Genomic DNA, 52,028 nt, shown 5'->3' with positions numbered 1-52,028 from the left:
GCCTGCGCTATGCATAAGCGGCGAATCTATCCCGTGCGGTCGCCGTCGACGTCCTGTACAACTCTTTGCACGAGGTCATAGGTACATCGTAGGTACAGGGAGTGGAAACTGATGGAGAACGACAACTGGATCGCCGACCTAACCGCGCACAGCGACGATGCCCTGCCGGCCGAGGTCGACGTCATCGTCGTCGGTGCTGGGTCAGGTGGCTGCACGACTGCGGGAAGGCTCGCCGCCGACACTGATCTGCAGGTGCTGCTGCTGGAGGCCGGCACCGCCCTGCCCTCTGAAGGAACGCAGACCCCGGGCTCCGCGTTCTTCTCGCTCACCCCTGATGTGCTCGATCCCAATCCAACCGTCCCGCAGCCCCACGTGGGCAGCCGGGTGATGACCGTGCCGACCGGACGCGGGTTGGGTGGCGGCAGCACGGTCAACCTGTTCGCCTGGTTCCGGGGTCACCCGCACGACTACGAGACCTGGGGCCGCGCCGGGGCCACCGGCTGGGGATGGGAGGACGTTGAACCGTTTTTCCGGCGGATCGAATCCCACGCCGGAAGCACTGCCGGGGACAACCCCGAGAAGCGCGGGGTCACCGGGCCGATGAAGGTGCGGACCGCACCTGACCTGGAACTGGGGCAGGCCGCGTTTATTGCCGCCGCGCAGCAGGCAGGCATCCCGGTGACCAATGACCTCAACGGGCGGCAGCCGCTGGGTGCCGGCCTGATTGACGCGACCATCAGTGACGGCGTCCGGCACAGCGTCCTGGACGGGTACCTCAGGCCCGCGAGTGCCGCCGACAATCTGCAGATCAGGCTCAATGCCGAGGTGGCCACGGTCGATCTCACGGACGGTCGCGCCACCGGGGTTGTGCTGGCGGACGGCCGACACGTTCGTGCCCGTACGTCCGTCGTCCTCAGCGCGGGCGCGGTCCGCACGCCGGGCATCCTGATGCGGTCAGGCATCGGACCGGCACCGCAGCTGCGCACTGCAGGAATCGACACCGCCGTCGACCTTCCCGGCGTCGGCCAGAATCTCCATGACCACCCGATGGTTATCCCGGTCTGGCCGATCACGTCGGGCCGCACCCTGCTGGACATGAACGACGGCCCCGCCACCAACGCTTACCGTGCGCTGCGCCGCGGTCCGTTGGGCAATCTCCCGACCACGGGCGCCGTCCTCCCGGGAGCCAGCGGATCGAACCTGCCGGAAATTCAGGCCCTGGTGTACCTTCTCGGGATCGGCGGGGACATGACTCCGTTGGAGGATCCCGCTATCAGTGTCACCGTGGCACTTCTGTCCCCACAGAGCCGAGGTTCGGTCCGCCTCGACCCGGACGATCCTCTCGGCGAGCTGGTCGTCGATCCCGGGTACCTGTCTGATCCGGACGACCTCCCGCGGTTGCGCGCGGGTCTGCGCCGGATCCGGGAGATCATGGAGGAACCGCGATGCGTGAGATCAGCGGTACACCACTCCTCCCGGACCCCGACCTGGATGACGAGGGCCTGGACAAGTGGATCGTCGACAATCTGCAGACGCAGTGGCACCCCGTCGGAACCTGCCGCATGGGCACGGACAGCGATGCCGTCGTTGATCCACGGCTCGGGGTGCGCGGAGTCTCCGGTCTGTTGATTGCCGATGCCAGCGTCATCCCGCAGATCACGTCCGGGAACACGCAGGCCCCGACCATCATGATCGCGGAACGCGCGGCGGATTTCCTGGAGGACGCGTTGCGCTGAGGATTGGCGTGGATCTGGCGCTGATGTTGCCTCGCCAGTCAGTGCGACCCCCTAGGCTGACGCCCATGAGCGGAGTTCGAGTTCTCGAGATCACCCCTGATAGCGACGAAGCCACTCTTGCTGCAGCAACCGACTTATTTGTCGCCTACCGCCACTTTTATGAGCGGCAAGGGGATGACGAGGCATCTCGCCGGTTCTTTCGGCGCCGTGTTGAGGATCCCGCTGCACGGCAGTGGGTTGCGACCATCGACGACATATCTGGTGCGGAGGATTCTCGGGTGGTGGGAATGGTGCAGATCTACCCGGTGTACTCCTCGTTGGATCTGCATTATGACTGGGATCTCAATGACCTGTACGTGGACCCGGACGCCCGTGGAACCGGCGCGGGACGGGCGTTAACCGAAGCGGTGCTTGAGAGCGCTGAGGCCAGTGGTGCCAGTGCTGTTCACCTCGAAACCCACGAAGACAACGCCGGGGCACGACGTCTCTACGAGACCACCGGATTCACCTTGTCCGGGCAGGGCGATGAGTTTCTCGAGTACACCCGCACGCTTGGCTGACGTCGTTGCTGGCGGCGGTGCCCTGACCATCGAGGCGGTCGCCCACGAGGAGTGACGACCCGCATCCTTGTACCCGAAATCTTCATGCCCTTGGGCCCGTTCTCCTGCCGGAAGCGTGCCCCAGGGCATGAAGATTCTGCGCTCGGAGCGGGACCAGTCATTTCCATTCCTGGTGGATTTATTTTGCGGGGGCGTAACAGTTAGCGTCCTTATGGGGTTCGGACGGGGTAGAACGTCTGAAGCAAACTCCAAGGAAGTGAGAATGTTGCCGCGTACGAATGCACCCGGTACGAAGACCAGAAAAACGTTCGCCAAGACCGCCAGTGCGGTGGCCGCTGTTGCCCTCGGGGTGGGTACGGCCGGAACAGCGGGGGCACAGGAGCCGCCGGCGCCGGGCACCTCGCTACCTGTCTTCCAGATACCGGCGAGTGTGCCGGTGGTCGGACCGGACGGTGAAATTGAATCGCATCATCAAGGGGTGTGGCTGTCCCCGACCGGTACGCCCGGTGAGGTGACCTTCGGGGCCGGAGTGGATCCGAACTCCACAGTCTGCGAGGACGCCGAATTGTCCAATGTGCTAATTGACTACCGCAACCTCGAGACTGGCGACGGCGGCAGGTTCAACCAGATTGACCCGTGTGCAGACCCCGCTGAAACGGAGATCGTCAACACCGGTCCAGGAAAGTTGGCACTGGAGATCTCTCTGTTCAACGAGGATTTCGGTCCAGACGTGGGACGGTCAGGCCACGGTCTCGTCACCGTCCCGTGATGCTGAGAGGAAAGACCATGAGTAACCGTTCGACACCCGCAACCCTCACGCGGAGACTGACCCGTGGTTTCGCCGCCGCAGCGTTCGCTGTGGTGGTCGGGGCGACTGGCACTGCTGCGGCCCAGGACGCCCCGGATACTCCGGATACCCCTGAACTCCCCGACCCTCAGCCGATTACCAGTAACCCGGTGTTGTCCACCGGGGATGCTGGACCAGGACCATTCACCTACCAGACCTTCAGCGCGCAGACAGTCAGTCCCGGCGTGACCCGGGTGACCCTCGACGAGTTCTGCAATCTGCTCAATCCCGATCTCTGTGAGGAGGACTACGCGCAGGGAGGGAAGATCTCCTGGATAAACACGTCCACCGGAAAGTCCGGTGAAGGCGAGATCCTCGCCGGTGACTCCAAGCCTGGTAGTTCCATCGACCTTGAGACCGGTTCCGGTCCGGTGGTACTGACCATCTCTTCTCCGAGCGACTCGGAGGATGCAGGTCCACCTATCATGGTCAAAAGCGGCGGCCTGATCCACGTCGGATAGGCGCCCCGGGGGTCGCGGTCACAACTTGCAGCGTTTTCCCTCCTCGGGCAGCTCCAAATCCACCAGGTAGTTGGCCGTGACGTCATTGACGCATGGACTGATTCCGGCCTGGAAGACAGTGTGGCGTTCACCCTCGACCTCCAGCAATGAACCGCCGACGGAGTCGGCGAGACTCTCTCCGGCCTCGAACGGTGTGGCGGGGTCCCCGGTGACGGAAATGACCAGGGATTCGGTGGGTGTCTCCACGTCCTGGGAATGCGGGTACTCCAGCGACGGCTCGCTGGGCCATGCTTCGCAGGCGTCGCGGGTCACTCCCTCGACAGGACGGCCCGGATCCATGTAGGGGCTCGCTTCGAAGGTGTCCCGCCTCAGCTGCTCTTCCTCCTCAGGGGTGCGCCGGTTCTCATCGTTGCAGTTGGTGGCGAGGTTCGCCTCGGTCTGGTTGTTCCAGTCTCCGGACGGTGCGCGGGTCCCGAAGGCGTCACCCAGGGCAATCAATTGGTCGCCGCGACGGTCGTCCTTCAGTTGCTTGATCCCCTCGATCACGGCGGGCCACTGCTCGGAGTAGTAGAGCGCTGCAGTCACGGCTCCGGTCGCCTGGTTGAACCCCAGTTCACGCCCGTCCCCGGCGGGCACCGGTTCGTCGATGAGCGGACGGACCAGATCCTGGAACTCCTCCGTCGCCCGGCCGGGGTCGTCGCCCAGCGGGCAGTCCCCTCCGTCCGCACACGACTCAGCCATCAGGTCGAAGGAACGCTGGAAGCCGGCGTGGAGCTCGCGACGCCGCTCGGCAGTGTCGAGGCGGGGGTCGAGGGCGCCATCCAGGACCATCGCCCGGACATTGTTGCCGAACATTTCGGCGTAGACCGCACCGAGCCGGGTGCCGTAGCTCTGGCCGGCGAAGGTCAGCTTGTCGTCACCGAGGACGTCGCGGAGGATATCCAGGTCACGCGCGACATTTCGGGTCCCGACGGCGCCGAGGACGTCCTCGCCGCCGGAGTGCTCCGCGCAGCGGTCCTTGAGCCGTTCGGTGTCCCGGGCGCCCCACTCCCCGGTGGATCCGATCAGGGTGGTCTGGTTGTCATTGGCGTCCTGCTCCTCGTTGGTGAAGCACTTGATTGCCGGTTCGGACGTCCCGACCCCGCGCGGGTCGAAGCCGACGACGTCGAACCGCTCAAGCACTTCGGAGTCCTTCAGGCCTGCCGCGGCGATCGCCGTCTGCACCGTGCCGGGGCCACCGGGGCCGCCAGGGTTGAGCACCAGAGACCCGATCCGGTCCTCCGGGGCACCCTTGGCGGGTAGCCGCATGACGCCGATCTGCATGGATTTTCCGCCGGGATCGTCGTAATCGAGCGGGACCTCGAACGAACCGCATTCGAAGGGGTCGACGAAGTAGTCCTCCTCGACATCCGAGGGAGCCTGACCCTCGCAGGACCCGAAGTTGATCTCCTGACTGTGGAACTGGTCGATAGCGTCGTCGGGCGAACTGGTCCCGCTGGTTCCGCCGGTTTCACCGGAGCCGGACCCGGAGCACGCGGTCAGGGCGACGAGGGCCACGGCAGTTACCGCGGCTGCGACGTGGTGTCGTGTGGTGGTGGGCATGTCTCTCCTCAAGTGTGATTTCCGCTGGATCCGCGGCGAACAAACCCATCCCACGCTATGCCGCTGCGTCACAGTCAAGGGCAGAATGAAAAGTGCTACGGTCGGCGACGTGACCGCCATGTCGTGGAGTACCCGTGAGCTGGCTGAAATGGCCGGCACCACCTTGCGCGCCGTCCGCCACTACCACAGCATCGGGCTCCTGCCGGATCCGCCGCGCTCCCCGAACGGGTACAAGGCGTACGGCGTTCAGCACCTGCTCCGGGTGCTTCGGATCCGACGGCTCGTTGACGTGGGCTTCAGCCTCGCCGAGATCGCGAGTTTTCCCGACGACGGCATCGACCTCGCCGACGAGCTCCGTCGGCTGGACACGGAGGTGGCCGAGAAGATCGAGGAGCTGCGGAGCACCCGTGCGAACATTGCGGCGTTGCTCTCCGACACCTCGGACCCACTTCGGGTCGCCGACGTTGAGGCGAGGGTACTTGGCCCGTCGGCGGACCATCTGACGGAAGCGGACCGGTCGTACCTTCTGGCCATGAGCCGGGTGGTGTCACCGGAGATCATGGAACAGTGGACGGCGATGGTCGAGTCCACGGCCGGTGACGAGACCCTCGCTGATTTCGACCGCCTGCCGGAAGACGCCGATGAGTCCGCCAGGGAGGACATGGCCCGCCGGTTGGCCGCGCACCTGAAGAAGATCCAGGATGAGCACCCCGGGCTACGGGACGTCACGGCAGGCGCTCCCCTGGGTGCCGACTCGACCTTGCGTACCGTCGCGCTGGCCAAAGGGCAGCTCTACAACGAAGCGCAGGCGGACGTCCTGGAACGCGTAGGGAAGGCAGTCACCGGCTACTGAGAACCGTCGTCTACTCCACTGGCCGCGACGGGGCGGACGATACATCGGTGCGTCCTTCCCGCAGGTACTCGACCACCGCGTCATCGACGGCGGCGTTCCCTACACCGACCTGGGCGTGGCCGGGGCCGTCAACAGTGATCACGTGACTTCCCATCGCCTCGGCCAATGGCTGGTGGGTGTCGTACACGGTGGATGGGTCCCCGGTGCCCTGGATCTGCAGCGGCTGGACGTCCAGTTCGTCGCCGTTGAACTCAGTCCTGGGTGCATCCGGCTCCATCCCCGAGCACAGCAGCCCGGACATCGCCATGTCGCCCGGAGCCGCCCACGTGTCGCCGACCGCGGAGTTCCAGATCGCCCCGGGGATGCGGGTCGGGTCGGCGGGAACCTGGTTCTCGTTGCAGACGAGCATGGCCTGCATGTCGCTGCGGATCTGGTCATCCGGGTTCTCCTGTACTGCCTCCTGCAGTTCGTCCCCGGAGGGCATCTCCGCCGTTCCATTGAGTAGCTCAGCGAGGTCGCCCCAGAGGTGGGGCTGGGTCAGCATCACCTGGGTCAGGTGCAGCGTCGGTGACGCCGCCTGGTTCGACCCGGGGTGCTCGACCATGCGGAAGAGGTTCTCGATCCGCGCCCGCGGCTCGCCGGTCGCCGTCAGGACGTCCGCCGCGGGCTGGCCGGCCCACTGCAGTCCGGGCGGAAGGTCGCCGACCTGGGCTGGCGGCGGAACCATGGTCGGGTTGGTGCCGGACTCGGCGACGATCCTTCGTGACCATGCCTGGTAGACCTCGAGCGGCGTGTCCCCCAAACCGTAGGTGTCATTGTTGTCCGCCGCCCAGGAGGTGAAGTCGTGGAGGGCGCCCATGTTGCCCCCGACCTGGTCATCCATGATTCCCGCCCACCTCCGGTCACTGTCGAAGCCGGAGTCGAGGACGAGTCGGTCGGTGCGTCCGGGGTGGTTGGTCGCGTAGGTGGAGCTGATCTGTGTGCCGTAACTGAGCCCGAGGATCGATATCCGCTCCTCGCCGAGAGCGGCGCGGACCGACTCCCAGTCCTCCGCGGTCTCCCAGGTGTTCACCGAGTCGGTGTACCCGGGCGTCCCCATCTCGCAGGCTTCTTTGAGGTAGCCGGCGGGCTCGAGCTGCTGGCGGACGGGGTCCCATCCCTCCGGTTCGTGGTCGCAGTCCACGGGCGTGGAGCCTGTGAGCCCGCGGGGTTGGACGGCGACCATGTCCCACTCTTCGCGCAGTTCGTCCGGCCATTGCAGGCCGTCCTCACCGTCGTAGCCGAAGAACCCGTAGCCGTCACCGCCCGGGCCACCGGGGTTGCCGAACAGGGTGCCGCGTCTGGCATCGGGGTTGGACGCGGGCACCCGCACGAAGCCGATGGAGATTGTGTCCCCGTCGGGGTCGCCGTGGTGCTCGGGGACATCGATGCGCCCGCATTCGGCGTTGTTCGCGGTCACCTGTTCCGGGCAGTCCTCCCAGGTGATGTCGCGGGACGGTTCGTCGGCGGCAGCCACCGGAGGGCTGACCAGGGTGGCGGTGACAACGGTGGCGGCGAGGAGGGAAGTTCTGTTGGTGCGTAGCCGGTGGATCATGGGAGTCCTGTCTTCGGGCTGGTCTGCACGTTAACCGCACCAGCGGGCGTGGCCGTCACCGTGTGGTACGACGACGGGCTGGTTATGGACATCCGGCCACTTCTGTACATATCCTTGGTTACCGAATGCTCGGTCGAAGGCGAACCAGATGTATCCGCGGTCGTTTCGCGTTGCGCATTTGACTTCAATGAGATCGCCCGGGGGTATCTCCCCCGTAGTGGGATACTCGGTTCCGGGGGCGGCACGCATGTTCATCGGCGCTGTCACCCGGTAGGTGTAGGTGTCCTGCATCCGCTCTGCGGTAGGCGAATCGGATGCGGCTTTCGCCTCGGACTCGGCAGGATCGGCGCCGGCGGTTTCTCCGACGCCGAGGGTAAGCGCAGTTACCGCGGCGAGTCCGGTGGTGGTGACGGACAATCGGCGTAGTAGTTGGTGGTCATGGAGACGTGGCACTGTTCTCTCCTTGTCCAGTGGTGAGTCCGGATGGTGGTGATTGGTGGTGGTTCGCGTCCCGTGCGACGCGCCGGTGGTCCGACGCGCCGCCGGGGGCCGGGTCGACCTGTTGGTTAGGTAAACAGGTTGACGAGGATCTCGACGGACCCGGTGACGGTCTCACTGGCGAGTCCAACGAAGTCACGGAGGGCCGTGGCGATCGAGTCGATCATGGGGATCATCCTTTCGGGATAGGCGGCGTCACGGATTTCGGTACGCCCACCTAGTGCGACCGAGTGGCCGCCGACACCTGTTAACGTTCGTTGGCCAATCCGTTCTGGTTACGGCGACTCGGGCGTGCATCATTCCAGCGCAGGAAACTCCCGACTTATCTATTCAACGTGAAATAAATACAGGCATTGGAACTGGTTGACAAATCAATCTTACGGAGAATGCCCCCCGGGGATTAAGGAAAAATTCACCGACTGTAACGCAGTCGGAATTTCAGTGGTTCTACTGTGTACGACTATGTGAATCTACGACGACGGAAGTGAGAATGTTGAACAATACGCAACACCCCCACGTGAGGCGTCCACGGAAAATTGTTTGTCGCGCCATGGTGGCAATTGCCACGGTAACGATCAGTACGGGTGCGGTGGCAACCGCAGGTGCCGATGAGGCGCCGCCGGTTCACGAGCCGATCCCTGTCTACCAGATCCCGGCCTCAACCATCGGTTTCTCGAGCTTCTTCCCGGGACCAGTGTTATCGACGGTGACAGCAACCCCCACAGGAGCGCCCGGGGAAGTGACCTTTGCTGCTCCGGCGGATGAAGGCGCCTGCGCCACCACGTTCCATGCCGCCGATGTGGTCATCGATTACCACAATGCGGAGACGAAGGAGACTGGGACTGTCGCGGTCAACCCATGCGCCAACAGCGACGTCGTCAGTGGAGATTCGCCGGCGTCTCAGACGGTCAGAACCGACCCCGGATTGGTGACCCTGAAGGTGTCGATCGCCAATGCACACTCCGAACTCGATGCGGTGTGGCCTCGCCTGCCGGGCAGTGGATTCGTCACAGTCGACGGTTAATCTCTCTCAGAATCCCCGAAATCCAGCAGCACCTTCATTTCCCTACCGCCAGATTCCAGAAAGGAACCATCATGGATCTCCCCATTGACGAAATCGCGGACGATATCGGCCGCTACCAGATCGTCCTGGCGATCGCGAGCGCAACCGTGGCCACCCCATTCGTCCTGATCGGAGACCTCATCGGTAATCTGGTCGACCAGATCCCGTTCGTCCAGCGGTAGTTCGTCCCGCCGTAGCACCGGCACGACCCAATAGGTTCACCCCGATCACGGGCCGCCCGGGACGCGTTGTCCGGTGACTACTCTCGGCGGGCATGAGTCCACGTCCTGACAAGAAGAACCCGCAGTCGCTGTCCTTCGGGACGCAGTCCGTCCACGCCGGCAATGCCGTTGACCAGGGGACCGGAGCCATCCGCATCCCCATCGTCACCGCGAACTCCTATGCGTTGCCTGACGACCCGTCCTCGTTGGACTGGTCGGGGACGGAGGTGCCGCTGTACACGCGCAATTCCGGTGTGAACCAGTTGGCACTGCAGCGCAAGCTGGCGGCACTGGAGCGCGGAGAGGACGCCGCCGTGCTGGGCAGTGGCGTTGCCGCGCTGCACAGCGTGTTCTTCACGTTCCTGCGAGCTGGCGACCATGTTGTGGTCGCCGATGTCACCTACGAGGCCACCTGGCGTTTGTTCACCGAACTGCTGCCGGACAAGTACGACATCCGGGCCACCTTCGTCGACGCGTCCGACCTGGACGCCGTGCGGGAAGCGGTGCAGGACGACACCCGCCTGATCCACGTCGAGACCATCGGGAACCCCACCACGAAGGTCACCGACATCGCCGCCGTCGCGGACATCGCGCACCAGGGTGGCGCACTGTTGACCGTGGATTCGACGTTCACCCCTCCGCCGCTGTACCGGCCGCTCGAGGACGGGGCGGATCTGGTGGTCCACTCCCTGTCGAAGTTCATCAACGGCCACGGCGACGCGATCGGTGGTGCGGTGGTCGGCAGCGCGGAACTGGTCGGGCGCATCAAGTCCGAGGCTGTCGTGGACGTCGGGGGTGTCCTCTCGCCGTTCAACGCCTGGCTGATCCAGCGCGGTTCGGTGACCCTGCCGCTGCGGTTGCGCCAGCACCTGGAGTCGGCGCAGCAGGTGGCGAAAGCCCTCGACGCTGATCCGCGGATCGCCTACGTGGCGTACCCGGGCCTGGAGTCGCACCCCCAGCACGGGCTCGCCCGCCGTCAGTTCGGCGGTCGGGGCTTCGGCGCGGTGCTGGCCTTCGCCGTCAACGGCGACCGGGACGCGCAGAACAGGTTCGTCGCCGCGCTGAAGGTGATCACCTCGGCAGTGTCGGTGGGCCACGATGAGTCGCTGATCGTGCACGTCGGGACGGAGGGTCCCCGGGTGGCGGCCTATCCGGAGCCGTTCAGGACCTACGGCCATCTCCGCCTGTCCGTCGGGCTCGAGGATGCCGGTGATCTGGTGGACGACCTGCTGGCCGCGCTCGACGAGACCGTGCCATCGCAGTCGTAGCGGCCGTAGCGGCGGGCTAGCGTCACGGATCCAGCCGATCCTTGGCACGGAATCCGCGGATCGGAGATGACTTCCGCCCGACTACCTCAGGAACTTCGCGAGCTGGAGCTCGTTGCCGTTGAAGGTGTTCATGTCCACCGGCCCATTGATCCCCGGCACTGATCCGCTGCTGCTGTACTGGTGGATCGTGGCGTTGGACCACCCTCCGGGGATCTGGGGGGTGTCGGTGTCGTAGTGCGCGATCCACAGCGGATGGTTGGCGAACTCGTGCGTGTCCGCCATCGCTGACTGCCAGAAGCTCGGCGAGGTGTAGATCATCGCGTCCCGCCCGGTGCGCAGCTTCACCACGTTGAGGTATTCGCGGACCCAGTCCTGCAGTTGCTCGGGCCCCAGGCCGCCCGTCTCCTCGATGTCGAGGACCGGCGGGAGGGTGGGGAAGTGGCTGGCGATCGAGACATTCGCGAAGAAGTTGGCCTGTGCAGCGGCGGAACCGGGGGCGGTGCTGGGCTGGGCGTAGTGGTAGGAGCCGACGGACATGCCCATGTACTTCGGGACGTTCGCGTCCGCGATGTAGGTCGGGTTGACGTAGTCGGTGCCTTCGGTGGCCTTGACGTAGGCGAACTGCTGGCCGGACACGGAGGTCTCGATCCAGCTGATCGGCCCGGTCTTGTTCTGGTGGCTGGAGACGTCGACCCCTGGGACGCCGTTGGCGGCGGGGGAGACGAAGGTGGTGATCGTGGCGGTGGCGAGCAGGGTGGCGAGTACTTTTCTGGAGCGCATGGTCCCTCTTGTGTATCAGTGGCTGTGTAACTGTGGCTGCGATGGGTGCGTCAGCTTCGTGATCGCGTACAGGCTACAACACAAGGGACGGTCGCATGGCCGGTCCTCTGAAAAACCCGGGGAGTACCGTGTTCCCTCAGTTCGTCGTGGTCGACCCACGCTCAGCGAGGAGCCCCGTCAGGCACAGCGTCAGGGTGCGGGTGATGATGACGGTGAACCTCTTCGCCGCGGTACTGCTGTCTCTGCTGCTGACCGACAGTCTCGCCAGGAATGAGCACGGTCGCATTGTCACGGTGTCCTCCGCATCCCACGCCCAGGGCGGGAGACCGTTCCTCGACGACATTGAGCTGAAGGACCACCCGTACCTTCCCTGATGGCGGGGACCCGGCGCTGACGCCGCCGGACGCTACGCTGCGGAATCCTGCGTTGCGTAGCGCGGATGGTCCAGCTTCCACGTGACCACGGAGGCGATCGTCGACATCAGGGCGATCGCGGCCAGCGAGTTGTGGGTCCCGATGGTGTGGAACACGGCGCCGCCACTGATGATGCCGCCCAGGAAGCCGGCGTAGGTGACGAACTGCGACACCCAGACCCACTTACGGTCCCCGAAGAGGTGCAGGGCGAAACCCTGCCCCATCTTCACCAGCGTCCCGGTGACGTAGGACAGTGGCATCTGCACCTGGTTGCGGTGGCTGACGGCCGTGTTGAGCGCTCCCAGGCCGAAGGCGAGGGAGAGGATCGGGATCACGCCGAGCGACTCGTTCGACCGGTTGGCGATCAGGTCGATGATGAAGGCCACGTAGGTTGCGCCCACAGTCACCAGGGTGGCGCCGTGGCGGGACTTGCTCCACAGGCGCAGGCGGGCGAAGGTGCCGGCCATCACGCCGAGGATGAAGGCCGCGATGGTGGCCAGGGCGCTGAACGCCAGGATATGTTCTCCCTGGTAGTGCTCCAGGACCATCAGCTCGGTGTTGCCGGTCATGAAGGTGACGTACCAGCCGGAGGAGTGTGACCAGGCGGCGGCGCCGACTGCTCCGGCGAGGGCGGCGAGCAGGATGCCGAGCAGCATTTCGCGGCGGTCATGGTAGGGGCCGAGGGCCGGGTGGGACGGGGGAAGGATATCGGGCAAGCGCATGGGAGAGCACCTCCGTGTGGGGTTCGGGGGCTTGATCGGGGATCAATCGGGGTCGATCGGGAGGGGATGACGAGGTGAGGGGCTTGAAACGTGAGAGGTCGCGATTTTATCCGAGCCTCGGGTGAATCGCATTACATAGTGGTCACTACAGGTGGGTCGGAGACATGCGGTAACCGGTATTCATCCGCTCCGAATGAAACCAACCGCGACAGAATTCCCCTCTGACCGGTAATTCTTCAGGGAACAACGCCACCACCCTGAAGGAGACACCATGTTCAGCCGCCGAGTCCGCCGAGTCCGCCGAGTCCGCACCGCCGCCGTAGCCGCGTCCGTCGCGTCGGCCCTCGTACTTACCGCCTGTGTGAATGATTCTGGGGGCGACGGGGACGGCGGCGACGCCGGGCCGATCAGGATCGGCACCACGGACGCTGGCCAGACCCAGTGGCAGGTCTTCCAGCAGAAGGCCGAGGAGGAGGGCATCGATATCGATGTGGAGAACTTCTCCGAGTACGACATCGTCAACCGCTCCCTGCTCGAGGGGGAGTTGGACGCGAACCAGTACCAGCACATCCAGTACCTCGCGAACTACCTCAACGAGGCCGACGCCGGGGAAGGGGACGCCGAGGACAGCATCGTCCCGATCGCGTCGACGGTGATCGTCCCCCTTGGCGTCTACTACAAGGACGGTGACTCGGTCGACGACGTCGCCGGGGCGGGGGAGGTCGCCATCCCGAGTGACCAGACCAACCAGGGACGCGCCATCAACGTCCTGGCACAGGCGGACCTCGTCACCCTGAGGGACCCCGACGTGCTCATCCCCACCCCGGCCGACATCGACGAGGGGAAGTCGAGGGTCTCCGTGACTCCGGTGGATGCGTCGGCGACCGCCACCGCCTACGAGGACGGGACCCCGGCGATCATCAACGACAACTACCTGGAATCGCCCGGGCTCACCCCGGACGACGCCGTCGCGAAGGACGACCCGTCCGATCCCGCGGCGAAGCCGTACATCAATGTCTGGGCGACGACCGGCGACCGGAAGGACGACGAGGACCTGGGGACGCTCGTCGAGATCTGGCGGTCCGACGAGGTCCAGGCGGAGGTCGAGAAGAACAGCAACGGCAGTGCGATCGCCGTCGACGAGGACCCGGAGGAGTTGCAGAAGGTGCTGGACGAGACCCGCGAGAAGCTGGGTGAACAGGAGTAGCTACTGCTGTCCGGGGTTCTGTCCCAGGCCGAACCTGCTGGCCGTGGAGCCGATCCACCGGTCGAGGAACTCGTGGCCGAAGGCGGTGAGTTCGGGTCCGAGTTGGCCGAAGATCTCTGCACTGATCGTGCCGACAAGTCCGGACCAGGCGAGCACTGCATCGGCGGCCAGTGCTTCCGCGTCGCGGGGAAGGTCGATGCCCAGTTCCCCGGTCCCGGTCTCGAGCTCCCGGGCGAGCCCGGGGGAGACCGGCGGGGAATCCCCGGTGACGGATCCGCGCGCGAGGATGCCGAGCATGAGGGCCATGACGCGGGTGCCGGCGGCAGTGGTGTCGTCCGGCAGTGCCGCGTAGCCGGGGACCGGGGTGCCGTAGAGGAGCGCCCAGCGTGCGGGGTTCGCGACCGCCCAGTCACGGACGCTGTGGGACAGGACGCCGAGGTCGGACGCTGCGTTCGTCCCGGTGCCGGAGGTTGCGTCCGGCGGGCTGGCGAGTGAGGCCTCGACCCGGTCGGCGAGTTCGGTGTAGGCGTCGACGACCAGGAGGGTCAGGAGCTCGTCGCGGCTGCTGACGTGCCGGTAGACGGCGGAGGACGCGACCCCGAGCCCGCGGGCGATCTCGCGGAAGGACAGTCCCGCGGCACCGTGGGTGGCGAGCTGTTCACGTCCGAGCCGGAGGATTCCCTCACGCATTTCGGCGCGGGCCTGGGCGTGTGTGCGGCGGGCGGGGCTCATGGTGCACCAGTTTTCCACGGCAGGGTGCCGCCCGCCAAAAAAGTGAGCAGTGCTCTTGACCGGTTGCGTGCACCGGCGTAGCGTCCATTATGAAACAGAGAGCAGCGCTCACTAAATAAGGGAGAACGACATGAGGTACATCATCACCGGGGCCGGGCAGATCGGCACCCAGCTGGCCCTCGACCTGGTCGCGGACGGCCACGACGTCACCGTGGTCCGGCGTGGGGACCACTCACCGGAGGGAACGGTCCTGCTGCGCGGGGATGCCGGGGACCGCGACCTGCTGCGGCGGGCGGTGGGGGACAACACCGCCGCCATCTTCCACTGCATCCACTCCTCCTACGACGCCGGTGCCTGGCGCCGGGATCTCCCGCACCGCGAGCAGGCGGTGATGGACATCGCCGCCGAGGCCGGCATCCCCGTGATCTTCCCCGAGTCCGTCTACGCCTTCGGGACGCAGGCGAGGGATCTACGCGAGCCCTTCATTCCCGCACCGGCGTCCCCGCTCGGTGAGGTCAGGGCCGAACTCCTGGCGGCCCGGAAGGCGCACCCCGCACGCACGGTCTCCGTGGTCGCCGCCGACCTCATCGGCCCGACCGCGGAACCGGGGACCGCCGTCTACCTGCTGCTGAACATGGGGCCGGCCTCGCGTGGAAAGACGGTGTGGGCGCTCGGCGACCCGGATGCGCCCCGGTCGATCACCGACATCCGCGACCTCACGCGAACCATGGTCGGGGCCGCCGGGCGTGCCGTGTCGCCCGGGGCCGACGGTGACACCGTCCTCACCGCCGAATCCCTGCCGCCGAGATCGCAACGCCGGATCGCTGCAGAGACAGCGCGCGAGGCCGGGGCACGTGCGCCCCGGGTCGTGCGGGTTCCGTGGTGGGTCCTGCGCGTTGCGGGACTGTTCGACCCGACGATGCGGGAACTCCGGAACCAGCGGTACCTCTGGGATGCCCCGGCGGTCATCGGCTGATGCTCCGCCGACGGCTGCAGGTACGGGAGAACCCCCGCTGCCCACGGTGTCCGGGGACACTGCGGGCGGCGGGGGTTGTCCGGGTACTGCGTGGTCCGGCGTGGGTTCGCGTCAGGCCACGTCAGCGCACGTCAGCACGAGTCAGGTCGTGCTGGCGGAACGTCCTGGAGACTAGGACAGGGAACCGGCGACGGCGTCGACGAGTCCGGTGATGCCGTCCTGGACGAGTCCGACGACGGTGGAGAAGAATTCGGCGATGGTGTCGATCATGATGATCATCCTTTCGGGTAGAACGTGGCGTCGGGGGTTCCCGGCGCGCCACACACACTAACCGACGACCGTGACCAATCCGTTACATTCCGCCGCGCGGCCACCCCCGCCGACGGGGAACGAACACATATTTTTCCACGTCGAAACGTTCAGGTTCGGGGGTACCATGGGGCCATGAGTCACCGTCCGACGCCCTCGTTCCCCATCGACACCGAACGGCTCAACCTCCGCCTCTACCGCGACGGCGACGACGTCTGGATGCACGCGATCTACGCGCAGCCGGACGTGGTCCGCTACCTCCTCGACGAACCGTGGAACGAGGCCTTCGCCCTCAACCGGCTCGCGGACCGCCTGGCGAAAACCGACCTGGACGGGGACCTGGGCACCCTCGCCCTGGTCATCGAACGGGACGGGACGCCCATCGGCGACATCATGATCTGGCTGTCCGACCAGACCGGGCGCGCCGCGGAGATCGGCTGGGTGCTCGACCCCGCGTACGGCGGGAAGGGGTACGCGGCCGAAGCCGTCCGGAGGGTCCTCGACCTGGGCTTCGGTGAGTACGGACTGCACCGGATCGTGGCGCAGATGGACGCCCGCAACACCGCCTCGGCGAAGCTCGCCGGCAGACTCGGACTGCGCCAGGAGGCGCACTTCCTGCAGAACTGGTGGAGCAAGGGGCAGTGGACGGACACCCTGGTATTCGCCGCACTCGGCAGTGAATGGGGAGGGGACACCGCCCCCGGCGTCTCAGGGTAGGTAATCAGGGTGGAAGTTCAGGGTCTTCCCTGATGTGCCCCCGGTGCCCCGGGCCATAACCTCAATTCCTGACAAGGGGAGACCCAGTCTCCCGAGACACCAGGCCGGCAGGATTCGTCGACCCCACGGCGTTTCTCCTCCCTTCGGAGGAGGTGCTGCAGGCCGAAGACGTTCTAGGATTGATCCATGACCAGCCAACCGTCCTTCAGCCCTCCCGCCCCCACCGCCACCCCGGCCGCCCGTGCGTTCCACCTGACCAAGGTCTACGGTTCGGGCGACGCGGAGGTCGTGGCCCTCAACAACGTCAGCGTGGACTTCACCAGCGGTGAGTTCACCGCCATCATGGGCCCGTCCGGGTCCGGCAAATCCACCCTGATGCACTGCATGGCCGGACTCGACACCCCGAGCGACGGAGCCGCCTACCTCGGCGAGACCGACATCTCCCAGCTCGGTGACAAGGCCCTGACAAAGCTGCGCCGTGACCGGCTCGGCTTCATCTTCCAGTCCTTCAACCTGGTGCCCACGCTCACGGCGGCGGAGAACATCACCCTGCCCACCGACGTCGCCGGCGACAACGTGGACAAGGCCTGGTTCGCCGAGATCACCGAACGTCTCGGCCTCACCGACCGGCTGGGCCACCGTCCGTCCGAACTCTCCGGCGGTCAGCAGCAGCGTGTGGCGTGCGCCCGCGCCCTGGTGGCCCGCCCCGAGATCATCGTCGGCGACGAGCCCACCGGCAACCTCGACTCCAACTCCAGTGCCGGGGTGCTGGACATCCTGCGCACCGCCGTCGACCGCGACGGGCAGACGGTGGTCATCGTCACCCATGACCCGAAGGCGGCGTCCTACGCCGACCGGGTCGTGTTCCTGGCGGACGGCGGCATCGTCGAGGACCTGCGCAACCCGGATGTCGAGCAGATCCTCGCCACCATGACCGGTATCGAAGGGCTGTGAGGACGGTGAGGACCACAGCTGCCGCAACCATGCGCCGCATATCCCTGCGCAACCTCGGTGCCCACAAGGTCCGGCTCGTCCTGACCGTCCTGGCCGTTGTCCTCGGGACGGCGTTCATCGCCGGGGCGCTGATGTTCACCGCCTCGCTGCAGAAGACCTTCGATACACTGACCGAATCCACCACGAAGGGCATCGACGTCGTCGTCGGCCCGGAGGATCCCCGTTCCCCGCTGCCCCTGTCACTCGGTCAGGAGATCGCCGAGAACCCGCAGGTCGACGCGGTGAACGACACAAGTCAGGCCAATGTCGTCGTCGCCACGCAGGACGACTCGGGCGGGACCGAGACCCTGCAGACCGGCGGTGCCCCCGCCTTCGTCATGGCCTGGTACCCGCCGGAGGATGTCGCCGGTCCGGCATCGACCATCGCCGACGGGGCGGCCCCGTCCGGGGAGGACGAGGTGGTGGTGAACTCCACCGCCGCCGAGGAGCACGACTTGTCTGTCGGCCAGGATCTCATCGTCGTCGACGATTCCGGCCGGCACGAGGTCGCCATCTCCGGCATCTACGACGTGGACATCGACGGTGGCGGATTCCTCGGACTGTCCATGGATGGCGCGTCCTACACCGATCTCTTCACCGACGGTGAAACCACCAACCAGTTCTCGCTGACCGCCACCGACGGCACCAGCCAGGAGGAACTCGCGACCTCCCTGGCAACCCAGTTGCGCGACGCCGGGCACACGGGCACCGAGATCCAGACCGGTGAGGAGTTCGCCGACGAACAGGCCGGGGAGATCGACCAGGCCCTGAGCTTCATCAACTACTTCCTCATCGCCTTCGGCCTGATCGCCCTGGTCGTCGGTACGTTCATCATCGCCAACACCTTCTCGATGATCGTCGCCCAGCGGATGCGGGAGTTCGCGCTGCTGCGGTCCCTGGGGGTCTCCTCCCGGCAGATCACCGTCTCCGTGGTCTTCGAGGCCATCGTCGTGGGCATCATCGGTTCGGCCCTCGGCGTGCTCGCCGGCATCGGGCTGACCCACGGGATCTACGCCGTGATCGGTTCCACCGGGGCCGGCCTGCCGAACACCGGGGTCCAGGTCACGGTCAGTTCCGTGGTGATCCCGCTGGTCCTCGGGGCGATCGTCACGGTGGTCTCCGCCTGGGCGCCGGCCCGCCGCGCCGGGTCGGTGCGTCCGGTCGAGGCGATGCGCTCCGGCGACCAGTCGTCGTCCTCCCCGCTGAAGGGGCGGACCATCACCGGTGTGGCGATGTTCGCCACCGGCGCGGTGCTCGCCGGTGCCGGCGTGGTGATGGACGGCAGTGACACCGGACCCAGGGCGACACTGGTCGGGGTCGGGGCGCTCGGCGTCATCATCGGGACGTTCCTGCTGTCCCCGGCGCTGTCGCGCCCGGTGGTCCGTGCGATCGGCGGGCTGATCGGCCTGCCGTTCGGACCGGTGGGACGGCTGGCCGCCACGAACTCGGGACGCAACCCGCGGCGCACCGCCACCACCGCCTTCGCCCTGACCCTGGGTGTGGCCCTCGTGGCCTGCATCGGGATGCTGGGTGCGTCGATGAAGGCGTCCGTCTCCGGGATGATCGGAGACACGGTGACCTCGGACTACGCCCTGACCGGGCCGTCCAGCGGAGCCTTCCCCGTCCCGCAGAGCGCCCTGGACACCGTGCGGGACACCGACGGCGTGGCCGAATCCTCCGGCTACGGCTACGTGCCCGTGAACGTCGGTGGCGTCGGGGCGGACGCACCGGACGCCCAGGACGGGCAGGATCCGGCCGCGCAGTCGGTCGGTACCGGGGTATTCGACGGTGACCCGCGGGTCTCCGGCGGCATCGAGGCGGTCGAGGGAGACATCTCTCTGAGCTCGCCGGGCGTCATCGTCGACGACGAGGTGGCCGCCGAGAACGGCTGGTCGGTCGGGGAGAGTCTCCCGCTGAGCGTTCCGGTCCCCGACGGTCCAGCGCGCGAGGTCGGCGAGGTCACGCTGCAGGGAACCTACGAGCCCCACGACCTCTTCGGCGAGCAGATCGTATCCTGGTCGGCGCTGGAGCCACTGGCGTCGTCCATCGGCGCCGGAAACTCTATGAACCTGTTCAGCATCTTCGTCAACGGCGACGACTCGGTGTCGGACGACACCCTGCGCAGCAACCTCGAGGACGCCACCAGCGACTACATCGTGGTGCAGGTCCTGACCCCCGAGGAGTTCGCCGGTGAGCAGGCGGTGGTGATCGACCAGATGCTCAACGTGCTCTACGCACTGCTGGCGCTGGCCGTGATCGTGGCGGTGCTGGGCATCATCAACACGCTGGCCCTCAACGTGATCGAACGGAGGCAGGAGATCGGGATGCTGCGTGCGGTGGGCACACTGCGCGGGCAGGTCCGGCGGATGATCACGCTGGAGGCCGTGCAGATCGCCCTGTACGGTGCGCTGGTCGGTGTGGTTGTCGGCCTCGGTCTGGGCTGGGCGTTCCTGCAGGTCATGGCCGGCGAGGGGATCACCGAGACCGCCGTGCAGTGGGGGCAGGTCGTCGGCATGGTCGGCGTCTCCGGTGTCGTCGGTGTCGTGGCCGCGGCGTGGCCGGCGGTGAAGGCGTCCCGGACGAAACCCCTGGAGGCGATCGCGGACTGAGGGCGGGTCCCCACCCGGGAAGCGGGAAATCCCACCGTTTCCCGGTGACGCGATTCCTAGTGACCTGGAGTTTCATGGACGACGCTGCCGAGGGAACGGTCGGACTCCGGCACCATCGATGGCGGGTCAGGGGACGGAGTACTAAAGTTTCTCCGGACCATGTATCCATAAGTCCTGTATGTAGGCGGGCGGCCGTCACACACTGGCCGTCCGCCAACCGGAAAGAGAGCCCGCTGTGGCTACGACAACCTCTCCCGATTCCCCCTCCCGCACACCCCTGCGGGAACTCACCCTGCGGGCGGTGATCCTCGGTGGCCTGATCACCCTGGTGTTCACCGCCGCGAACGTCTACCTGGGACTGAAGGTCGGACTGACCTTCGCCACGTCCATCCCCGCCGCCGTGATCTCCATGGCGATCCTCCGCAGGTTCGCCCACCACTCCATCACCGAGAACAACATCGTCCAGACGATCGCCTCGGCCGCCGGCACCCTGTCGGCGATCATCTTCGTGCTTCCCGGGCTGATCATGATCGGCTGGTGGACCGGCTTCCCCTACTGGACGACCATGCTGGTCTGCCTCATCGGCGGAGTCCTCGGCGTGATGTACTCCATCCCGCTGCGCCGCGCGCTGGTCACCAACAACACCGGGAACGACGCGGACAAGGGGGACGGCAAGGCCGCGAGGAAATCCGAAGACCTGCCCTTCCCCGAGGGTGTCGCGGCCGCCGAGGTGCTCAAGGTCGGCGACGGCGACGCCAAGGACCGCGACAACCGGGACGGCCTGATGGCCATCGTGGTCGGCGGACTCGCCTCTGCCGGGATGGCCCTGCTCACCGCATTCAAGGTGACCGCCGGGGAACTCGCGACCACCTTCAAGGTCGGGGCGGGCGGCACCATGGTCGGTTCCAGCCTGTCTCTCGCCCTGATCGGCGTCGGTCACCTGGTCGGTCCCATGGTCGGCATCGCGATGATCGTGGGCCTTGTCATCTCCTTCGGCGTCCTGCTCCCGGTGTTCACCAGCGGTGACCTGCCCGGTACCGGCGACATCTCCGAGATCGTGGACTCCACGTTCTCCGGCGACGTCCGCTTCGTCGGCGCCGGTGCAATGGCCATCGCCGCGATCTGGACGCTGATCAAGATCATCGGCCCGGTGGTGCGGGGCATCACCGCGTCGCTGGCGGCGTCCCGCGCCCGCAAGGAGGGCCGCGAGATCACGCTGACCGAGCGCGACATCCCGGTCAGCATCGTGGTGACCTCCATCATCGTGCTGATGGTGCCGATCGGCGGACTGCTGTGGTCCTTCCTGTCCGATACGGGCGTGAGCCACCACACCACCTCGCTGATCATCTTCAGCATCCTCTTCGTGCTGATCCTGGGTCTGGTCATTGCCGCGGTGTGCGGTTACATGGCCGGACTGATCGGGTCGTCCAACAGCCCGATCTCCGGCGTCGGCGTGATCGTGGTCCTGCTGGCCGCTCTGCTGATCAAGCTTGTCACCGGCAACGACGACGGTGGTGACCCGATGGCCCTGGTGGCGTACACCCTGTTCACGGCCGCGGTCATCTTCGGCGTGGCCACGATCTCGAACGACAACCTCCAGGACCTCAAGACCGGCCAGCTGGTCGGCGCCACCCCGTGGAAGCAGCAGACCGCGCTGATCATCGGCGTGATCTTCGGCTCGCTGATCATCCCGCCGGTGATGGGCCTGATGGCCGAGGCCTTCGGCTTCGTCGGCGCCCCCGGTGCCGGGCCGGACGCCCTGGCCGCCCCGCAGGCTGGTCTGCTGTCGTCGGTCGCCGAGGGGATCTTCGGCGACTCGCTGGACTGGGGGCTCATCGGCCTCGGCGCGCTGATCGGTGTCGGCATCATCCTGGTGGACGAGGCGCTGCGTTTCCGTTCCGGCGGACGTTTCGCCCTGCCGCCCCTGGCGGTCGGCATGGGCATGTACCTGCCGATTTCGCTCACGCTGATCATTCCGCTGGGTGCGTTCGCCGGCTGGTTCTACAACCGGTGGGCGGACAAGCGCGGCCACCCGGAGTCGGCCAAGCGGCTCGGTGTGCTCGGTGCTACCGGGCTGATCGTCGGCGAGAGTCTGTTCGGCGTGCTCAATGCGGGCATCATCGCAGGTACCGGCGATTCCGAGGCGCTCGGGTTCATGCCCGCGGGGTGGGCCGGGGCGTCCCAGTGGGTCGGTGCGCTGGTGTTCGTCGGGATCATCCTGGGGCTGTACCGGTGGGTGCAGGCCAGGTCGGTGCGGACGGCCGCCGCGAAGGACGCCGACGGGGTGCCGGACCGGTCAGATAGTTGATGCGTCACTGATGTAGGCTCGGTGAGGTCGTTGTATTCCCTCACTTCCTTAAGGAGCCCCTCATGACCAGCATCGGAATCATCGCCGGATCCACCCGCCCCGGAGCCCTCAACCCCCAGGTCGTCGCCTGGGTCAAGGCGCAGCTCGACGAGGCGGGGGTGGACAACACGGTCGTCAACTTCGGTGACTACGACCTCCCGGTCCTGGACGAGCCGATCCCCGGCGGCGCCCACCAGTACGCCAACGACCACACCAAGGCCTGGGGTGCCGCCCTGGAGCCCTTCGACGGCTACATCGTGGTCACCCCGGAGTACAACCACAGCGTGCCCGGCCCGCTGAAGAACGCCATCGACTTCGTCGGATCCGAGTTCGCCAATAAGCCGATCGCCTTCGCGTCCTACGGGGCGGACAAGGGCGTGCGCGCCATCGAGGCGTGGCGTGTGACCTTCGCGAACTTCGGTGCGGTGACCGTCCGCGACACCGCCTCCTTCTCTCTGTTCACCGATTTCACCGACGGTGAGTTCACCCCGCAGGACGTCTCCAGCGGAACCTTCCCGTCCCTGCTGAAGACCCTGCTGGCGTGGTCCGAGGGATTCAAGGGCATCCGGGAGAATCTCGCGAAGTAAGTTACACTCACGGGGAACATTTCCGAGAAGAAAGTGTGTCCTGTGAGAAATCTCCGTTTCACCCACTGTCGTACAAGGTCCGTGGCCGCCGCCCTCGCGGTCTCGGCCGCACTGGTGGTGACGGCGTGCTCCCCGGACGATGGGTCGGACGCGACGTCCGGCACCGCAACACCCGTCTCCTCCGAATCGGCCCCCGCGACCACCGGGGAGCAGGACGCGCTGCCGACGGCCGCGGACCTGGCCGTGATCCTGGACCGCGCGGTGGATCCGCAGGTCCCGACCGGGGAGAAGGTCGACACCGTCGAGGACGGTGAGCAGGCCGCTGAACTGTTCGAGGTGATGACCACCTCGAAGCAGGAGTCCGGGGCGGAGTTCGAGGTCGTCGACCCCGTCCTGCCCGGCGACACGCCCGAGATCGCCCTGGCCACGATGAACCTGACCCTGCCCGGGGAGGATCCGAACGTGGTGGAGAACGTCGAGTTCGTGGAGCAGGACGAGCAGTGGAAACTGTCGCGGCAGTGGGCGTGCACCCTGGTGGAGAACGTCGCCCCGGACCGGATTCCCCCGCTGTGCGGCGGTGATCCCGGGGCAGGGGATGCCGAAGCCCCCGAGGGAGCCCCCGCACCGCAGGACGCCCCCGCACCCGAGGGCGAGCCCGCCCCGGAGCCTGCCCCCGAACCCGAGGCGGCACCCGAACCCGCGCCGGCCCCGCCGCCCGCCCCTGCCGGTGATCCCGCGATCCACGCCGCACTTGTCGGCGCCGGTGTTGACCCGGGCACCGCTGACCAGCTGGCCGCGGATCCGGCGGCGACCGTCGCCGCCGCTGAGCGGATGGGCATCGACCGCGCGACGGCCGACCAGTTCGCGTCCAACCCCCAGGGCGCGGTCGATGCCCTGCGTGCCGCCGGCGTCGACCCGGTCACCGCGGCCCCGATGCTCGCCGCTCAGCTGTAGGTCCTGCCCCTAGAACGCGACAACGCCGACGATCGCGGCATTGAGCATATTCGTCAGGAACCCTCCCAGCAGGGCGAACGGCCCCATCTTGGCCACGTCCGCCCGGCGTTCCGGGGCCAAGCCTCCGATCGCACCGATCTGGATCGCGATGGAGCTCAGGTTCGCGAAGCCGGCCAGCGCGAAGGTCGACAGCATCACCGACTTCGGGTCGAGGTCGTCCACCACCTCGCTGAAGGAGGTGAAGCCCACGAACTCGTTGATGATCGTCTTCTCCGCGATGAAGCTGCCGACCTGCATGGCGTCGTGCCACGGCACGCCGATCAGCCAGGCCAGCGGGCCGAAGATGATGCCGAAAAGGCCCTCCAGCGACCAGTTGTCCTGGCCGAACCAGCCGCCGACGCCGCCCAGGATCGCGGACAGCATCGCGATGATCGCGATGAAGGCGATCAGCAGGCAACCGATGGTCACGGCGATCTTCCCGCCGGACATCGCCCCCTTGCCGATCGCGTCGATGATGTTCTTCGACTCGGTGTCGCGCACCTCCTTGACGGTGGCGTCCACCTGGGATTTCTCGGTCTCCGGCATCAGCCCCTTGGCCACCAGCAGCGAGCCGGGCGCGTTCATGATGGACGCGGCGAGCAGGAACTCCAGCGGTGCGCCGAGCAAGGCATAGCCCAGCAGGGTGGAGCCCGCCACTGAGGCGAAGCCGCCGGTCATGCAGGTGAACAGCTCGGATTTCGTGAGCTTCGGCAGGTACGGGGAGATCACCAGCGGTGCCTCGGCCTGGCCCAGGAAGATCACCGTGGAGGCGAACACGGACTCCACCTTCGACGTCCCCATCAGGTAGTTGATGGCCGAGCCGAGGTAGTGGACGATGTACTGGATCACGCGGAGGTAGTACAGGGCGGCGATGATCGCGCCGAGCACGATGATCACCGGTAGCACGTTGAAGGCGAAGACGAAGTCCCCGTCCTCCATCCCGAACAGGTCGCCGAAGACGAAGGACGTGCCCTCGTTCGTGAACTCGGAGAGTTTCTCCACCCCCTCCGAGACGTTGACCAGCACCTGGAAGCCCACGTCCCACTTCAGGACCAGCAGCGCGAACGCGACCTGGAGGGCCAGCCCCACACCCAGGGTGCGCCAGCGGATCTGCCGGCGGGCACGGGAGACAAGGAAGATGATTCCGGCGATCACCAGGATCCCGAGGACCCCCTGGAGGCGGTCCATCACAGATCACCGGGTCCGAAGGAGTGCGGGAGGATCTCGTCGAAGGGGTAGGACGCGGTGTCGCCTGAACCGGCCGCAGTCTCGACGATGACCCGCTCGCAGCCGAATTCGTGGAGGACCTGGCGGCACGCACCACAGGGGAAACAGGGCGCGGCCTTCAACCCGGTGATCGCGACGGCGAGGATGTGCGGCGTGGCCGGTGCGTCCTGCGGACTGTCCTGCCCGGCGATCATGCGGGTCACGGCGGTGCGTTCGGCGCAGATACCCAGGCCGTAGGACGCGTTCTCCACGTTGCAGCCGGTCACCACCCGTCCGTCGTCGAGGAGGAGAGCGGCGCCGACCGGGAAGCCGGAGTACGGGGCGTAGGCACGGTGGGCTGCATCGCGCGACTGGGAGAGGAGGCCGGCGTCGGAGATGCCGGAGGTGTCGGGGACCGGATCCTGCATGGCAGCACATCCTTGGGGTTGTGGAGAACCACCATCGGTCGTTGACGGTGGATTTCCCGGTGATCATAATGAGTCCGGTAGGTTCCGGCAATAGATACGCCACACAGGAGGGCCGCCCCCATGGGTGCTGCAGCAGAGAAGTTCGATGTCGTTGACGTGATCAGGACCAAGCGGGACGGGGGAGTGTTCACCGACGGCCAGATCGACTGGGTGGTGGACGCCTACACCCGCGGCGTGGTGGCCGAGGAACAGATGTCCGCCCTGGCCATGGCCATCTTCCTGCGGGGCATGGACCGTGCGGAGATCGCCCGGTGGACGGCGGCGATGATCGCTTCCGGGGAGAGGATGGACTTCAGCCACCTGTCGCGGGTCACCGCGGACAAACACTCGACCGGCGGGGTGGGCGACAAGATCACCCTGCCGCTCGCGCCGCTCGTGGCGTCCTACGGGGTTGCCGTGCCGCAGCTGTCCGGACGCGGGCTGGGGCACACTGGCGGCACCCTGGACAAGCTCGAGTCCATTCCCGGCTGGCGGGCGGACCTGTCGAATGCGCAGCTCACGGAGATCCTCGGGGATCCCGGCTGCGTGATCTGCGCGGCGGGGTCCGGTCTGGCTCCGGCGGACAAGAAGCTCTACGCGCTGCGGGACATCACCGCCACCGTCGATTGCATCCCCTTGATCGCCAGTTCGATCATGTCGAAGAAGATCGCGGAGGGTACCGCGTCGCTGGTGCTGGACGTGAAGGTCGGCTCCGGGGCGTTCATGACGGATCTCGGGGACGCCCGGGAACTCGCCGAAACGATGGTCGCTCTCGGGCAGGACGCCGGGGTCGCCACGTCCGCGCTGCTCACGGACATGTCGGTGCCGCTGGGTCGGACGATCGGCAATGCGCTGGAGGTCCGCGAGTCGGTGGAGGTACTGGCCGGCGGCGGCCCGCCCGATGTGGTGGAACTGACGTGCGCGCTGACCCGGGAGATGCTCACCGCCTCCGGCGTCAACGACCCCGATGTGGAGACCGCGCTGGCCGACGGCCGGGCGATGGACACGTGGAAGGCGATGATCCGCGCCCAGGGCGGCGACCCGGATGCGGAGCTGCCCGTCGCCGCACACACCCATGACGTGGTCGCGCAGCAGGACGGGTGGTTGACCGGGACGGATGCCCTGGCGTTCGGTGTCGCGTCCTGGCGCCTGGGTGCGGGACGCGCCCGCAGGGAGGATCCGGTGCAGGCGGTGGCCGGCATCGAGATGCACGCGGTGAAGGGGGAGAAGGTCAATGCAGGTCAGAAGCTGTTCACCTTGCACACGGACACCCCTGAACGGTTCGGGCGTGCACTCGAGGTGCTTTCTCCGGGATACTCGGTGGACAAGGATGCACCGGGTGCCGACGACGCGCCGGTGCGCGACTCCGTGATTCTGGACAGGATTGGATAGCAGCATGACGAACCGCGACGACCTCGCGAAGTTGATCGACCACACCCTGCTGAAGCCCGAGGCCACGGCCGCGGACGTCTCGGCTCTGGCCGCGGAGGCGGGGGAGTTGGGCACGTACTCGATCTGTGTGTCCCCCTCGCACCTGCCGGTCGACGTGCCGGACGGGGTGCACGTGGCCACCGTCGTCGGGTTCCCGTCGGGCGCGGTCAAGGCCGAGGTGAAGTCGGCGGAGGCGGCGCGGGCCGTGAGCGACGGTGCCGGTGAGGTCGACATGGTCATCAACATCGCCCTGGCGAAGGAAGGCCGTTTCGATGACCTGACCAGGGAGATCGAGGCCGTCCGGGGGGCCGTGCCCAAGCCCGGTGTGCTGAAGGTGATCATCGAGTCCGCAGCCCTGGGTGATGCGGAGATCGTGTCGGCCTGCGAGTCCGCGGAGAAGGCGGGTGCCGACTTCGTGAAGACGTCCACCGGCTTCCACCCGGCGGGCGGGGCGAGCGTGCATGCCGTCCGGCTGATGCATCAGACCGTCGGTGGGCGTTTGGGGATCAAGGCGTCCGGCGGGATCCGGTCGCTGGAGGCGGCGGAGAGGATGATCGCCGCGGGTGCCACACGCCTGGGCCTGTCGGCGTCGGCGGCGATCCTTGCGGAGGCCGCCGAATCGCCGGGGACCGCGGGGGACTGACCCGGTCACGGTCCGGGCGGTCCGGGGTGCGGGGACATTTTCACACCGGGGCAGGTTCCCACATCGTGGGAAGTGCAGGTCAGTGCCGTGCGGGACGTCCACGGACATCGGCGGCGGTGTGATTCCCCTGTGTCACTCCTGCCCGGCCACGAGGTCGGGCAGGAAGTCGCGCCAGTCATCGGCGTCGTAGTTCGCGTGCGCGGTGACATCGATGCTGTCGCCGAGGGAGGTCGGTGCGCAGACCAGGTCGCCGGCCTGGCAGGCCGACAGGATCCGGTCCTGCCAGAAGTCGGGGAGGACGTCCCTGGTCGTGCCGGTGTCGAACCCCAGCTCCAGGACCTCCTGGGCAATTCCCTCCCGGTCATCGGTCCCGTACCCGGGGACGGTGGTGACGTTGTCGTCCGGCATCTTGTCGCCGTCGCCGATGAGGACGCCGCCCGTGACCTGTTCGGTGGGCCCCAGTTCCATCAGCGCCCGACGCACCGCCATGGCTCCCTGCGAGTAGCCGGCGACCACGATCTGCGCGTCCGGGCACTCCGAGATTGTGCTGGTGATCAGCTCCCCGGCGGCATCCGCACCGAGGGCAGCGGAGTGCAGGAAGTCCTCCCACTCGGACTGGTTGAACCCCTGCGGAACGGACAGGGCCGGGTAGTCGACGGCGCGGAGATTCAGACTCAGGTCGGAGGGGACGTCCGTGGAGAGGTTGTTGTAGGTCTGCTCCACGATCTCTCCGACACCGCTGTACGGGAGCTCCGCATCCTCCCCGTCGGCCTCGCGCTGGCCGGAACCGGCCGCGCCGATGAACTCGACATCGGCGCAGCGCGAGGCATCCGTGTCGGTGTCGTCATCGCCGCCGATGATCAGGGTGACCGCAAGTGCGATCGCCGCAATGAGGACCACCGCACCGACGATGAGCACGATCTTCCACGTTCCGCTGCGCTCCTGGGACATGGCTACATCCTAAAGTGACCGGACCACCATGCAGACTGCACCCCTTGCGCCGGCACCGGCGCGCCCGCGACACTGGTCACAATGACCAGCGCGATCACCGGCACCGGGCCGTCGAAGAGGGCGGGCGCCTGCACGGTGCTGTCCCAGGCCTCCGCGGAGCCCCTGGCCGGCACCGCCTACACCCGTGACCGGTGGCTGCTCATCGAGCACCCCGGTCCCTGGCCGTCGAGGGCCGTGGAGGACGTCCTGGATGCGGACCTGCTGGAGAACATCCGCGCCCGCACCCCCGGGATTCGCGTGACCCTGATCCGGCGCCCCGGGGCACGGACGGTGGAGCGTCCGCACGCATTCACCGTCACCGCGGGCCCGCAGCCCCGTATGCGGCGGATCGTCCTGGATTCCTACGACGACCTGCGGGACCTCGACCTCGCCACGGTGGGGGAGGTGCACACCGGGCCACTGTTCGTGGTCTGCACCCACGGCAAGCGCGAGATCTGCTGCGCGGAGTTCGGACGTCCCGTGGTCCGTGCCGTGGACGCGGCCGGCCTGGACGTCTGGGAGATCACGCACATCGGCGGCGACCGCTTCGCCGCCGCCATGGTCGCCTTCCCGCACGGCTACTTCTTCGGGCGCCTGAACCCGGGGACCGCGGTGGACGCGGCACTCGCCTACACGGACGGCCGCCTTCAGCCCGGCAACCTGCGGGGATTGTCCGGTATCCCCAACAGTGCGCAGGTCGCGGACATTGCGGTGCGGGAGGCGAGGGGGTTGACCGGGGTCGATGACGTGGAGGTCACCGTGGTGGACGAACGGGAGGTGGTCTCCACGGTCACCCTGTCGGTGCGTGGAGTCCCGTGCACGGTCGACCTGGTCCGCGGGGATTACCCGGAGATGGTGGTCAACGGCTGCGCTCCGGACTCGCAGCCGATCGTCCGGAGGGTGTGGACGGTCAGCGGGTGGAGGGACACGGGATCTGAGTAGATGCTCCGAACGATCCGGGGGCCAGAATCGTTCGGAGCATCTACTCAGATCCGACTGTGCGTACCGCCTGCCGGGCGCGCGGGAGCAATGGTAGGTTAACCACACTCACTGCCGATTCCGGAGGCCACCATGACACCCCGCACCACTGCCCGGACAACCATCCGCCCGCTCACGGCACTGCTGTCGGCCGGGGTCCTGCTGTTCGCCGCGTCCTGCGGCTCGGGCGACGACGGCGGCGACAGCGGTGAGGGGGACAGTGGCAGCGATACCCGCACCGTCAGCCACGTCGCCGGGGAGACGGAGGTTCCCGTCGACCCGGAGAACGTGGTCAGCCTGTGGGCGCCGACCCTCTCGGCGATGTTCGCGTTGGACGAACCACCGCAGGCCTACGCGCACAACACCGAGCCACTGGAGGGCATCGAGTACCCCGAGGGCGTCGACATCGGGGAGCTCGACCATGTCGGCGAGTCCACTGAGCCGGACCTGGAGAAGATCGCCAACGCGGACCCCGACCTGATCATCGGCAGTTCCGTCCACGAGGAGCTCTTTGACGACCTCGACCTGATCGCCCCGACCGTCATCCTGGAATGGGACGGGACGCACGCCTGGAAACAGCACCTCACCGACGTCGCCGAAGTCCTGGGCGCCGAGGACGCAGCGACGCAGGTCGAGGACGGCTACAGTGCCCGGGCCGGGGAGGTCGCCGACTCGATCTCCGCTACCGGCACCGAGCCGTCCGACATCGAGACCAGTGTGGTGCGCTTCCACGACGAGGAACTGCGGCTGGAGGTGCAGAACTCCTTCACCGGCATGGTGGTCGCCGATGTCGGTCTGGCCCGCCCCGGGAAACAGGACGTCGAGGAGGAGGGCTCGGGCTACATCCCGGTCAGCCTCGAGAACCTCACCGACGCCGACGGGGACGCGATGTTCGCGTACTCCATCGCGCAGTCGAACCAGGAGGGTACGGATCTGCTGTCCGAGGCGGAGGACTCGCCGCTGTGGGGGAGTTTGGACGCCGTGGGCAACGACGCCGTGTACACCGTCGACTACGACCTGTGGAATGCTGCGGGCTACATTGCCGCCCACGGGGTGCTCGACGACATCGAGGAGAACCTGGGCGATTGAACACCGTATGGTGAGGACTGACTTCCTGGCAGGTCAGAGGCTATTCGCCTAGGATAGTCCGCGTGCAACTGCTCCGACTCCTGGGCGCGTACACGCGCCCATACCCCGGGCTGCTGATCGCGGTCCTCGTCCTGCAGAGCGTCTCCACCCTCGCGACGCTCTACCTCCCCCGTCTCAACGCCGACATCATCGACCGGGGTGTGTCCACCGGTGACATCGGCTACATCTGGTCCACCGGCGGCATCATGATGGGTGTGGCCCTGGTGCAGGTCGTCACGGCCATTGGCGCGGTGTGGTGCGCCGCACGGCTGGCGATGGCCGTCGGACGCGACATCCGCCGCGACGTCTACCGCAGTGTGGACCGCTTCAGTGCCCAGGACATGGGCACCTTCGGCGTACCCACCCTGATCACCCGCGGCACCAATGACGTGCAGCAGGTCCAGGTGGTCTACGTCATGGGGCTGAGCTTCATGGTGACCATGCCGATCATGTGCATCGGCGGCATCATCATGGCCCTGCGCGAGGACGCCGGACTGTCCTGGCTCGTCTGGGTGTCCGTGCTGGTGCTGCTGGTCGTGGTCGGTGTCATGGTCGCGAAGCTGATCCCGCTGTTCGGTGTGATGCAGGAGCGCATCGACGCGATCAACGGGGTGATGCGCGAGCAGATCACCGGCATCCGGGTGATCCGCGCGTTCGTCCGCGAGACATTCGAGACCCGGCGGTTCGAGACCGCGAACAAGGCCGTCGCGTGGGTCGCGGAGCGCGTTGGACGGGTGTTCGTGCTGGTCGGTCCGGTGATTATGGTCATCCTGCATGCAGCGACGGCGGCGGTGCTGTGGTTCGGCGGTCACCGTGTGGAGGACGGCGCGATGGAGGTCGGCTCCCTGACCGCGTTCATGCAGTACCTGCTGCAGATCCTGGTGGCGGTGATGATGGTCTCGTTCATGGTGATGATGCTGCCGCGCGCGATGGTGTGCGCCCGGCGCATCGGCACGGTCATCGGGCACGAGCCGTCGATCATCGAGCCGGAGGCCGATCCCTCGGTGGAACCCGAGTCACCGGATCATGCCACGGGCGAGCTGGAGTTCCGCAATGTCTCGTTCACCTACCCGGGCGCAGATGAGCCGGTGCTGCAGGACATCTCGTTCACCGTGCGTCCCGGTCAGACGACCGCGATCATCGGGGCGACCGGGTCGGGGAAGTCCACGCTGGTCAACCTGATCCCCCGCTTGTTCGCGCCGACGGACGGCGAGGTGTTCATCGACGACACCGCCGTGTCCACGATGCCGCGGAAGGACCTGGCGCGCCGGGTCGGCCTGGTGCCGCAGAAGGCGTACCTGTTCTCCGGGACGGTGGCGTCCAACCTGCGTTTCGGCAACTCCGACGCCAGCGACGCGGAACTGTGGGACGCGCTGCGCGTGGCCCAGGGCGAGGATTTCGTGAGGCACCGGGGTGCCGGGGAGAAGGCCGGTCTGGAGTCGCCGATCGCCCAGGGCGGTACGGATGTCTCCGGTGGCCAGCGCCAACGGTTGTGCATCGCCCGAGCCCTGGTGGCACGTCCCACGGTGTTCGTCTTCGACGACTCCTTCTCCGCGCTGGACGTCCGCACCGATGCGGCATTGCGCCACGCGCTGCGTCCCACCGTGGAGGACGCCGCGGTCGTCACCGTCGCCCAGCGGATCTCCACGGTCCGTGAGGCGGACCAGATCCTGGTGCTCGAGGCGGGACGCATCGTTGCCCGGGGCACCCATGGGGAGCTGCTGGAATCCAGTGGGACCTACCGCGAGATCGTCGAGTCCCAGATGGAGGCGAAGCGATGAGCGATGAAGAGTTCGTCGACCGCGGCGACGAGTCCGCCCCGCGCTCGGCGAAGGCCTTCTGGCCGTCGATGCTGCGGCTGATCGGCCTGATGGCCTCCCGCAAGGTCGGGATGGTCTGGGTCTTCGTCCTGCTGTTCATCTGTGTGGCGCTGTCCGTGTACGCGCCGAAGGTGCTGGGTGATGCCGTCGACGTGATCTACAACGGCGTCGTCGCCCAGTGGAACGGTGATGTCCCCGCCGGGGAGGCCGCCATCGACTTCACCCGGCTGGGCACCCTGATCGGCGCGGTGCTCGGCATGTACCTGATTGCGTCGGTCTTCGACTGGGCGCAGGGGTTCATCCTGAACCGGATCGTGGTCGACGTGGTCCTGAACCTGCGCCGCGATGTAGAGCACAAGGTCCACCACCTTCCCCTGCGCTACTACGACTCGCAGAAGAAGGGCGACATCCTGTCGCGGACCACCAACGACATCGACAATGTGCAGCAGGCCCTGCAGCAGGCGCTGGCCAGTTTCGTGTACTCGATCCTGATGCTGCTGGGTGTCACGGTGATGATGTTCACCGTGTCCTGGCAGCTCGCCCTGCTGGCGTTGGTGGCGTTGCCGATCACCGCGATCCTGGTGGCGATCGTGGGCACGAAGGCGCAGAAGCAGTACGCCGCGCAGTGGGCGAACACCGGCAGGGTCAACGCCCATGTCGAGGAGTCGTTCACCGGGCATGACCTGGTGGTCGCCTACGGCCGGCAGGACGACATGGCCGCCGCCTACGACGAGCACAACGAGGAGCTGTACCGCGCGAGTGCGAAGGCGCAGTTCCTGTCCGGCATGATGATGCCGTTGATGCAGTTCATGAACTACGCCGCCTACGTGGTCATCGCCGTGGTCGGTGCGCTGCGGGTCACGAACGGGCAGATGACGCTGGGTGCGGTGACCGCGTTCATCCAGTACTCGCGTGAGTTCAACCAGCCGCTCGGCGAGCTCGCCGGGATGATGACGATGGTGCAGTCCGGTGTGGCCTCGGCCGAGCGTGTCTTCGAGCTGCTGGACGCGGACGTCGAGGAGCCTGATGCGGTGGACTCCTCTGCCACGCCAGCGTTGGCCGGGCAGAAGCGCGGCCGGGTGGAGTTCCGCGACGTCTCCTTCAGCTACTCGCAGGACGCGCCGCTGATCTCCGGGCTGGACCTGGACGTGCTGCCCGGTCAGACGGTCGCGATCGTGGGGCCGACCGGAGCGGGCAAGACCACGATGGTCAACCTGGTGATGAGGTTCTACGAGGTCACCGGTGGTTCGATCCTGGTCGACGGTGTGGACACCCGTGAGATGACGCGGGCCGACCTGCGTGCCCGGACCGGCATGGTGCTGCAGGATGCGGTGTTGTTCGATGGCCCGATCATGGAGAACATCCGTTACGGGCGCCTGGACGCCACCGATGATGAGGTGATCGAAGCGGCGACGGCGGCGTACGTGGACCGTTTCGTCCACTCGTTGCCGGAGGGCTACGACACGGTCATTGACCAGGACGGCGGTTCGGTGTCCGCTGGTGAGCGGCAGTTGATCACCATTGCGCGTGCGTTCCTGGCGGCCCCGGAGATTCTGATCCTGGACGAGGCGACGTCCTCGGTGGACACCCGTACCGAGGTGCTGGTGCAGAAGGCGATGAATGCGATCCGTGCGCAGCGGACGTCGTTCGTGATCGCGCACCGGCTGTCCACGATCCGTGACGCCGACCGGATCCTGGTGATGGTCGACGGTGCGATTGTGGAGCAGGGTTCGCACGAGGAGCTGCTGGCCGCCGACGGTTCCTACGCCGAGCTGTACCGCAGCCAGTTCGCCGCCGGCGGAGCGGTGTAGGTGCTGTGTAGGCTCTGCGGCGGGGCGGAATTCATCACGGATTTCGGGATCCGTTGCCAGTCGCAACGTGATTCGGTGATGGATCCCTGCGGTATGGCACACCAGTAGGTGTTCAGGGGACTGGTGGTGAGGTCAATTGGCCGGTCGATCGTGCTGTGCTCGTAGAGCATGGACGAATCTGCGGTCTCCGCCGGTGAGGCCGTGTCCAATCTTCTCGTCCAAGGTGACCAGAACACCGTTGTACCGGGCTGCGAGATTCCAGAACGGCCAGCTGACCGATTACGTGTTCAACATCCTGTAGTGCATTTTGGGACCTTCCATGTGGTCGGGTTATGAGGAGATCACCACGGGGTTCCGTGGAGGTCGATGTCGCCGCATGGCCACTCATCCACGCTGCGTCCTGCCGGACAAATGAGGATCGGCGAGTGTGTCTCGTCGATGATCGTGGTTGGCTCGAGGCGGGAGGTATGCCGCTCGCGGGCATGGATTCTGTGCCATCCCGAGGACTCGTAGAAGGGGACCACCTCAGGACTACATCCGAGGTACCCGTACTCGATGTCCGTGATAGCAGTGGCGTCCACCATGGCGTCCAGCGCACGGTTCATGAGTTGATGGCCGAGCCCGGTCCCCCTGGCTTCCGGTGCGACGAGAACTCCGCCCGTTCCGGCCACTGTGACGGCCCGATCACCAACGGCGATGCGGCGCCGTTGGAAACGTGCTTGACCGTGGATCGCTGCGTGCGGTGTGGAATCACCGGACGCGTAGGCGATAATGTGCACATCCGCTGGCGAGTATCCGTAGGGTGCATCCGGGTCCCACGGGCCGAACCGGGCAAGGTACTCACGGTCGAAGAGACCCTGGAGGAGTTCCAGGTCACGCTCGGTGAGTTCGTTATGCGCGCGAACGACCAGTTCCATTCCCGAGAGTTTACCCAGGGTTAGATCACGCAGGTGTCGCCCGGGACGGGGAGCAGAAGGCACAGGGCGATTGACCCGGCGGCAGCACTGCCGCCGATGGCTTCGGCGGGCGGCAGCTGGAAGAAGGCCTCGACGCTGCCAGCGACGTATCCGGCGTATTCGGTGGAGTCGGCGATAGCGTCCCCGACCTGCTGCGGGGTGCCCGGTGGGAGGTCAGCGGAGTCGGCGGCTGCGGTGCCAGTGCCGGCGGACACTGCGAGGCCCGCGGCGAGGGTGAGTGCGGCGATACCAGAGCGCCTGGCACGCGGGCGAGTCCGGCGTGGAATGTGCGTGGGGTGTGGCGATGTGGTGGTCATGGTTCCACCGTAGCGAGCGGAGGGAGTATTGGCCGGTGACAGGACGTCGGTGCAGGCAGTAGGCTGTAGACAAATATCGAGTCACTGGACAGACACAGGAATGAGGAGGCGTGTCATGGTCAACACGATCAGCGTCGGGCAGCTTCGGAAGAACCCGACCCAGATGCTCCGCGAGGTCCGCAACGGCGCGACCTATACCATCACCGACCACGGTGAACCGGTTGCCGAGGTCACCCCACGGCGACACCGGTGGGTAGCGGGTGAGGAGGTCCGTGCATTCTTCAAGGAGCGGCTCGAGGATGAAAACAGGCCCGACGCAGAGGCCTGGATCCGGGAGATTGAAGACCTGCGCGATGCAGAGCCACTCCGGGACCCGTGGGAGCAGTAGCGGTGAGGGCACTACTCGATACCACTGTCCTCATTGAGGGCGTATTTTCGTATCCGGAGTACGACATGTCGGTGTCTTCGTTGTCATATGCGGAGCTTGGACTCGCTATCCGCGCTACTGCGGATGCCGTAGAGCGTGCGCGACGAGCGGAGGAACTCGCGAAGGTCCAGAGGCTGATGGGGCCCGGTCTTCCCTTCGACGACGCTGCGGCCGAAGCGTACGAGACTGTGTGTGGTCTTGTGCTGGCGAACGGTAGAAGAGTGAGGGGGAGAACGGTGGACCTCATGATCGCTGCAACCGCCGCAGTGCACGGGGCAATCGTCCTGACCCGGAACACTGATGACTTCGGCGGGCTCGAGGGATTCGTTACGGTGCGCGAGCCGTAGGTCTGCAGAGACGGGGCCGTGGCCTGCACAGTGACTACGATCGGCAACCATGGCCTATGAACTCAGCGATTCCGTCACCATCGCCGCTCCGCCCACCGAGGTCTTTGCCCTTGGCAGCGACGTCACCAGGACGGGGGAGTGGAGCGCACAGTGCTACCAGGCGGAGTGGGAGGACGGTGCTGCATCGGCACCCGGTGTCGGTTCACGCTTCACCGGCCATAACCGCACCTCCGAACGTGAGTGGACGACGGTCTCCGAGGTTGTGGCCTGGGAACCTGCGGTGGAATTCTCCTGGCGGGTGACCTCCAGCGGAACAGTGTGGGGCTACCGTCTGGAGCCGGTGAACCGTCGGGACAACGCCACCGTCCTCACCGAGTACACGCGCTTCACGGAGCAGGGCGAGCAGTACTTCACCACGAAGTTCGGTGAGGACGCAGCCGCGCAGGAGGCGAACCGTCGGGAGGCCGCCACCAACGGCATCACCGAGACCCTCCAGAACATCAAGGGGATCCTGGAGGACTGACCGAACCGGTCCGGGGAAGTCGGGCGGGTGGAAGTCGTCGGACGGCAGCATCAAGGGTGAAGGAGGTTTTCCATGATCAACGGCCTGAACGCCCTCGTCGAACACATCGAGGACACCCTCGCGGTAGGAGACTCCGGCAACACCGGCACGCCGGACATCGCCGGCGTGGCCCGCTCCGTGGGGGTGACCGAGTACCACGTCCGGCGCATGTTCTCGTCGCTGGCGGGCATGCCCGTCTCCGAGTACATCCGGCGCCGCCGCATGACTGTCGCCGCAGGTGACGTGATCCGCGGCGACGATGTACTGACCGTCGCCGTGCGCTACGGTTACGGTTCGTCCGAGGCATTCGGACGCGCCTTCCGCAGCGTCCACGGCATCGTCCCGACGCAGGCCCGCCGTGATGGAGGCCCCCTTCGTTCACAAGCACACCTCAGGTTTCGCCTGACTGTCGAAGGGAATATCCCCATGGACGCACGAATCATCCACCGCCCGACCATCCGCCTGATCGGTCCGTCCACACGGACGTCGTCGACAACCGAGAATGAGACCGCTCAACTCGAAAAACACGTCGGGGCCGTACCAGCCGACATCTACGACCAACTCCGGACGCTCGGCAATACCGGCGAGGACGGCCCGTCCGGAATCCTCACCATCCTCAACGACCCCGAGCGCGACGATGCCGACAACGTGGAGGTCACGTTCATGAATGGGGTAGCGGTCCTCGGGGAGCAGGATGTCCCAGACGACCTCACGACCCTCGATGTCATCGAGGTTCCGGAGGGTGACTGGGTCGTGTTCCGGGCATCCGGCCCGTTCCCGGATACCCTCGAAGCTACGTGGGCGTCGACGACCACCGACTGGTTTCCGTCGAACCCCTGGCAGATGCGTCCCGGACCGTGTGTACTGACCACGCTCGACCACCGGGAGGACGCAACGGAGGTCACCAACGAGATCTGGTTCCCGGTGGAGCCGCGCTGATTCTGGAACCCCGGTGATTCTTCGCGTACGGTGAGAGCCATGCGGAAGTAGAACCCCTGAAACGTCCTGCGCCCGAGGCCACTGCCCGGCGGGACAACCCCATCTCCATTCAGGGAGTTCCCCCATGTTATCCACCGGATTCTTCACCGTCGACGGTCTGTCCGTCCAGATCACCGGGACGCGCGTCTTCACCGATATCTCCTTCACCGTCTCCGCGGGCCAGCGTGTTGGCCTGATCGGGGAGAACGGGTCGGGGAAGTCCACCCTGCTGCATGCGGTCCATGGCTCACTGCCTGTGGGGGCGACGACCTCGGGAGACATCCAGACCGGCTCCGGAGCGAGCATCGGCCTGCTCCACCAGCAGGCCCCTTTCGCGCCGGACGAGACGATCGCCCAGGCCCTCGAATCCGCGGTCGCGAAGGAACGCCGGGCTGCGCGGGACCTGGAGGCCGCGGCCGATCCCTACGATGCGGACGCCTACGCCACGGCACTCGACCAGGCCGAACGGCTCGACGTCTGGGAGACGGACTCGCGGATCTCCGCCACCCTCGCGGGCCTCGGACTGTCGCACATCCCGACCGGCCGGCTCACCGGTGAACTCTCCGGCGGGCAGAAGTCCAGGCTATCGCTGGCGTGGCTGCTGCTGAGCCGTCCGGACGTCCTGCTGCTGGACGAGCCCACCAACCACCTCGACGATCAGGCGACGTCCTACCTGGTCAGTACCTTGAACGCGTGGAAGGGGCCGGTGTTGTTCGCCAGTCACGACCGGGCATTCCTGGACGAGGCGGCGTCCTCCCTGATCGACCTGGACCCCGCGCCGACGCAGGTCGGCCAGAACGCCGGCGTGACCCGCTACACCGGCAACTACACCGACTACCTCGCGGCGCGAGAGGACGTGCGCGAGCGGTGGGAGCGGCAGTACCGCGACGAGCAGGCGGAGCTGAAACGCCTGCGTGCGGGTGTGCGTGACAATCACCAGGTGGGGCATGTCGGCGCAGCACCACGCACGGAGGGGAAGATGGCGGCGAAATTCTACGCCGACCGCAACGCGAAGGTTGTCTCCCGCCGGGTGAACGACTCGCGGTCCCGGCTGGAGAAGCTCGAGGAATCCCAGGTCCGCAAGCCGCCGCAGGAGTTGACCTTCACCGGGTTGACCGGCGCTGGACGCCGGGGTGCAGAGCCGGCAACCGGACCGGTGATGGTGGCCTCCGGGCTGCGGGTGGACGGCCGCATGCCAGCGACGTCGTTGACCGTCAACGGTGACGGGAAGTGGCTGGTCACCGGGCCGAACGGTTCCGGGAAGTCGACGTTGCTGTCCGTCCTCGCCGGCGCATTGGATGCAGACGGGGGATCCCTGACGACTGCCGGTGTCTCCGTCGGACACCTCACGCAGGACGTCGACCTACCGGATCCGCATCACCGGGGAGCCGACCGTACCGTGGAGCGTACCTACCGTGACCTGGTCGGGGAGACACTCGCCGACGAGGTGCCGTTGTCCACCTTCGGTCTGATCCATCCCCGCGATGAGAACCGTCCCCTCGCGGAGTTGAGCCTGGGGCAGCAACGGCGCGTGGCGTTGGCGGTACTGCTCGCCGACCCGCCGGACGTCCTGCTGCTGGACGAGCCGGACAACCACCTGTCCCTGGCGCTGGTCACGGCCCTGGAACAGGCGATTCCGTCCTACCCGGGCGCGGTCGTCGTCGCCTCGCACGACCGCTGGCTGCGGCAGCGCTGGCATGGTGACCGGCTGGAACTATGATCGGCCGCATGAGCACACTCGAGAACCGGACGAACACCGCACTACTCGTCATCGACGTGCAGAACGCCGTGGTGGACGGTGCCCACCGCCGCGACGAGGTGGTGGGAACGATCACTGACCTGGTGGGTCGGGCACGCAGGGACAATGTCCCGGTCATCTGGATCCAGCATTCTGCGGAGGACCTGCCGGAGGGCTCGGATGACTGGAGGTTCGTGCCTGAACTGGAATCCCTGCGGCCCGCAGCACCGGACGAACCCCTCGTCCCGAAAACCTACGGGGATTCCTTCGAGGGCACCGACCTGGAGGACGTCCTCGCCGGTCTCGGCGTCGGACGGCTGGTCGTGACCGGCGCGGAGACCGATGCGTGCATCCGCTCCACGATCCACGGCGGCTTCGCCCGCGGCTACGACGTCACCCTGGTGTCCGACGCACACACGGCCGGCGACAAGACGGAGTGGGGTGCGCCGCCGGTGGACCAGGTGATCGCCCACACGAACCTCTACTGGCAGTTCCAGGGTGGTCCGGGGAAGACGGCGGAGGTTGTGGCCGGGGCGGACGTGGACTTTCCCCAGGTACCCTGAACACATGACTGACAAGCGAGATGGACCGGGCAGCGACGTCCCCAGCAACTGGTTCACCGGCGGCGCCGAGTACGCCACGTTCCGCCCGTCCTACCCCACGCAGGTGTCGTCCTTCCTCGCCGACATCGCCCCGGGCACGGACCTGGCCATCGACGTCGGTTGTGGTACCGGACAGCTGTCCGTGCAGCTCGCGGACTACTTCGAACGGGTCGCGGGCTTCGATCCGAGCGAGTCGCAGATCAGCGCGGCGTCCCCGCACCCGAACATCGCCTACGAGGTGGCGTCGGCGGAGAACCTCCCGGTGGCGGACGGCACGGCGGACCTCGTGACGGCCGCCCAGGCGGCCCACTGGTTCACCCTTCCCGACTTCTACGCCGAGGCGCGCCGGGTGGGACGCGACGGCGCGGTCATCGCCCTGGTCAGCTACGGGATCCTGCGGATCTTCGACCCGGATGTCCAGGAGCGTTTCGGACGCTTCTACTACGACGAGATCGGTCCGTACTGGGATCCGGAGCGCCGCTACGTCGATGAGGGGTACCGGACGATGCCCTTCCCCTTCGACGAGGTCGAGGCACCGGAGCTGAGCATCGACGCCGACCTGGACCGGGAGGAGTTCCTGGGGTACATCGGGACGTGGTCCGCGGTGCGTAAGGCGGAGCGGGAGGGACGTTCCGACCTGTTCCAGAACTTCTCGGCGGACATCGTGGACATCTGGGGTGACAACGGGCGTCCGCGTCAGGTGTCGTGGCCGGTCGCGGTCCGGGTGGGGCGTCTGTAGCAGCGGGACCGGGGCACGGATCCGGTCCGGGGACGGGGGGAGTGGGTTGACATGTCAACTATCCGCGTTATCGTTGACATGTCAACTAATAACGGACACCCCAACAGGAGGGACCCACCATGGCCCGCACCAACACAGCCTCCGGCGTTGTCAGCGACATCGTCATCCTCGTCGCACGCGTCGCAATCGGCGTGATCCTCTTCGCCCACGGCTGGCAGAAGTTCTTCACCAACGGTATCGACGCCACTGCGCAAGGCTTCGACTCCATGGGTATTCCGGCCGCGACCGCCGCCGCCATCTTCGCTGCGACCGTCGAGCTCGTCGGCGGTGCACTGCTTGTCGTCGGCCTCCTGACGCCGCTGGTCGCCGTCCTGGTCGTCGTCGACATGGCGGGTGCCTACTGGTACGCGCACAGCGAGGCCGGCACGATCTTCGTCGACGCGGGCGGCTACGAGCTGGTCCTCGCCCTCGCTGCGGGCGCGGCGCTCATCGGCGCCCTCGGTGGCGGAAAGCTCGGTCTCGACCGGGTGTTGTTCAAGGGACGCGTGGGGTCCGGGGCTGCAGCGTAGCAGCCTGAACTGCGGGGATGGGCGTTCACCCTGTGGGAAATGTGATCTAATCGCACATATAAAAAAATAGTGGTGGTCATCACAGCGGAGATGGCTTAGGTTGGGTCCTTGACAGCCACTCACCCGAGGGCCCGGACGCACGGGCCTGGATGGAGGAAGCCCGAAAATGACCACAGTCGCCCCCGCAAACAATGCCTACGCCGCCCCCGGTGCTGAAGGTTCGATCGTCTCCTTCAAGCCCCGCTACGAGAACTTCATCGGCGGACAGTGGGTCGCGCCCGCGGACGGCCAGTACTTCGAGAACATCAGCCCCGTCGACGGCAAGGTGTTCACCGAGGTCGCCCGCTCCAAGGCCGAGGACGTCCAGAAGGCGGTCGACGCCGCCCACGCCGCTGCACCGTCCTGGGGCAAGACCAGTGTGCAGGACCGTTCCCGCGTCCTGCTGAAGATCGCCGACCGTCTCGAGGAGAACCTCGAGGCCATTGCCGTCGCCGAGACCTGGGACAACGGTAAGGCGGTCCGTGAGACACTCGCGGCCGACATCCCCCTCGCCATCGATCACTTCCGGTACTACGCCGGAGCCCTCCGTGCCCAGGAGGGCACGCTCTCGCAGATCGACGAGAACACCATCGCCTACCACTTCCACGAGCCCCTCGGCGTGGTCGGCCAGATCATCCCCTGGAACTTCCCGATCCTCATGGCGGCCTGGAAGATCTGCCCCGCCCTCGCGGCAGGCAACGCGATCGTCCTGAAGCCCGCCGAGCAGACCCCGGCGTCGATCCTCCTCGTCGCCGAGCTCATCCAGGATATCCTCCCCGCCGGCCTGCTCAACATCGTCAACGGTCTCGGTGAGGAGGCCGGCGCCGCGCTGACCGCGAACGAGGGCATCGCCAAGATCGCCTTCACCGGTTCCACCGAGGTCGGCAAGATCATCAACAAGTCCGTGGCGGAGAAGCTCATCCCCGTCACCCTGGAGCTCGGCGGCAAGTCGCCCAATGTCTTCTTCAACGACGTCATGGACGCGGATGACCCCTTCCGGGAGAAGACCCTCGAGGGCTTCGCCATGTTCGCCCTGAACCAGGGTGAGGTCTGCACCTGCCCGTCCCGCGCGCTGATCCAGGAGGACATCGCCGACGAGTTCCTCGACCTCGCCGTGGAGCGCGTGCGCTCCATCAAGGCAGGAAACCCCCTTGACCCGGCCACCATGATCGGTGCGCAGGCGTCGCTGGAGCAGATGGACAAGATCACCGGCTACCTCAAGTCCGGCCCCGCCGAGGGCGCCGAGGTGCTCATCGGTGGCGGGGTGCGCTCCGTCGACGGGCTGGAGAACGGCCTGTACGTGGAGCCCACCGTCCTGAAGGGCGACAACTCCATGGCCTGCTTCCAGGAGGAGATCTTCGGCCCCGTCCTCGCCGTGACCACCTTCAAGGACTACGACGACGCCATGGCGATCGCCAACGACACCGACTACGGCCTCGGCGCCGGCGTGTGGTCCCGCAACAACGAGACCGCCTACCGTGCGGGCCGTGACATCCAGTCCGGCCGTGTGTGGGTGAACAACTACCACTCCTACCCGGCGCACGCCGCGTTCGGTGGCTACAAGAAGTCCGGCATCGGTCGCGAGACCCACCTGATGATGCTGAGCCACTACCAGCAGACCAAGAACCTGCTGTGGTCCTACGACCAGAACCCGAACGGCCTGTTCTGATCGGGGCCTGACCGTCCGCCGTTGACCGGGCGTAACCTCGGGGAAGGAACGAACTTCCGACCTACGAGGAGGTAGGACTCATGTCCGACCAGCCCGATCTCACCGGACGCAATGTTGTACTCGTCGCCACCGACGGCTTCGAGGACTCCGAGCTCACCGATCCCCGGGACGCCGTCCTGGGCGCCGGTGCCACGGTCACCGTCGTGACCCCCGGCGCGAGAACCATCACCGGGAAGAACGGCACCGAGATCGCCGCCGACGCATCCACCGCGGATGCGGACGCGGCGGTGTTCGATGCGCTGCTTCTCCCCGGCGGAACGTCGAACGCGGACCGCATCCGCCTCGATCCGGACGCGGTGTCCCTCGTCCGGGATCTGACGACCGCCGGGAAGCCTGTCGGCGCGATCTGCCACGGGGCCTGGATCCTCACCGACGCCGACGTGCTCAAGGGGAGGACGCTGACCTCGTTCCCGAGCCTGCGCACCGACCTGGTCAACGCCGGGGCGTCCTGGGTGGATGAAGAGGTCCACATCGATGGCGGGGACGGCGGAGCCGCTGCGGGGGCGTTGGTGTCCTCACGGACACCGGCCGACCTCCCGGCATTCAACTCCGCCGTTGTCGCGGCGTTCGGCGTTTCCTGACTGGCGCGCCGGCGACGCCGGGGCGTGAGCATCCCGGTTGCAGGTTATAATTCTCCGACCCGGAACCGACAAGCTTGTGGGCCCTACTCCGTCGACTCCGTTGCGCCGGCCCACTGGTTGATGCCGCGGTCCACGGCCCACCGGTCGATCTCCTCCAGCTCGCCGGAGGTGAACGAGAGGTTGTCCAGCGCATCCAGCGAATCGTCCAGCTGCGACACAGAGGACGCACCGATCAGCGCACTGGTGACCTCCGGACGTCGCAGCACCCACGCGACCGCCATCTGCGCCAGCGTCTGCCCCCGGGCGGCAGCGATCCCGTTCAGCTCCCGGATCGCGGTCAGTGTGTCCCCGTCCAGGAAGGACGACGACATCTTGTGCGACCCCAGCCGTGAATCCCCTGGGACCCCGTCCAGGTAGCGGTCCGTCAGCAGCCCCTGCGCCAGCGCGGAGAACGCGATGACACCCATCCCCTCCGACTCGCAGGTGGACAGAAGCCCGTCCTCGGTCCAGCGGTTGAACATGGAGTAGGACGGCTGGTGGATCGTCAGGGGTGTACCCAGGTCCTTCGCGACCGACTGTGCCCGGCGGGTCAGCTCCGGGGAGTAGGAACTGATGCCCACGTACAGTGCCCGGCCTGAACGGACCAGGTGGTCGAGGGCGGACACGGTCTCCTCCACCGGGGTCTCCGGGTCGGGACGGTGGTGGTAGAAGATGTCCACGTAGTCCAGCCCCATCCGCCGCAACGACGCATCGCAGCTGGCCACCAGATACTTCCGTGACCCGCCGAAGCCGTAGGGGCCGTCCTGCATGCGCCAGCCGGCCTTCGAACTGACCAGTATCTCGTCCCGGTACGGCCGGAAGTCGGACGCCATGATCCGGCCGAAGTTCTCCTCGGCGGCACCTGGGACCGGGCCGTAGTTGTTCGCCAGGTCGAAGTGCGTCACACCCCGGTCGAAGGCGCGGCGCAGGATCGCCCGTTGACCGTCCAACGGCCGGTCGGAACCGAAATTGTGCCACAGGCCCAGCGTGACCGCCGGAAGTCGCAGACCGGAGACCCCGGATCGGCGGTACGGCATCGGCGTGTGCCCGTCGCCGCCGGAGTAGCGGTCGTCCGAGGCGCGGTAAACGTCGGGAAAACTCATGGCAACCGAGAGTACGCTGCCGTCCGTGACTCGTGTATCCTGCATAGCACTTCCACCAAACCGCGTGGACGAGAAGCGAACACCAAGGAGTTGAGCGTCCACCATGGACGATGGGCCTAGTCGGAGTATGAGGGGCGGCGTCGTCCGCCCGCACCACGGGGTGCACGTACGGGGGAACACTGAAGTACCGGAACCGGGGGGTGACCGGTGAGCCCGCTGTTGACGTTGCTCCTCGGCATCGTCCTGATCCTCGCTCTCATCGTGGCGAACGCCTATTTCGTCGCCCAGGAGTTCTCCTACATGTCGGTCGACCGGGCCCGCCTCCGGGCGCTGTCCGCCGACGGGGACGCCGCGGCGGGTCGCGCCCTCAAGGTCACCCGCCGCACGAGCTTCATGCTGTCCGGCGCACAGCTCGGAATCACCGTGACCGGCCTGCTCGTCGGTGAGCTCGCCGAGCCGATGGTCGGTGGCTCCATTGCCGAGCTCAGTGGGGCAGCCGGCGCCGCCGGCGCCATCGCCATCGCCACGCTGCTCGTCGCCACTGTCCTGCAGATGGTCTTCGCTGAGCTCTACCCGAAGAACCTCGCGATCGCCGCGCCGGAACCGCTGGCCCGGGGCCTCGCCCGCTCCACGCAGGTCTACCTGTTCCTTTTCGGCTGGCTCATCGCCTTCTTCGACTGGTCCAGCAACGCCCTGCTCCGGCTGGTCGGCGTCACCCCGGTGGAGGACGTGGACTCCACCGCCGACCGCAAGGACCTGGGACGCATCGTCGCCGACTCCCGGGCGTCCGGCGATCTGCCGCAGGAACTGTCGATGCTGATCGACCGGATCCTCGACTTCCCGGAGCGCACTGTGGAGCACGCCATGGTGCCGCGCGCGAAGCTGGGGGAGATGGACCCGCGGACGACGGTGGCCGAGGCACGGGAGCGCATGGCCGTCGGGCACACCCGCTACCCGGTGCTCGGCACCGTCGAGGACCCCGACCCCGACAACCACGAGGAGGAGGAGCGCCTCTTCGGGGTCCTGCACCTCGATGACATCCTCGCCAACGACCTCGACCCCGGGACCGCGGTCGGCACGCTGGTCCGTGAACCCGTGGTGGTGCCGGAGGTCATGGCACTGCCGGACGCCCTGGCGGAGCTCGGGGAGTCATCGAACCGGCTGGCCTGCGTGGTCGACGAGTACGGCGGGGTCTCCGGTGTGCTCACCGCGGAGGACCTCGCCGAGGAGCTCGTCGGTGAACTCACCGACGAGCATGACGCACCGGAGCACCACATCAGCCGCGAACCCGGTTTCACCGGCGACGACGAGTACTGGCGCATCGCCGGCGACGAGCACCTCGACGAGGTGTCCCGGGAGCTGGATGTCCGGCTGCCGGCCGGCGAGTTCGAGACGCTCGCCGGGCTGGTCATCGAGGAGGTCGGTTCGCTGCCCGAGATCGGCCAGGTCATCCGGGTGGAACTGCCCGATGACCCGCGGGAGATCATCGACGACATCCCGCACCGCCGGGTGCTCGTCGCCGAGGTGGCGGAGGTGGGGCACCACGTTCCCACGGAACTGCTCGTACGGTTGGAGGTGATCGAGGATGAATGACCTGACAGCGATCGTGATCACGATCCTCCTGCTGGTGGCCAGCGCGTTCTTCGTGATGATCGAGTTCGCCCTGCTGGGTGCGCGTCGTCACCGGCTGGAGGAGATCGCGTCCACCATCCCCTCGGCGCGCGCCGCACTGCGCGGCGTCAACGAACTGACCGTGATGCTCGCGGTGGCGCAGCTGGGCATCACCGGGTGCACCTTCGCGCTCGGCGCGGTGACGAAACCGGCGGTGTCGGGGTGGCTGACCCCGCTGTTCGAGGCGTGGGGCATCCCGGACAGTGCGGCGTACACGGTGTCCTTCGTCGTTGCGCTGCTGATCGTGACGTTCCTGCATCTGGTGGTCGGCGAGATGGCCCCGAAGTCCTGGGCCATCGCCTTTCCCGAGCGTGCCGCCCGGCTGGTGTCCCTGCCCGCCCGTGGCCTTGCGTGGGTCCTGCGGCCCATCCTGCTCTGGATGAACTACATGGCGAACCGTCTGGTGACGATGACCGGGGTCGAGCCGGTGGACCGTGCCGCGGCCGGCGGCTACGACACCGCCACACTGCGCCAGCTGGTGGAGCATTCGGCGGAGGAGGGTGCGTTGGAGGCGGACTTCCAGGCGCAGATCGCCGGTGCCCTGGACCTGCAGCAGCGGTCCCTCGGCGAGCTGCCGGGCACGGCGGTCCCCCACCTGGAGCTGTCCGCCACCGTCGCGGAGGTGCAGGACGTGGCCCGTGAGACCGGGCAGCTCCGCGTCCTGCTCTCCGGCGGGGACGACCCTGCCCGCGTCCTGCACGTCAGGGACACGCTGATGGAGGACCGGGACGCCACGGTCGTCGGTCTCAGCCGTCCGCTGCTGGTGCTGCCGGGCTCGATGCCGGTCTATGAGGCTTTCCACCGCATGCGTGAGGAGAGCGAGCAGCTCGTCGGCGTCAGCGGCGAGGGTCGGCTCCTTCCGAGGGTGGTCACGCTGCCGGAGATCCTGGACTTCGTGCTGCCCAGGGAGAGGTCGGACGCCGCATACGGGGACCCCGGCACCCGCACCGGGTAGCCCCGCCGGAGGTGATGAGTCAGGGCAGCAGGTGTGCGGGGATCCGCATGTCCGTGATCTCCTCCCGGGTCATGGCCCGGTCCTCGAGAACGGCGGAGCACACGAAACGGGCCCGGTCCTCCGGCAGGGGGATGCGCCGGGCGTGGCTGAGGACCGAGTTCAGCCGGCCGTCGCCGTCCGCGAGATTCTCCGGTCCACCCCAGGCCCGCCAGGCGACGGCGGTGACCAGGGAGATCAGCGTGATCCCGGTGGGGTCGTAGGGCGGGGCCGACTCGGTCTCCGACCGTGCTGTGGTTGTGCCGGAGGTGGCGAATGCGGGGCTGTCCTCCCGGCCCTTGCGGGGGCGGACGTGGAGGTCCTGCTGCCCGATGCCGACGACGGCTCCGTCGGGGTTGTGGATCACCGAGGTGTAGCTGACGTTGTCGTAACCGTCCGTGGCGACACGCTCGCGGATACGCGCAACCATGTCGTCGTCGACGTCCACCAGGAGCGCCGCTCCGTCCTGACCCGGGTTGAGGAACTGGAAGGTGCCGGTACGGGTCCACGCCTCGTAGTCGGACCCCAGCCGCCGCATGACCAGGGTGCCGAACAGGATGTCGGTCATGGCGAACAGGGTGCCGCCGAAGGCGGCGTTGTTCGGGGTGCGGGTCATGGGGCTGAGACGCAGGACCACCTCCCCGTGCGACCAGTCGTCGGCGACCGACCGTATCCGTACCCCCGAGCCCGCCAGCGGGGGCCAGAACCGTGTGACCTGCTGCAGACCACGCGGCGTGGAGAACACGTACCGGGTGATGTAGCTCTCGACGGTGCGGTAGATCCTGGTCGGCAGGGACCGGCGCCGGGGGCGGGCGTCCTTCGTCACGGTTGGTCCTCCTGGGGGAGCAGGCGTTCTGGGATGTGGAGTTCCAGGATCTGTTCCCGGGTGAGGTCACCACGGTCGAGGGCCTCGGCGCACACGTACCGTGCCCGTTCCTCGGGCAGGGGGATGCGCCGGGCGTGGCTGAGTACGGAGTTCAGGAGGCCACCGCGGTCACGGGCGTCCCCACGGCTTCCCCAGGCGCGCCAGGCCACGGCCGTGACCAGGGAGGACAGGGTGATGCCGGTGGGCTCGTGGACGGGGGCGGCATCCTGTTCCGACCGGGGTGAGGACTCCCCGGCCGTGGCGGTGGACGCGGCGGAGAGGTCGGCCTCCCGGCCCTTGCGGTGCCGGACGTGCAGGTCCTGCTGGCCGATGCCGGCGACCGTGCCGTCGGGGTTGCGGATCACCGAGGTGTAGCTGACGTTGTAGTAGCCGTCGGCAGCGATGTAGCGCAGGATGTCGTCCACCATCGCGTCGTCGACGTCGACCATCAGCCGGGCGCCGCTGCGGCCGGGGTTGAGGTACTGGAAGCTGCCGGTGCGGGTCCAGGCCTCGAAGTCACGTCCCAGGCGCTTCATGACCAGGGTGCCGAACAGCACGTCCGTCATGGAGAACAGTGTGCCGCCGAATGCCGCCCCGTGCATGTTGCGGTTCAGCGGTCCGAGGGTCAGCTCGACCTCGCCGTGCGACCAGTCATCGGCGACATCGCGGATCTTCACCCCGGCACCGGCCAGCGGAGGCCAGATCCGCAGCGAGCGCTCCATCGCCCGCGGTCCGGAGAAGACGTGTCTCATCACCCGTCGCTCGAGGTCACGGAGCAGACGCACGGGAAGTGGACGGCGTGGGGAATTCGAACGGGAACTCATGATGTTTATGACATTACATGCCCAGTGACGGGCATCACGGACAACGTCGGATTCCACGGAACCGGCGTATACTCGAGACGTGAAAGGAGCTAACGATATCATGAGCAATTTCACAGTACCGGGGCTGTCGCAGGGCGACGCCAAGCAGGTTGTCGACATTCTGCAGGAGAGGCTGACCGCCTACAACGACCTGCACCTGATCCTGAAGCACGCCCACTGGAACGTCGTCGGGCCGAACTTCATCGGAGTCCACGAGATGCTGGACCCCGAGGTGGAGCGCGTGCGCGCGTCGGCCGACGATGTCGCTGAGCGCATCGCCGCACTCGGCGGGGAGCCGGTCGGCACGCCGGACTCCCACGCGCCGGGCCGTGACCCGCTGCAGTACCCCGTCAACAAGGGGACCACGCTGCAGCACCTCGCCGCGCTCAATGAGGTCTACGACAAGGTCATCGCCGACACCCGCGAGGCGGATTCGGCCCTCGACCAGCTCGATCCCTCCACCGAGGACCTGGTCATCGGCCAGGTCCGCGAGATGGAGCAGTTCCAGTGGTTCATCCGGGCGCACCTGGAGGACGGCAACGGGAACATCACCAACGGGGCATAGTCGGCGCACACCCCGCATTACTGAACCGCTGCCAGCACAAACAGAGTGCTGGCAGCGGTTTTTCAGTGTCGGAGGTGACGACGGCCAGCCGTTTTCTCTACTCTTGCCCCATGATCACTACTGCCCCGTCGTCCCCCGGCGCGTCCGGTTCTGACCTGTCCCGTTCACCGGGCACCACCTCCGGACGCCTCGTCGCAGCGGCCGCCGCCGTCCTCGGCCTGGCGCTGCTGGTGTGGCAGGTGGCGGGCATCGTGGAGCATTTCCGTGAGAACTACCTGCTGGATGTCGGTGTGTTCCGCGACGCCGGACGCGCCATTGTCGAGAACGGGGGGCTCTACGGCGAGGATTTCGACTCCCGCAGTGGCTTCGCCTTCATCTACCCGCCGCTGGCCGCCGCGCTGTTCGTCCCCCTGACGTGGTTCGACGATCAGGTCATGGAGGCGCTGTGGACCGTCGCGTCCCTGCTGGCGGCGTGGGCGGTGCTGGCGATGGCCGCCCACCGGCTGCGCATCCGGTGGGCACCCGTGGTGGCGGTGCCGATGCTGGGTTTCGCCCTGTGCCTGGAGCCGGTGCAGACCCACCTGATGTACGGGCAGATCAATGTCTTCCTGGTCCTGCTGGTCACCGCCGACGTGCTCAGGTTCACCCCACGCTGGCTGCGGGGTGCCGGGGTCGGGCTGGCGGCAGGGATCAAGCTGACCCCGGCGGCGTTCGCGCTGGCGTTCCTGGTGTCGAGGCGCTGGGGTGACCTGGCCCGGTCGGTCGGGTCGTTCTTCCTGACGGTCGCGATCGGCTGGATGATGCGTCCGGACGAGTCGCTGTTCTACTGGACCGACGAGGTGTTCAACGGCGACCGCGGCGGGGCGCCGGACTTCGAGCCCAACCAGGCCATGACCGGCCTGTTGGCCAGGGCGGGGGTGGACAATGACCTGGCGCAGACGATCATGGTCCCGGGACTCCTGGTCATTGCGGCGGCGACGGCGTGGGGCGCCTACCGGCTGATGCGGGCGGGGCGTCCGGTGGCCACACTGCTGCTGCTCGTGCTGGCTGTGGCGGTCTCCGCGCCGATCTCGGTGACACACCACTGGACCGGGATCATCGTGGCGGTCGCGTTGCTGGTGGCGCTGCTGATGGAGCGCAGGCCGGACTGGCCCACGCTGATCGGGGTGACGCAGCTGCTGGCGGCCAACGTGCTGCTCGACAACACCGTCGGGGAGCGCGAGCCGATCTACCGCATGTTCGAGGGGAACTGGCTGCTCAGCAACCTGCAGGGGTTCGCGGGGATCCTGTGCCTGGTCCTGCTGCTGGTGTCCGCGTGGAAGTCCACCCCCAGGGGTGTGTCCGCCTACTGACGCCGTTTCTGCTGCTGTGGTTGGACCACATAGTATGTCCTCATGAACTACTCAGGTCGGGCCCCGTTGCTCGCAGTCGCCGCGCTCACCGCCACCGCCCTGGTCCTCGCGTCCTGCGCAACGGAGGATGGGGGCCAGCAGGACGCTGTCACCACCACCGATCCCGTGGAGGTGTCGCGGGCGACCACGCAGGACGCCCCGTCCCCGACCCCCGCTGCCGACGGGTCCGGTGATCAGGACGCGGAAGGGGACGGCGACCCCGGCGACGCCGCGTCCGACCCGCTACCGACCTCCGGCGACCCGGACGTGCAGGACGCACTGACCGCGCTGGCTGTGCTCGAGGTCAAGGGGCGTGCGCCGAAGACCGGGTACAGCCGCGACGAGTTCGGGCAGCGGTGGAAGGACATCGACCGCAACGGCTGTGACCAGCGCA

The 52,028-nt window shown here is 67.0% G+C and carries 49 protein-coding genes and 2 pseudogenes; 38 read left to right on the top strand and 13 right to left on the bottom strand.

Annotated features, from left to right (window positions below; genetic code table 11):
• The first annotated feature begins 111 nt into the window (after nt 1-111).
• From ACTIL2_RS06225 to ACTIL2_RS06210, 4 genes and pseudogenes are all read left to right on the top strand, one after another.
• A pseudogene (locus ACTIL2_RS06225) lies at nt 112-1,736 on the top strand (GMC family oxidoreductase).
• Between the two features lie 65 nt (nt 1,737-1,801).
• A complete protein-coding gene (locus ACTIL2_RS06220; RefSeq protein WP_442336581.1) occupies nt 1,802-2,296 on the top strand; it encodes a GNAT family N-acetyltransferase in 495 nt (164 codons plus the stop codon).
• A 127-nt stretch (nt 2,297-2,423) separates the two neighbouring features.
• On the top strand, nt 2,424-3,065 hold the full coding sequence (locus tag ACTIL2_RS06215) for a hypothetical protein (protein ID WP_442336580.1): 642 nt from the start codon (nt 2,424-2,426) through the stop codon (nt 3,063-3,065).
• Nucleotides 3,066-3,082: 17 nt separating this feature from the next.
• A complete protein-coding gene (locus tag ACTIL2_RS06210) occupies nt 3,083-3,604 on the top strand; it encodes a hypothetical protein (protein WP_442336579.1) in 522 nt (173 codons plus the stop codon).
• 18 nt (nt 3,605-3,622) lie between these two features.
• On the opposite strand, the gene ACTIL2_RS06205 is transcribed toward ACTIL2_RS06210, so the two are convergent.
• Nucleotides 3,623-5,206 (bottom strand): alpha/beta fold hydrolase, encoded by a 1,584-nt coding sequence (locus ACTIL2_RS06205; RefSeq protein WP_442336578.1) that lies wholly within the window; start codon nt 5,204-5,206, stop codon nt 3,623-3,625.
• Nucleotides 5,207-5,324: 118 nt separating this feature from the next.
• Here ACTIL2_RS06205 and ACTIL2_RS06200 point away from each other — a divergent pair, with 118 nt between their 5' ends.
• Nucleotides 5,325-6,059 carry a MerR family transcriptional regulator gene (locus ACTIL2_RS06200; protein WP_442336584.1) on the top strand — a complete coding sequence of 245 codons (735 nt, stop codon included), beginning with the start codon at nt 5,325-5,327 and terminating at the stop codon, nt 6,057-6,059.
• 10 nt (nt 6,060-6,069) lie between these two features.
• On the opposite strand, the gene ACTIL2_RS06195 is transcribed toward ACTIL2_RS06200, so the two are convergent.
• Entirely contained in the window at nt 6,070-7,653 is a 1,584-nt protein-coding gene (locus ACTIL2_RS06195; RefSeq protein WP_442336577.1) for an alpha/beta fold hydrolase, read from the bottom strand.
• Between the two features lie 988 nt (nt 7,654-8,641).
• Between ACTIL2_RS06195 and ACTIL2_RS06190 the strand changes: the two genes are divergently transcribed.
• The 3 genes from ACTIL2_RS06190 to ACTIL2_RS06180 all read left to right on the top strand — a co-directional run bounded on the left by ACTIL2_RS06190 (nt 8,642) and on the right by ACTIL2_RS06180 (nt 10,703).
• Entirely contained in the window at nt 8,642-9,175 is a 534-nt protein-coding gene (locus ACTIL2_RS06190; protein WP_442336576.1) for a hypothetical protein, read from the top strand.
• 71 nt (nt 9,176-9,246) lie between these two features.
• On the top strand, nt 9,247-9,396 hold the full coding sequence (locus ACTIL2_RS06185; protein WP_442336575.1) for a hypothetical protein: 150 nt from the start codon (nt 9,247-9,249) through the stop codon (nt 9,394-9,396).
• A gap of 92 nt (nt 9,397-9,488) precedes the next feature.
• Nucleotides 9,489-10,703 (top strand): trans-sulfuration enzyme family protein, encoded by a 1,215-nt coding sequence (locus ACTIL2_RS06180; protein ID WP_442336574.1) that lies wholly within the window; start codon nt 9,489-9,491, stop codon nt 10,701-10,703.
• Between the two features lie 81 nt (nt 10,704-10,784).
• Here ACTIL2_RS06180 and ACTIL2_RS06175 read toward each other — a convergent pair whose 3' ends face one another.
• A complete protein-coding gene (locus ACTIL2_RS06175) occupies nt 10,785-11,483 on the bottom strand; it encodes a glycoside hydrolase family 25 protein (RefSeq protein WP_442336573.1) in 699 nt (232 codons plus the stop codon).
• A gap of 203 nt (nt 11,484-11,686) precedes the next feature.
• On the opposite strand from ACTIL2_RS06175, the gene ACTIL2_RS06170 reads away from it, so the two are divergent.
• Nucleotides 11,687-11,857, top strand: coding sequence for a hypothetical protein (locus ACTIL2_RS06170; RefSeq protein ID WP_442336572.1), 171 nt, complete (start codon nt 11,687-11,689; stop codon nt 11,855-11,857).
• Nucleotides 11,858-11,889: 32 nt separating this feature from the next.
• Here ACTIL2_RS06170 and ACTIL2_RS06165 read toward each other — a convergent pair whose 3' ends face one another.
• Complete coding sequence (locus ACTIL2_RS06165; protein ID WP_442336571.1) at nt 11,890-12,618, bottom strand: YoaK family protein; 729 nt, start codon at nt 12,616-12,618, stop codon at nt 11,890-11,892.
• 361 nt (nt 12,619-12,979) lie between these two features.
• Between ACTIL2_RS06165 and ACTIL2_RS06160 the strand changes: the two genes are divergently transcribed.
• Nucleotides 12,980-13,825: a MetQ/NlpA family ABC transporter substrate-binding protein gene (locus ACTIL2_RS06160; RefSeq protein ID WP_442336570.1), complete on the top strand. Its 846-nt coding sequence runs from the start codon at nt 12,980-12,982 to the stop codon at nt 13,823-13,825.
• Here the strand turns inward: ACTIL2_RS06160 and ACTIL2_RS06155 are convergent, their stop codons facing one another.
• A complete protein-coding gene (locus tag ACTIL2_RS06155; protein WP_442336569.1) occupies nt 13,826-14,557 on the bottom strand; it encodes a TetR/AcrR family transcriptional regulator in 732 nt (243 codons plus the stop codon). It abuts the gene before it with no gap.
• A 130-nt stretch (nt 14,558-14,687) separates the two neighbouring features.
• Between ACTIL2_RS06155 and ACTIL2_RS06150 the strand changes: the two genes are divergently transcribed.
• The 7 genes from ACTIL2_RS06150 (at nt 14,688) to ACTIL2_RS06120 (ending at nt 24,049) form a co-directional block, all read left to right on the top strand.
• A complete protein-coding gene (locus tag ACTIL2_RS06150; RefSeq protein WP_442336568.1) occupies nt 14,688-15,533 on the top strand; it encodes an NAD-dependent epimerase/dehydratase family protein in 846 nt (281 codons plus the stop codon).
• Between the two features lie 444 nt (nt 15,534-15,977).
• Nucleotides 15,978-16,559 carry a GNAT family N-acetyltransferase gene (locus ACTIL2_RS06145; RefSeq protein ID WP_442336567.1) on the top strand — a complete coding sequence of 194 codons (582 nt, stop codon included), beginning with the start codon at nt 15,978-15,980 and terminating at the stop codon, nt 16,557-16,559.
• Between the two features lie 186 nt (nt 16,560-16,745).
• Nucleotides 16,746-17,513 (top strand): ABC transporter ATP-binding protein, encoded by a 768-nt coding sequence (locus ACTIL2_RS06140; protein WP_442336566.1) that lies wholly within the window; start codon nt 16,746-16,748, stop codon nt 17,511-17,513.
• Nucleotides 17,514-17,542: 29 nt separating this feature from the next.
• Nucleotides 17,543-20,161 carry an ABC transporter permease gene (locus ACTIL2_RS06135; RefSeq protein WP_442336583.1) on the top strand — a complete coding sequence of 873 codons (2,619 nt, stop codon included), beginning with the start codon at nt 17,543-17,545 and terminating at the stop codon, nt 20,159-20,161.
• A 235-nt stretch (nt 20,162-20,396) separates the two neighbouring features.
• Nucleotides 20,397-22,469, top strand: a complete 2,073-nt coding sequence (locus ACTIL2_RS06130; protein ID WP_442336565.1) for an OPT family oligopeptide transporter — start codon at nt 20,397-20,399, stop codon at nt 22,467-22,469.
• 62 nt (nt 22,470-22,531) lie between these two features.
• Nucleotides 22,532-23,095 carry an NADPH-dependent FMN reductase gene (locus ACTIL2_RS06125; RefSeq protein WP_442336564.1) on the top strand — a complete coding sequence of 188 codons (564 nt, stop codon included), beginning with the start codon at nt 22,532-22,534 and terminating at the stop codon, nt 23,093-23,095.
• Between the two features lie 81 nt (nt 23,096-23,176).
• On the top strand, nt 23,177-24,049 hold the full coding sequence (locus ACTIL2_RS06120) for a hypothetical protein (RefSeq protein ID WP_442336563.1): 873 nt from the start codon (nt 23,177-23,179) through the stop codon (nt 24,047-24,049).
• A 9-nt stretch (nt 24,050-24,058) separates the two neighbouring features.
• Here the strand turns inward: ACTIL2_RS06120 and ACTIL2_RS06115 are convergent, their stop codons facing one another.
• Both ACTIL2_RS06115 and ACTIL2_RS06110 read right to left on the bottom strand, forming a co-directional pair.
• Nucleotides 24,059-25,276 (bottom strand): NupC/NupG family nucleoside CNT transporter, encoded by a 1,218-nt coding sequence (locus ACTIL2_RS06115; RefSeq protein ID WP_442336562.1) that lies wholly within the window; start codon nt 25,274-25,276, stop codon nt 24,059-24,061.
• Nucleotides 25,276-25,722 (bottom strand): cytidine deaminase, encoded by a 447-nt coding sequence (locus ACTIL2_RS06110; RefSeq protein ID WP_442336561.1) that lies wholly within the window; start codon nt 25,720-25,722, stop codon nt 25,276-25,278. Before ACTIL2_RS06110 ends, ACTIL2_RS06115 begins: the two co-directional genes overlap by 1 nt.
• Before the next feature lie 120 nt (nt 25,723-25,842).
• On the opposite strand from ACTIL2_RS06110, the gene ACTIL2_RS06105 reads away from it, so the two are divergent.
• Both ACTIL2_RS06105 and deoC read left to right on the top strand, forming a co-directional pair.
• Nucleotides 25,843-27,153 carry a thymidine phosphorylase gene (locus ACTIL2_RS06105; RefSeq protein WP_442336560.1) on the top strand — a complete coding sequence of 437 codons (1,311 nt, stop codon included), beginning with the start codon at nt 25,843-25,845 and terminating at the stop codon, nt 27,151-27,153.
• Between the two features lie 4 nt (nt 27,154-27,157).
• Entirely contained in the window at nt 27,158-27,835 is a 678-nt protein-coding gene (gene deoC, locus ACTIL2_RS06100) for a deoxyribose-phosphate aldolase (RefSeq protein ID WP_442336559.1), read from the top strand.
• Nucleotides 27,836-27,967: 132 nt separating this feature from the next.
• Here the strand turns inward: deoC and ACTIL2_RS06095 are convergent, their stop codons facing one another.
• Nucleotides 27,968-28,786 (bottom strand): cutinase family protein, encoded by an 819-nt coding sequence (locus ACTIL2_RS06095; protein ID WP_442336558.1) that lies wholly within the window; start codon nt 28,784-28,786, stop codon nt 27,968-27,970.
• Nucleotides 28,787-28,867: 81 nt separating this feature from the next.
• On the opposite strand from ACTIL2_RS06095, the gene ACTIL2_RS06090 reads away from it, so the two are divergent.
• The 4 genes from ACTIL2_RS06090 (at nt 28,868) to ACTIL2_RS06075 (ending at nt 34,562) form a co-directional block, all read left to right on the top strand.
• Entirely contained in the window at nt 28,868-29,767 is a 900-nt protein-coding gene (locus ACTIL2_RS06090) for a sucrase ferredoxin (RefSeq protein ID WP_442336557.1), read from the top strand.
• A 129-nt stretch (nt 29,768-29,896) separates the two neighbouring features.
• Nucleotides 29,897-30,892: an ABC transporter substrate-binding protein gene (locus ACTIL2_RS06085; protein WP_442336556.1), complete on the top strand. Its 996-nt coding sequence runs from the start codon at nt 29,897-29,899 to the stop codon at nt 30,890-30,892.
• Between the two features lie 62 nt (nt 30,893-30,954).
• Entirely contained in the window at nt 30,955-32,712 is a 1,758-nt protein-coding gene (locus tag ACTIL2_RS06080) for an ABC transporter ATP-binding protein (protein WP_442336555.1), read from the top strand.
• A complete protein-coding gene (locus tag ACTIL2_RS06075; protein ID WP_442336554.1) occupies nt 32,709-34,562 on the top strand; it encodes an ABC transporter ATP-binding protein in 1,854 nt (617 codons plus the stop codon). Before ACTIL2_RS06080 ends, ACTIL2_RS06075 begins: the two co-directional genes overlap by 4 nt.
• Nucleotides 34,563-34,903: 341 nt before the next feature.
• On the opposite strand, the gene ACTIL2_RS06070 is transcribed toward ACTIL2_RS06075, so the two are convergent.
• Both ACTIL2_RS06070 and ACTIL2_RS06065 read right to left on the bottom strand, forming a co-directional pair.
• Entirely contained in the window at nt 34,904-35,479 is a 576-nt protein-coding gene (locus ACTIL2_RS06070; protein WP_442336553.1) for a GNAT family N-acetyltransferase, read from the bottom strand.
• A 20-nt stretch (nt 35,480-35,499) separates the two neighbouring features.
• The gene (locus ACTIL2_RS06065) at nt 35,500-35,835 is read right to left on the bottom strand and encodes a hypothetical protein (RefSeq protein ID WP_442336552.1); all 336 of its coding nucleotides are present in this window, start codon (nt 35,833-35,835) and stop codon (nt 35,500-35,502) included.
• A gap of 115 nt (nt 35,836-35,950) precedes the next feature.
• Between ACTIL2_RS06065 and ACTIL2_RS06060 the strand changes: the two genes are divergently transcribed.
• The 10 genes from ACTIL2_RS06060 to ACTIL2_RS06015 all read left to right on the top strand — a co-directional run bounded on the left by ACTIL2_RS06060 (nt 35,951) and on the right by ACTIL2_RS06015 (nt 44,146).
• Nucleotides 35,951-36,223, top strand: a complete 273-nt coding sequence (locus tag ACTIL2_RS06060) for a type II toxin-antitoxin system Phd/YefM family antitoxin (protein WP_442336551.1) — start codon at nt 35,951-35,953, stop codon at nt 36,221-36,223.
• Nucleotides 36,224-36,225: 2 nt separating this feature from the next.
• Nucleotides 36,226-36,609 (top strand): PIN domain-containing protein, encoded by a 384-nt coding sequence (locus tag ACTIL2_RS06055; protein WP_442336550.1) that lies wholly within the window; start codon nt 36,226-36,228, stop codon nt 36,607-36,609.
• Nucleotides 36,610-36,658: 49 nt separating this feature from the next.
• A complete protein-coding gene (locus ACTIL2_RS06050) occupies nt 36,659-37,132 on the top strand; it encodes an SRPBCC family protein (protein WP_442336549.1) in 474 nt (157 codons plus the stop codon).
• Between the two features lie 72 nt (nt 37,133-37,204).
• The gene (locus tag ACTIL2_RS06045) at nt 37,205-38,110 is read left to right on the top strand and encodes an AraC family transcriptional regulator (RefSeq protein WP_442336548.1); all 906 of its coding nucleotides are present in this window, start codon (nt 37,205-37,207) and stop codon (nt 38,108-38,110) included.
• 124 nt (nt 38,111-38,234) lie between these two features.
• Nucleotides 38,235-39,869 (top strand): ABC-F family ATP-binding cassette domain-containing protein, encoded by a 1,635-nt coding sequence (locus ACTIL2_RS06040; RefSeq protein WP_442336547.1) that lies wholly within the window; start codon nt 38,235-38,237, stop codon nt 39,867-39,869.
• Between the two features lie 8 nt (nt 39,870-39,877).
• Nucleotides 39,878-40,450: an isochorismatase family protein gene (locus ACTIL2_RS06035; RefSeq protein ID WP_442336546.1), complete on the top strand. Its 573-nt coding sequence runs from the start codon at nt 39,878-39,880 to the stop codon at nt 40,448-40,450.
• A gap of 4 nt (nt 40,451-40,454) precedes the next feature.
• Nucleotides 40,455-41,228, top strand: a complete 774-nt coding sequence (locus ACTIL2_RS06030; RefSeq protein ID WP_442336545.1) for a class I SAM-dependent methyltransferase — start codon at nt 40,455-40,457, stop codon at nt 41,226-41,228.
• A 119-nt stretch (nt 41,229-41,347) separates the two neighbouring features.
• A complete protein-coding gene (locus ACTIL2_RS06025) occupies nt 41,348-41,797 on the top strand; it encodes a DoxX family protein (RefSeq protein WP_442336544.1) in 450 nt (149 codons plus the stop codon).
• A 166-nt stretch (nt 41,798-41,963) separates the two neighbouring features.
• Nucleotides 41,964-43,505, top strand: coding sequence for an acetaldehyde dehydrogenase ExaC (gene exaC / locus ACTIL2_RS06020; RefSeq protein WP_442336543.1), 1,542 nt, complete (start codon nt 41,964-41,966; stop codon nt 43,503-43,505).
• 80 nt (nt 43,506-43,585) lie between these two features.
• Nucleotides 43,586-44,146, top strand: a complete 561-nt coding sequence (locus ACTIL2_RS06015) for a DJ-1/PfpI/YhbO family deglycase/protease (protein ID WP_442336542.1) — start codon at nt 43,586-43,588, stop codon at nt 44,144-44,146.
• 83 nt (nt 44,147-44,229) lie between these two features.
• Here ACTIL2_RS06015 and ACTIL2_RS06010 read toward each other — a convergent pair whose 3' ends face one another.
• On the bottom strand, nt 44,230-45,288 hold the full coding sequence (locus tag ACTIL2_RS06010; protein WP_442336541.1) for an aldo/keto reductase: 1,059 nt from the start codon (nt 45,286-45,288) through the stop codon (nt 44,230-44,232).
• 216 nt (nt 45,289-45,504) lie between these two features.
• On the opposite strand from ACTIL2_RS06010, the gene ACTIL2_RS06005 reads away from it, so the two are divergent.
• Together ACTIL2_RS06005 and ACTIL2_RS06000 are read left to right on the top strand one after the other, a co-directional pair.
• A complete protein-coding gene (locus ACTIL2_RS06005; protein ID WP_442336582.1) occupies nt 45,505-46,881 on the top strand; it encodes a hemolysin family protein in 1,377 nt (458 codons plus the stop codon).
• Nucleotides 46,874-47,914, top strand: coding sequence for a hemolysin family protein (locus ACTIL2_RS06000; RefSeq protein WP_442336540.1), 1,041 nt, complete (start codon nt 46,874-46,876; stop codon nt 47,912-47,914). The genes ACTIL2_RS06005 and ACTIL2_RS06000 overlap by 8 nt, the downstream gene beginning before the upstream one ends.
• Nucleotides 47,915-47,933: 19 nt before the next feature.
• Here the strand turns inward: ACTIL2_RS06000 and ACTIL2_RS05995 are convergent, their stop codons facing one another.
• Both ACTIL2_RS05995 and ACTIL2_RS05990 read right to left on the bottom strand, forming a co-directional pair.
• Nucleotides 47,934-48,776: a PaaI family thioesterase gene (locus ACTIL2_RS05995; protein WP_442336539.1), complete on the bottom strand. Its 843-nt coding sequence runs from the start codon at nt 48,774-48,776 to the stop codon at nt 47,934-47,936.
• Nucleotides 48,773-49,639 carry a PaaI family thioesterase gene (locus ACTIL2_RS05990; protein WP_442336538.1) on the bottom strand — a complete coding sequence of 289 codons (867 nt, stop codon included), beginning with the start codon at nt 49,637-49,639 and terminating at the stop codon, nt 48,773-48,775. The genes ACTIL2_RS05995 and ACTIL2_RS05990 overlap by 4 nt, the downstream gene beginning before the upstream one ends.
• Nucleotides 49,640-49,739: 100 nt before the next feature.
• On the opposite strand from ACTIL2_RS05990, the gene ACTIL2_RS05985 reads away from it, so the two are divergent.
• The 3 genes and pseudogenes from ACTIL2_RS05985 to ACTIL2_RS05975 form a co-directional block, all read left to right on the top strand.
• On the top strand, nt 49,740-50,243 hold the full coding sequence (locus ACTIL2_RS05985; protein ID WP_442336537.1) for a Dps family protein: 504 nt from the start codon (nt 49,740-49,742) through the stop codon (nt 50,241-50,243).
• Between the two features lie 110 nt (nt 50,244-50,353).
• Nucleotides 50,354-51,595 carry a glycosyltransferase family 87 protein gene (locus ACTIL2_RS05980; RefSeq protein ID WP_442336536.1) on the top strand — a complete coding sequence of 414 codons (1,242 nt, stop codon included), beginning with the start codon at nt 50,354-50,356 and terminating at the stop codon, nt 51,593-51,595.
• 42 nt (nt 51,596-51,637) lie between these two features.
• Nucleotides 51,638-52,028, top strand: a pseudogene (locus ACTIL2_RS05975) (hypothetical protein); the annotation flags it as partial.

The sequence above is a fragment of the Corynebacterium sp. genome (genome assembly GCF_052107835.1).
GTDB lineage: Bacteria > Actinomycetota > Actinomycetes > Mycobacteriales > Mycobacteriaceae > Corynebacterium.
This window is presented reverse-complemented; position numbering and strand designations above follow the sequence as displayed.

Excerpts from the sequence above, each read along its gene's own strand:
- ACTIL2_RS06220 (WP_442336581.1), top strand. The coding sequence starts at position 1,802 with ATGAGCGGAGTTCGAGTTCTCGAGATCACCCCTGATAGCGACGAAGCC.
- ACTIL2_RS06215 (WP_442336580.1), top strand. The coding sequence starts at position 2,424 with ATGAAGATTCTGCGCTCGGAGCGGGACCAGTCATTTCCATTCCTGGTG.
- ACTIL2_RS06210 (WP_442336579.1), top strand. The coding sequence starts at position 3,083 with ATGAGTAACCGTTCGACACCCGCAACCCTCACGCGGAGACTGACCCGT.
- ACTIL2_RS06205 (WP_442336578.1), bottom strand. The coding sequence starts at position 5,206 with ATGCCCACCACCACACGACACCACGTCGCAGCCGCGGTAACTGCCGTG.
- ACTIL2_RS06200 (WP_442336584.1), top strand. The coding sequence starts at position 5,325 with ATGTCGTGGAGTACCCGTGAGCTGGCTGAAATGGCCGGCACCACCTTG.
- ACTIL2_RS06195 (WP_442336577.1), bottom strand. The coding sequence starts at position 7,653 with ATGATCCACCGGCTACGCACCAACAGAACTTCCCTCCTCGCCGCCACC.
- ACTIL2_RS06190 (WP_442336576.1), top strand. The coding sequence starts at position 8,642 with ATGTTGAACAATACGCAACACCCCCACGTGAGGCGTCCACGGAAAATT.
- ACTIL2_RS06185 (WP_442336575.1), top strand. The coding sequence starts at position 9,247 with ATGGATCTCCCCATTGACGAAATCGCGGACGATATCGGCCGCTACCAG.
- ACTIL2_RS06180 (WP_442336574.1), top strand. The coding sequence starts at position 9,489 with ATGAGTCCACGTCCTGACAAGAAGAACCCGCAGTCGCTGTCCTTCGGG.
- ACTIL2_RS06175 (WP_442336573.1), bottom strand. The coding sequence starts at position 11,483 with ATGCGCTCCAGAAAAGTACTCGCCACCCTGCTCGCCACCGCCACGATC.
- ACTIL2_RS06170 (WP_442336572.1), top strand. The coding sequence starts at position 11,687 with ATGATGACGGTGAACCTCTTCGCCGCGGTACTGCTGTCTCTGCTGCTG.
- ACTIL2_RS06165 (WP_442336571.1), bottom strand. The coding sequence starts at position 12,618 with ATGCGCTTGCCCGATATCCTTCCCCCGTCCCACCCGGCCCTCGGCCCC.
- ACTIL2_RS06155 (WP_442336569.1), bottom strand. The coding sequence starts at position 14,557 with ATGAGCCCCGCCCGCCGCACACACGCCCAGGCCCGCGCCGAAATGCGT.
- ACTIL2_RS06150 (WP_442336568.1), top strand. The coding sequence starts at position 14,688 with ATGAGGTACATCATCACCGGGGCCGGGCAGATCGGCACCCAGCTGGCC.
- ACTIL2_RS06145 (WP_442336567.1), top strand. The coding sequence starts at position 15,978 with ATGAGTCACCGTCCGACGCCCTCGTTCCCCATCGACACCGAACGGCTC.
- ACTIL2_RS06140 (WP_442336566.1), top strand. The coding sequence starts at position 16,746 with ATGACCAGCCAACCGTCCTTCAGCCCTCCCGCCCCCACCGCCACCCCG.
- ACTIL2_RS06135 (WP_442336583.1), top strand. The coding sequence starts at position 17,543 with ATGCGCCGCATATCCCTGCGCAACCTCGGTGCCCACAAGGTCCGGCTC.
- ACTIL2_RS06125 (WP_442336564.1), top strand. The coding sequence starts at position 22,532 with ATGACCAGCATCGGAATCATCGCCGGATCCACCCGCCCCGGAGCCCTC.
- ACTIL2_RS06115 (WP_442336562.1), bottom strand. The coding sequence starts at position 25,276 with ATGGACCGCCTCCAGGGGGTCCTCGGGATCCTGGTGATCGCCGGAATC.
- ACTIL2_RS06110 (WP_442336561.1), bottom strand. The coding sequence starts at position 25,722 with ATGCAGGATCCGGTCCCCGACACCTCCGGCATCTCCGACGCCGGCCTC.
- ACTIL2_RS06105 (WP_442336560.1), top strand. The coding sequence starts at position 25,843 with ATGGGTGCTGCAGCAGAGAAGTTCGATGTCGTTGACGTGATCAGGACC.
- deoC (WP_442336559.1), top strand. The coding sequence starts at position 27,158 with ATGACGAACCGCGACGACCTCGCGAAGTTGATCGACCACACCCTGCTG.
- ACTIL2_RS06095 (WP_442336558.1), bottom strand. The coding sequence starts at position 28,786 with ATGTCCCAGGAGCGCAGCGGAACGTGGAAGATCGTGCTCATCGTCGGT.
- ACTIL2_RS06090 (WP_442336557.1), top strand. The coding sequence starts at position 28,868 with ATGACCAGCGCGATCACCGGCACCGGGCCGTCGAAGAGGGCGGGCGCC.
- ACTIL2_RS06085 (WP_442336556.1), top strand. The coding sequence starts at position 29,897 with ATGACACCCCGCACCACTGCCCGGACAACCATCCGCCCGCTCACGGCA.
- ACTIL2_RS06075 (WP_442336554.1), top strand. The coding sequence starts at position 32,709 with ATGAGCGATGAAGAGTTCGTCGACCGCGGCGACGAGTCCGCCCCGCGC.
- ACTIL2_RS06070 (WP_442336553.1), bottom strand. The coding sequence starts at position 35,479 with ATGGAACTGGTCGTTCGCGCGCATAACGAACTCACCGAGCGTGACCTG.
- ACTIL2_RS06065 (WP_442336552.1), bottom strand. The coding sequence starts at position 35,835 with ATGACCACCACATCGCCACACCCCACGCACATTCCACGCCGGACTCGC.
- ACTIL2_RS06060 (WP_442336551.1), top strand. The coding sequence starts at position 35,951 with ATGGTCAACACGATCAGCGTCGGGCAGCTTCGGAAGAACCCGACCCAG.
- ACTIL2_RS06050 (WP_442336549.1), top strand. The coding sequence starts at position 36,659 with ATGGCCTATGAACTCAGCGATTCCGTCACCATCGCCGCTCCGCCCACC.
- ACTIL2_RS06045 (WP_442336548.1), top strand. The coding sequence starts at position 37,205 with ATGATCAACGGCCTGAACGCCCTCGTCGAACACATCGAGGACACCCTC.
- ACTIL2_RS06040 (WP_442336547.1), top strand. The coding sequence starts at position 38,235 with ATGTTATCCACCGGATTCTTCACCGTCGACGGTCTGTCCGTCCAGATC.
- ACTIL2_RS06035 (WP_442336546.1), top strand. The coding sequence starts at position 39,878 with ATGAGCACACTCGAGAACCGGACGAACACCGCACTACTCGTCATCGAC.
- ACTIL2_RS06030 (WP_442336545.1), top strand. The coding sequence starts at position 40,455 with ATGACTGACAAGCGAGATGGACCGGGCAGCGACGTCCCCAGCAACTGG.
- ACTIL2_RS06025 (WP_442336544.1), top strand. The coding sequence starts at position 41,348 with ATGGCCCGCACCAACACAGCCTCCGGCGTTGTCAGCGACATCGTCATC.
- exaC (WP_442336543.1), top strand. The coding sequence starts at position 41,964 with ATGACCACAGTCGCCCCCGCAAACAATGCCTACGCCGCCCCCGGTGCT.
- ACTIL2_RS06015 (WP_442336542.1), top strand. The coding sequence starts at position 43,586 with ATGTCCGACCAGCCCGATCTCACCGGACGCAATGTTGTACTCGTCGCC.
- ACTIL2_RS06010 (WP_442336541.1), bottom strand. The coding sequence starts at position 45,288 with ATGAGTTTTCCCGACGTTTACCGCGCCTCGGACGACCGCTACTCCGGC.
- ACTIL2_RS06000 (WP_442336540.1), top strand. The coding sequence starts at position 46,874 with ATGAATGACCTGACAGCGATCGTGATCACGATCCTCCTGCTGGTGGCC.
- ACTIL2_RS05990 (WP_442336538.1), bottom strand. The coding sequence starts at position 49,639 with ATGAGTTCCCGTTCGAATTCCCCACGCCGTCCACTTCCCGTGCGTCTG.
- ACTIL2_RS05985 (WP_442336537.1), top strand. The coding sequence starts at position 49,740 with ATGAGCAATTTCACAGTACCGGGGCTGTCGCAGGGCGACGCCAAGCAG.
- ACTIL2_RS05980 (WP_442336536.1), top strand. The coding sequence starts at position 50,354 with ATGATCACTACTGCCCCGTCGTCCCCCGGCGCGTCCGGTTCTGACCTG.